At 59.2% G+C, this 45,236-nt stretch carries 38 protein-coding genes and 3 pseudogenes; 11 read left to right on the top strand and 30 right to left on the bottom strand.

All coding sequences use genetic code 11. The features are described from left to right. The 5 genes from KJQ96_RS33245 to KJQ96_RS33225 form a co-directional block, all read right to left on the bottom strand. Window positions 1-728 (bottom strand): transposase (locus tag KJQ96_RS33245; RefSeq protein ID WP_213290496.1); only part of this gene is annotated, 728 nt, incomplete at its 3' end. A gap of 147 nt (window positions 729-875) precedes the next feature. Next, the gene (locus KJQ96_RS33240; protein ID WP_249726990.1) at window positions 876-2,426 is read right to left on the bottom strand and encodes a PAS domain S-box protein; all 1,551 of its coding nucleotides are present in this window, start codon (window positions 2,424-2,426) and stop codon (window positions 876-878) included. Window positions 2,427-3,003: 577 nt separating this feature from the next. Next, window positions 3,004-4,263: a Glu/Leu/Phe/Val dehydrogenase gene (locus KJQ96_RS33235; protein ID WP_213290495.1), complete on the bottom strand. Its 1,260-nt coding sequence runs from the start codon at window positions 4,261-4,263 to the stop codon at window positions 3,004-3,006. A gap of 806 nt (window positions 4,264-5,069) precedes the next feature. Then, window positions 5,070-5,852, bottom strand: a complete 783-nt coding sequence (locus KJQ96_RS33230) for an SDR family NAD(P)-dependent oxidoreductase (protein ID WP_213290494.1) — start codon at window positions 5,850-5,852, stop codon at window positions 5,070-5,072. 266 nt (window positions 5,853-6,118) lie between these two features. Continuing rightward, window positions 6,119-7,156: an LLM class flavin-dependent oxidoreductase gene (locus tag KJQ96_RS33225; RefSeq protein WP_249734814.1), complete on the bottom strand. Its 1,038-nt coding sequence runs from the start codon at window positions 7,154-7,156 to the stop codon at window positions 6,119-6,121. A gap of 181 nt (window positions 7,157-7,337) precedes the next feature. Here KJQ96_RS33225 and KJQ96_RS33220 point away from each other — a divergent pair. Next, window positions 7,338-7,451, top strand: a pseudogene (locus KJQ96_RS33220) (peptide ABC transporter ATP-binding protein); the annotation flags it as partial. A 179-nt stretch (window positions 7,452-7,630) separates the two neighbouring features. On the opposite strand, the gene KJQ96_RS33215 reads toward KJQ96_RS33220, so the two are convergent. From KJQ96_RS33215 to KJQ96_RS41840, 24 genes are all read right to left on the bottom strand, one after another. After that, a complete protein-coding gene (locus tag KJQ96_RS33215) occupies window positions 7,631-9,199 on the bottom strand; it encodes an ABC transporter substrate-binding protein (RefSeq protein ID WP_213290492.1) in 1,569 nt (522 codons plus the stop codon). Between the two features lie 258 nt (window positions 9,200-9,457). Then, window positions 9,458-10,141, bottom strand: coding sequence for a GntR family transcriptional regulator (locus tag KJQ96_RS33210; protein WP_256441704.1), 684 nt, complete (start codon window positions 10,139-10,141; stop codon window positions 9,458-9,460). An 812-nt stretch (window positions 10,142-10,953) separates the two neighbouring features. After that, complete coding sequence (locus tag KJQ96_RS33205; protein ID WP_213254596.1) at window positions 10,954-11,886, bottom strand: 3-keto-5-aminohexanoate cleavage protein; 933 nt, start codon at window positions 11,884-11,886, stop codon at window positions 10,954-10,956. A gap of 173 nt (window positions 11,887-12,059) precedes the next feature. Then, the gene (locus tag KJQ96_RS33200) at window positions 12,060-12,938 is read right to left on the bottom strand and encodes an SMP-30/gluconolactonase/LRE family protein (protein WP_213254597.1); all 879 of its coding nucleotides are present in this window, start codon (window positions 12,936-12,938) and stop codon (window positions 12,060-12,062) included. A 22-nt stretch (window positions 12,939-12,960) separates the two neighbouring features. Further along, the gene (locus KJQ96_RS33195; RefSeq protein WP_057846021.1) at window positions 12,961-13,749 is read right to left on the bottom strand and encodes an SDR family oxidoreductase; all 789 of its coding nucleotides are present in this window, start codon (window positions 13,747-13,749) and stop codon (window positions 12,961-12,963) included. Then, window positions 13,746-14,486, bottom strand: a complete 741-nt coding sequence (locus KJQ96_RS33190) for a GntR family transcriptional regulator (RefSeq protein WP_213290491.1) — start codon at window positions 14,484-14,486, stop codon at window positions 13,746-13,748. Before KJQ96_RS33190 ends, KJQ96_RS33195 begins: the two co-directional genes overlap by 4 nt. Window positions 14,487-14,688: 202 nt before the next feature. Next, a complete protein-coding gene (locus KJQ96_RS33185) occupies window positions 14,689-15,603 on the bottom strand; it encodes a DUF1028 domain-containing protein (protein WP_213254598.1) in 915 nt (304 codons plus the stop codon). Window positions 15,604-15,605: 2 nt separating this feature from the next. Next, a complete protein-coding gene (locus KJQ96_RS33180) occupies window positions 15,606-16,301 on the bottom strand; it encodes an alpha/beta fold hydrolase (protein WP_245310903.1) in 696 nt (231 codons plus the stop codon). Window positions 16,302-16,622: 321 nt separating this feature from the next. Beyond that, window positions 16,623-17,132: a nuclear transport factor 2 family protein gene (locus KJQ96_RS33175; RefSeq protein ID WP_065730066.1), complete on the bottom strand. Its 510-nt coding sequence runs from the start codon at window positions 17,130-17,132 to the stop codon at window positions 16,623-16,625. A gap of 583 nt (window positions 17,133-17,715) precedes the next feature. Further along, window positions 17,716-20,178 carry a 5-amino-6-(D-ribitylamino)uracil--L-tyrosine 4-hydroxyphenyl transferase CofH gene (cofH, locus tag KJQ96_RS33170; protein WP_213290490.1) on the bottom strand — a complete coding sequence of 821 codons (2,463 nt, stop codon included), beginning with the start codon at window positions 20,176-20,178 and terminating at the stop codon, window positions 17,716-17,718. A 12-nt stretch (window positions 20,179-20,190) separates the two neighbouring features. After that, the gene (gene cofC, locus KJQ96_RS33165; RefSeq protein ID WP_213290489.1) at window positions 20,191-20,955 is read right to left on the bottom strand and encodes a 2-phospho-L-lactate guanylyltransferase; all 765 of its coding nucleotides are present in this window, start codon (window positions 20,953-20,955) and stop codon (window positions 20,191-20,193) included. After that, window positions 20,952-21,959 carry a 2-phospho-L-lactate transferase gene (gene cofD, locus KJQ96_RS33160; protein ID WP_213254601.1) on the bottom strand — a complete coding sequence of 336 codons (1,008 nt, stop codon included), beginning with the start codon at window positions 21,957-21,959 and terminating at the stop codon, window positions 20,952-20,954. The genes cofC and cofD overlap by 4 nt, the downstream gene beginning before the upstream one ends. Continuing rightward, window positions 21,956-22,720, bottom strand: a complete 765-nt coding sequence (gene cofE, locus KJQ96_RS33155) for a coenzyme F420-0:L-glutamate ligase (protein ID WP_213254602.1) — start codon at window positions 22,718-22,720, stop codon at window positions 21,956-21,958. The genes cofD and cofE overlap by 4 nt, the downstream gene beginning before the upstream one ends. A 251-nt stretch (window positions 22,721-22,971) precedes the next feature. After that, on the bottom strand, window positions 22,972-23,481 hold the full coding sequence (locus KJQ96_RS33150; protein ID WP_213254603.1) for an Lrp/AsnC family transcriptional regulator: 510 nt from the start codon (window positions 23,479-23,481) through the stop codon (window positions 22,972-22,974). Between the two features lie 24 nt (window positions 23,482-23,505). Further along, window positions 23,506-24,168, bottom strand: a complete 663-nt coding sequence (gene npdG, locus KJQ96_RS33145; RefSeq protein ID WP_057846014.1) for an NADPH-dependent F420 reductase — start codon at window positions 24,166-24,168, stop codon at window positions 23,506-23,508. Between the two features lie 198 nt (window positions 24,169-24,366). After that, on the bottom strand, window positions 24,367-24,600 hold the full coding sequence (locus KJQ96_RS33140; protein WP_213290488.1) for a MoaD/ThiS family protein: 234 nt from the start codon (window positions 24,598-24,600) through the stop codon (window positions 24,367-24,369). Continuing rightward, on the bottom strand, window positions 24,597-26,870 hold the full coding sequence (locus KJQ96_RS33135) for a xanthine dehydrogenase family protein molybdopterin-binding subunit (RefSeq protein WP_213254604.1): 2,274 nt from the start codon (window positions 26,868-26,870) through the stop codon (window positions 24,597-24,599). Before KJQ96_RS33135 ends, KJQ96_RS33140 begins: the two co-directional genes overlap by 4 nt. Then, complete coding sequence (locus KJQ96_RS33130; RefSeq protein ID WP_057846011.1) at window positions 26,867-27,361, bottom strand: (2Fe-2S)-binding protein; 495 nt, start codon at window positions 27,359-27,361, stop codon at window positions 26,867-26,869. Before KJQ96_RS33130 ends, KJQ96_RS33135 begins: the two co-directional genes overlap by 4 nt. Beyond that, the gene (locus KJQ96_RS33125; protein WP_213290487.1) at window positions 27,358-28,233 is read right to left on the bottom strand and encodes a xanthine dehydrogenase family protein subunit M; all 876 of its coding nucleotides are present in this window, start codon (window positions 28,231-28,233) and stop codon (window positions 27,358-27,360) included. The genes KJQ96_RS33130 and KJQ96_RS33125 overlap by 4 nt, the downstream gene beginning before the upstream one ends. Further along, window positions 28,230-29,270, bottom strand: a complete 1,041-nt coding sequence (locus tag KJQ96_RS33120; RefSeq protein ID WP_213290486.1) for an LLM class flavin-dependent oxidoreductase — start codon at window positions 29,268-29,270, stop codon at window positions 28,230-28,232. Before KJQ96_RS33120 ends, KJQ96_RS33125 begins: the two co-directional genes overlap by 4 nt. A 55-nt stretch (window positions 29,271-29,325) precedes the next feature. Next, the gene (locus tag KJQ96_RS33115; protein ID WP_057853293.1) at window positions 29,326-29,646 is read right to left on the bottom strand and encodes a hypothetical protein; all 321 of its coding nucleotides are present in this window, start codon (window positions 29,644-29,646) and stop codon (window positions 29,326-29,328) included. Continuing rightward, complete coding sequence (locus KJQ96_RS33110) at window positions 29,628-31,211, bottom strand: hydantoinase/oxoprolinase N-terminal domain-containing protein (protein ID WP_213290485.1); 1,584 nt, start codon at window positions 31,209-31,211, stop codon at window positions 29,628-29,630. Before KJQ96_RS33110 ends, KJQ96_RS33115 begins: the two co-directional genes overlap by 19 nt. Continuing rightward, window positions 31,208-32,284, bottom strand: a complete 1,077-nt coding sequence (locus KJQ96_RS33105; protein WP_213254614.1) for a DUF917 domain-containing protein — start codon at window positions 32,282-32,284, stop codon at window positions 31,208-31,210. Before KJQ96_RS33105 ends, KJQ96_RS33110 begins: the two co-directional genes overlap by 4 nt. A gap of 43 nt (window positions 32,285-32,327) precedes the next feature. Beyond that, window positions 32,328-33,122, bottom strand: a complete 795-nt coding sequence (locus KJQ96_RS41840; RefSeq protein WP_213254616.1) for an IclR family transcriptional regulator — start codon at window positions 33,120-33,122, stop codon at window positions 32,328-32,330. A 135-nt stretch (window positions 33,123-33,257) separates the two neighbouring features. On the opposite strand from KJQ96_RS41840, the gene KJQ96_RS33095 reads away from it, so the two are divergent. The 6 genes from KJQ96_RS33095 to KJQ96_RS33070 all read left to right on the top strand — a co-directional run bounded on the left by KJQ96_RS33095 (window position 33,258) and on the right by KJQ96_RS33070 (window position 39,198). Then, on the top strand, window positions 33,258-34,883 hold the full coding sequence (locus KJQ96_RS33095; RefSeq protein ID WP_213290484.1) for an ABC transporter substrate-binding protein: 1,626 nt from the start codon (window positions 33,258-33,260) through the stop codon (window positions 34,881-34,883). Window positions 34,884-34,920: 37 nt separating this feature from the next. Continuing rightward, on the top strand, window positions 34,921-35,937 hold the full coding sequence (locus KJQ96_RS33090) for an ABC transporter permease (protein ID WP_213254626.1): 1,017 nt from the start codon (window positions 34,921-34,923) through the stop codon (window positions 35,935-35,937). Beyond that, on the top strand, window positions 35,937-36,824 hold the full coding sequence (locus KJQ96_RS33085; protein ID WP_213254628.1) for an ABC transporter permease: 888 nt from the start codon (window positions 35,937-35,939) through the stop codon (window positions 36,822-36,824). The genes KJQ96_RS33090 and KJQ96_RS33085 overlap by 1 nt, the downstream gene beginning before the upstream one ends. Beyond that, entirely contained in the window at window positions 36,821-37,798 is a 978-nt protein-coding gene (locus KJQ96_RS33080) for an ABC transporter ATP-binding protein (RefSeq protein WP_213290483.1), read from the top strand. The genes KJQ96_RS33085 and KJQ96_RS33080 overlap by 4 nt, the downstream gene beginning before the upstream one ends. Further along, entirely contained in the window at window positions 37,785-38,774 is a 990-nt protein-coding gene (locus tag KJQ96_RS33075; protein WP_309142503.1) for an ABC transporter ATP-binding protein, read from the top strand. The genes KJQ96_RS33080 and KJQ96_RS33075 overlap by 14 nt, the downstream gene beginning before the upstream one ends. 121 nt (window positions 38,775-38,895) lie before the next feature. Next, window positions 38,896-39,198 (top strand): hypothetical protein, encoded by a 303-nt coding sequence (locus tag KJQ96_RS33070; protein ID WP_213254634.1) that lies wholly within the window; start codon window positions 38,896-38,898, stop codon window positions 39,196-39,198. Between the two features lie 32 nt (window positions 39,199-39,230). Here the strand turns inward: KJQ96_RS33070 and glmS are convergent. After that, a pseudogene (gene glmS / locus KJQ96_RS33065) lies at window positions 39,231-40,496 on the bottom strand (glutamine--fructose-6-phosphate transaminase (isomerizing)); the annotation flags it as partial. 598 nt (window positions 40,497-41,094) lie between these two features. On the opposite strand from glmS, the gene KJQ96_RS33060 reads away from it, so the two are divergent. From KJQ96_RS33060 to KJQ96_RS40650, 4 genes and pseudogenes are all read left to right on the top strand, one after another. Further along, window positions 41,095-41,277 carry a hypothetical protein gene (locus tag KJQ96_RS33060; protein WP_213290482.1) on the top strand — a complete coding sequence of 61 codons (183 nt, stop codon included), beginning with the start codon at window positions 41,095-41,097 and terminating at the stop codon, window positions 41,275-41,277. 410 nt (window positions 41,278-41,687) lie between these two features. Further along, window positions 41,688-42,116 carry a hypothetical protein gene (locus KJQ96_RS42255; RefSeq protein ID WP_375293228.1) on the top strand — a complete coding sequence of 143 codons (429 nt, stop codon included), beginning with the start codon at window positions 41,688-41,690 and terminating at the stop codon, window positions 42,114-42,116. Window positions 42,117-42,119: 3 nt separating this feature from the next. Further along, window positions 42,120-42,443 carry a hypothetical protein gene (locus KJQ96_RS33055; protein ID WP_213254636.1) on the top strand — a complete coding sequence of 108 codons (324 nt, stop codon included), beginning with the start codon at window positions 42,120-42,122 and terminating at the stop codon, window positions 42,441-42,443. A 561-nt stretch (window positions 42,444-43,004) separates the two neighbouring features. Continuing rightward, a pseudogene (locus KJQ96_RS40650) lies at window positions 43,005-43,358 on the top strand (MFS transporter); the annotation flags it as partial. Window positions 43,359-45,236 lie beyond the last annotated feature (1,878 nt).

The following is a 45,236-nucleotide window of genomic DNA, read 5'->3' as shown; positions in this document are numbered from 1 at the left end:
CCGCCGTCGCCGGAGCGGTCGTCGCCCGGCTTCGAGGCCGCTTTGGCTTTGGCTTTGGCTTCAGCTTCCAGCGCAGCCTTGGCGGTCCGGATCTTCTCCAGCCGCTTCTCTTTGTTGGCCATCCACTCGGGCATTTCGTCGCCACGCTTCGAGGCTCCGAGCTGACGATCCTCAGCCTTGTCGGCTTGGGCGGCCTGGGCCAGCCAGCCCTCGATCTCCGCCGCAAGCCTCGGCTCGGCCTCTTTCATCCGGCCATAGCTCATCGCCTTGTTGATCCCGGCATTGGCCTTGATCTTGGTGCCGTCGAGCGCCACGTGGCCAAGCTTCACGAGCCCCGCCGCGCGACACAGCGCAAGAACCTGCCGGAACAATCCGGAGAGCGCAGCCAAATGCCGCTTGCGGAACTCGCTGATCGTGCGGAAGTCCGGACGCTGCATCCCCGTTACAGCCGCAAAATCCAGCCGCTCCTCGCAGCCCCGTGCGATCTTGCGCGACGAGTAGATCCCCTGGCTGTACGCATAAAGCAGCAGCGCTACCATCATGCCAGGATGATAGGGCGGAAAGCCGCGCTCCTCGTCGTAGACATCCATGATCCGCGACAGGTCCAAGCCGGTGCGAACCGTGTCGCGCACAAAGTGGGCCGTGTGCCCGGAAGGCACCAAATCCTGGATCGATGGCGGCAGCAGCCAAACCTGATCAACGTCCCAAGGACGAAATGTCTTGCTCATCCACCGTTTGAATCACGACGCTTGTTCTTCGTCGAGAAAAATCCGATTACTCGGACAGGCTCCTAGTATTTTCGGTGCCTGAGAAGGGGTTGGCAATGCGCCTGTGATACCCTTCCGCCAGATCCAGCAGACTACTTGCATCGAGACTCATGCTGCCAAGACTTGGCGCGGTCTATCACCAGAAACGCCGTTTTGTTTTGCAGGCAGGCTAAACTGGAACACAGCCCCCCGAGGTTCATTCGCGGTGACCCATAACCGTCCCCCATGCGCCTCGATGATCGAACTAGAGATGACCAAGCCCATTCCCATCCCCTCAGGCTTGGTGGTGTAAAAGGCCTCGAAGAGGCGGTCCACGATATTCGGATCCACGCCCGGTCCGGTATCCCGCACAGACACGAGTACGCGGTCAGAGGCATCGCTCGAAGTGCTAATCCTGAGCTCCTCCGCGTCCGCGATACAAATCATCGCGTCCACGGCGTTCATGACAAGATTAAGAATCACCTGTTGCAGCTGGACGCGATCGCCTTGCACGAGCGGTAAACCGGTCGCGAGGTCTGTCTGCAGCGAAAGGCCGTGCTTTAGCACTTCGCTTCGGGTCAGAGCGACGACATCAAGGACAGCGTTGTTGATGTCGATGCCATCCTTCCGAGGCGGTGCCTTCTTCAGAAGTCCGCGAATCCCGCTCACGACTTCCCCGGCCCGTACCCCATCTTTAACGATCAGGTCTAGAGACTGACGGACCTGCTCAAGATTGGGCGGATCAACGCTGAGCCAGCGCAAAGCTGCCTGTGCGTTCATTACCACCGCACTAATTGGCTGGTTTACCTCGTGAGCAATTGAGGCCGTGAGTTGCCCCATGGTTGCGACGCGATTGGCGTGCGCGAGCTCAGCCTGCGCCGATCGCAAGGCGTCGGACGCCAATGAATAGTCTGTGAGGTCGTGAAAGATCGAAAGGATGGCTTCAACCCGCTCCGACTTGGAGTGCAAGGGCGAATGGCTTATCGAGATATAGCGTCGAGTGTCAGGGTAAGTAAACCAGTCCGCATATCTGACTTCTTCTCCCTCGAAACATCGGTCGTGCTTGGGTTTGACCGTCTGCTCAAAAACTGTAGTCCCTAAGACATCGGCCACGTGCATCCCGACGAGATCCTTCGCTGATCTTCCCGAAATGAGTTCGAAGACCGGATTAACACGTTGGTACCGATAGTCCCGCCCAATGATGCAGATTGCATCCGGTGAACGCTCAAAAACCAGCTGCGTCAGATGCTCCGCCCGTTTGAGATCGGTGACATCTTGGACCGCTCCGAACAGGCTGAGAGGTCGGCCAGACGCGTCCCTCGTCAGATCACCCTGACTGTGGACAAACCGCACCTCGCCGTCCGGCCTCACTATCCGATAATTAAAGTCGCAGCGAGAGCCGCCGCGTAGCGTGTGCGCTAGTGCTGAGCTCCAGATTGCACGATCCTCCGGATGTAACCGCTCGGTCACTTCCTCAGTCGTAATGGTGCCCTCACGCGGCGCGAGCCCGAAGATGCGACATGCTTCGTCCGAAAAGGTGATCCGTTCTGTTCTGAGATCGCGTTCCCAGTAGCCGACGTGGGCGATGCGTTGCGCTTGTTCGAGCAGCTCCTCTCTCCGGCGCACTTCGTACGGCACCTCGCGCGGAGCAGCGGGACGGATTAATCGTTGCCACAACATGATTGTCCCCTCCATACCATGCCGATTAAGAAGAGGATTTCTTATGGGTAGCCGATCATACGGCTCATCCCGTTACAGGATTTGTGATGCCCGGCTCAATCGCAGTCGAGTCGATCGCCAACCCTCAGGTACAATCACGCCTTCGAAGGTCGGCTAAATGCCGTCAACCTTGCACGTACTCCTGAACAGAACAGGGCCACAACATAGCTCACTAATTCAATAGGATCAACCGCGCGCCCATACCCGATGGACACGCTAGGATCTCGATGGAAGCGGTCGCTACGAGGCAGTTCTTCCTGAATCGGATCACAGGATCTTCGCAAATTTTAGTCTACGCCCAACGCCCTGCTTTCGATGGCCTGCCCAAAATTTATCTTTGCCGTCGGCTGCCAAGGCGAGAGAGAATTAGGAGGCAGTCCGATTTACCAGCGGATCCTAAGTAGCTTCGAGCACACCAGGAAGACCTTCAAGGCGATCCGAACACAGAGTTGCTCAGACTTCGCAATTCAGAGTGGGCCGGCTCGTCCTAGCTGCGACACAGGGCGTCGAACCAGACGCAAATATGGAAACGAACATGCTATGGGAACAGCCCACGTGTTTCCTTTGCACTTCGAACGCGATCCACACCTATGGCCATTGCCGCGGTGCGATTGAATATGTTCTCCCGCCTACTTCGTGCCAGTACGCGATCGAAGGCACGATCCAGAAGTTGATACTCCTGACGCATTACCTCCTCCTCCTCCCAGAATAACCGCTGCAGATCCTGCACCCATTCGAAGTAGCTGACCACCACACCTCCCGAATTGCACAGAATGTCGGGGATGAGGAAGATTTCCTCCTGACGGCCTTCCAAGATCCGATCGGCTTCCGGTGTTGTCGGGCCGTTGGCGCCCTCAGCAAGAATACGGCAGCGCAGCTTACCCGCTATTTCGGCGTCGATGACCCGTTCCACTGCGGCCGGAACAAGCACGTCACAGGGCATCGTCAGCATCTCTGCTGGGTCTAGAGCGAGCTCGTTGGAGTAGCCATCCAGGTTACCTTGCAAGGCCGCATGTCTGACCAGCTGTGGTATGTCGAGCCCCTGAGGCCGATAGAGCGCGCCCGTGTGATCGCTGACCGCGATCACCTTCACCCCCATATTATGCAGCTCGAGCGCGGCGACCGAACCGACATTTCCAAAGCCCTGAACGACGGCTGTTGCGCCATCGAGTCGGATCTTGAGCTCGTCCGCGGAGCGGCGAACCAAATGAGCCACACCCCGGCCTGTCGCTTCACGGCGACCGAGCGTTCCGCCGGCGCTGACAGGTTTGCCTGTCACGATCTCGGTGACGGTTTGGCCCTGATACATCGAGTATGTATCCATGAACCACGCCATGATCTGCTCGTTTGTCCCAAGGTCGGGAGCCATGACATCTGTGTGCGGCCCAACAAAGGGGATCATTTCCTGCATATACCGGCGCGACAGGGCTTCAAGCTCACGCTTTGACAAGCTGGAAGGGTCGACGTTAATTCCGCCCTTGGCGCCACCATATGGCAATCCGACCAGCGCACACTTCCAGCTCATCCAGATAGCAAGCGCTGCGACTTCGCCGAGGTCAACTGTTGGCGCGAACCTGGTACCCCCTTTTGTCGGGCCAAGCGTCAGGTGGTGCTGCACCCGGTAGCCCTCGAACACCGCCGTTGTGCCGTCATCACGATGAATTGGACACGACACCGTGACAGATCGCTTCGGCAGCAATAGGCGGGGTCTTGCGTCATCCGGTATGCCCAGATAATTCGCGATCACCTCGAATTGCTTTACGGCCATCTCAAACACTGGCCCACGGTATGCAGTCACGCTAGCTCCTGAGGCTGACTTTGAAACATCGGATGCTCATGCTGCAGCGCACTAAGCTCCCTAGTTGCGGGTTGCGCGTTTCCGATGTTGATGAGACAATTTATTCAATCAGCAAGATCGCGCCTCGCGGTCACGCCAACAATACAACCAATGCGACGAAAGCGAGATTGACCAAGGCCGCCACGAATGCCCAACAGCGAATCGCCGCGGGCGAAAATTCAAGACTGTCCTGCGAAGTGTCGACCCAAAGTGGCGGCATCAAGTTAGCTCCAAGGAGCGGGTTAAGAGACAAACCTGCATAAGAGCAGAACCGCCCACGCCGCCAAAAACCGACCGCTTCGAGCGCGCTTAGAGCTCTTGCCGTTACGCCGACCGAACTTGCAAATGAGGAGCCCTCCTCCCGGCTCCGTCGCAGCTGACAACAGGTGCGTAGGCCGCATCAACATCACTTCTCGATCCGGCAAGTGGATCCGGCGGGTCGGCCGCTGTTGTACCCCTCACCTTCGATCTCCCATCCAGTGATGACAGAATAACATTCCTAACGCACGATACTCGGCGTTACGCGCGCCATTCCTCCACTATTTCGGTGAAATTCATCGCAGAAGCGGCGGCTTACGAGGCTTTTCTCTAGGTCCGCCGAAAGGCCGATCGAATCGATTATGGCCGACAAGTCTAGCAACTTTGGTTAAACGGCCGAGGGATCGTCCTCGCGCCGGCAAGAGGTAACGTCCCTTTTGACGTATGCTGCAGCTGGTAGAGGCGAGGCCTTTTGCAAGGGAAAGCATCGGTCTTTCTCCTGCGTACAATTAGCCGATCGTTGTGAGATTGAGTTTCAGCGTGCGCGGCAGCGATCGGCCACCGTCCATGATGATTGATTGTCCCGTCACCGCAGAAAACTCTGGAGTACAGAGAAGGACTGACATTCGGGCAACCTCCTGTTCCGTCACGAGCCTTGCCAAGGGCGTTTCCGCGATCACGGAGCTCTTGTAGTCGACCATCGTGTCGGTGCGTTCGCTGGCGATCTGGCCGGGCACAATTGCATTTACGGTGACGAGTGGCGCAAATTCGAGCGCGAGGCATTCCGTCAAATGGATGAGAGCCTGTTTGGCAAGGCCATATACCGAATGCGACCGCGCGTAAGCCGAGGTTGCGCTCACATTGATGATCCGTCCCCAACCGGTTCGCTCCATGCCTGCGATCGCGCTTTGAGCGAGCTGGTACGGCGCCCTTACGTTGATCGCCATCACCGTCTCCCACTGCGAGATGGACAACGACCGAAACGGCGCATCCGCATAGGGACCTGCATTGTTGACTAGGATGTTGACGTCTCCGAGACGCTCCGCGATGCGCGAAACGAGTGCATACGGCGCCTCGGGATCGCTGAGGTGACCCAGAAAGACCGCTGCCTTTCCACCGATTGCAGCGATGCGAGCGCAAACGCTTTCGCCGTCACTTAATGCACGCCGGCAGTGCACTGCGACACGCGCCCCTCGCCTAGCGAGTTCGATGGCGATTGCAGCGCCCGCGCCGGACGAAGAACCTGTGACAAGGGCGACCTTGCCCTCAAGATATTTTTCGCCCGCACTCATGGATCGATCCTCGTAGACCAGATGAACTTCAGCTTCGACTCGTCCAGATATTTATTGTGTATTAGTTCGATCAGATCCTTGGCGGATGTGGCCAGCTCCGCCTCCTAGGCGGCGCGATCGGCTACTTCGATCCGTTCTACTGTCGCGCTTGCCTTTTTTATTGAACAAGCTCATCATCTTGGATCTCCCGCCCGTGGCTGCACTACACTCTCAATGAAATACGCGTGCCCCGTCGAGCGGATTCCAACAAAACGAGTCCGTGAGACCTAAGCCGTCCCATTGTCGGACTCTTTCGCAAAAGCCGTCTCGACAGCGGGCCAGACTTGCGTTCCGAAGCGCATAATAACGTCCTCATAGGTGGTGCCAGGAGCCGGAACAGGAAAAATGTTGAAGCCCGTGCTGCCGGCGCGGCGAAGGTCAACCATGTGTTGGGTTATTTCCTGCACAGTCCCGCAGAGAGTGAGAGCGTCGACATGCATGTCGGTGACGAGAGGAAAAAGAGGCGCGAACGGGGCCACCCCGGCAGCATAGGCAACGGGACCAATGGTTTCGACGACATTCTTCGGCAGAGTCAATCCTTGTGCTTCCAGCGTGTAGAACCTCGAATTGGCTTGCGCGATGATCCGTGTCACCGAAGGCCGCAATATATCCCGCGCTTGCTTACCGTCGTTAGTGATACAACAATCGAGTCGCGCGACGAGCTTGACCTCGTTCGGAGAACGGCCGGCCTTCCGCGCACCTTCGGCGACCGTCGATGCGAAGGCCCTTGCTTCCTCGACGGAGCCACAGCCCTCCATCATCACGCCGTCGGCGATTGCACCGCCCATTTTCTGGCCCAGCGGTCCGTTGCTAGCGACACGAACAGGAACACGCGATCGCAGCGGCGCGAAATTCAACCGGCCGCGGTGACACTGAATGATCTCGCCCTGATAGTCGACCTCCTGCCCAGCCATGAGCTGACGGATCAGATCAACGGCTTCGCGAATAGCGAGCGGGGGCTTGCGCGATTGGATCCCGAGCTCCGCAAAGCCGGAGACGCCGGCGCCGATGCCGAGGATGGCGCGCCCTTCCGAAACTTCATCGAGGGTGCCCAAAGCCATGGCGGTTAGAGCTGGATGGCGCGCGAATGGATCGGTGACGCAGGGACCGAGATTGACGCGCGCAGTTTGCCCCGCCAGAAGCGAGAGACACGAGTAGGTTTCCCGGAAAAAGCGCTCATCAGCGAGCCAGACGGTCTCGAATCCGCTCTCTTCGGCAAGCCTGGTGCGAGCCGCAAGGCCAGCCACGGGTTGGTCGCCAAGCATCAACAGTTCTATGGACATCAACTTCTCCGATTATTGTCTTCGGCGGCGCGGGGCAGCTGATCCGGCCGATAGGTGATGGTGGTCTTCAACTTTCGGCAAAGGCATTACGACGTTAGAACATCTCGTCTGAAGGTCACGCCGATTTGAAGAAGACCTTTGAACTTAAGGACCAAGAACGGGGCTGCGCCGCTTGCATGGTGAGCAGGCGGCCGTGCGCGCAGTGGACGGTGGCTCGTTCTCGATCGGCGAGGGTGAGACGCTGGGCCTTGTCGGCGAAACTGGCTGCGGCAACTCCATGCCGCACGATGACTGATACGCGTTGGAGGCCACGGGAGGTTGGGATTGCCGGGCAAGAGCTCGATCAGGGAAAAACAGATCACCCTGACGCCGAACAAGGTCGGCGCCAGCAGAGTTACTCTACGAGGCATGGAAGCTAAGCACGACATGACTTATTCAGCTCATCCGGGCTACGCTTCAAGCCAGCTTCATTTTGTTGAAGCGCTCAAAGGAATCCCAATATTTCGCAACGCCCGCGAGCTCGGAACGCGTCACTCTGGCCCAATTGTCGTACCAAAGCAGACCCCAGGCCGCATCATCCAAAAGGATCTTCTGCGCCTCCTTGACCCCGGCCATACGCTTGCCAGGATCAGCCTCGCGCATATTGTCGTCGATGATCTTATCGAGGACCTGATTGGCGTAGGCTCCCTTGTTGGTCGCCGTCGCCTTACTATGGAAGTTCCAATAGAGGTGATAAACTGGATCGTTGATCCAGGATTGCCAGGATTCAATCGACAGCTCGTGCCCGCCGCTCGATGACAGCTGGCGGAAGGTTGCGTCGGTCTCCTTCTCGATGCTGACTTGAAAGCCGATTTTCTCCAGCTCGCGCTGGATCCAAATCGCTGCCTGCTCGTGGGGCGCATAGCCCACACGAACCGCAAGCTTTACTGGAATTGGTCCTGAGCCGTGCCCGGCTTCGGCCATCAATGACTTGGCCTTGCCGACATCATATTTATACGGCGAGAGTGAACCGTCATAGCCGGGGGTCTGAGCTGCGATCGGGCTTTTCATCTGCTCGCCATAGCCGTAAAGGACATTTGGGATGATCGCGTGGATCGGCATCGCGTAGTTGATCGCTTGACGAACCTTCACGTTGTCGAACGGCTTCTTTTTCAGATTCATGCATAGGAAATTGCAGTTGGTGTCGGGCAGAGACACCACAGTGAGGCCCGGCGCGCCCTCGAGATTCTTGAGATTCTTGGGCGACATCGAGTTAGGCCCGACCACCATATCGATGGCCTTGCGCTTGAGCAGCAGAATCCGGTCTGCCTCATTGGATGCATATTTGATGACGATGCGCCTGAAATACGGTGCCGGTCCCCAATAACCGGGGGTCGCTTCCAGGATCACCTCGACGCCCGGATTGTTGCTCACGGGTTTGTAGGGCCCAAGCCCGGCCGTGTTGCGCTTGAGCCATTGAGCGGCCCAGGGGTCGTCGGCAGTCGCGTGTAGCTTGATCTCGTCGGGATCAAGAAGTGCGTTGTTGGACAGGGCGAGCACATCGAGCAACATAGCGCTTGGTGCCGGCAGGTTGATGGCAAAGGTGCTGTCGTCGCGAACCTCGAACTGATCTGCTTGCGTCACCCCGATCATGGTCGGAAAGATGAGCCGCATATAGCCGGGTGATTGCAGTCCGCGGTCAAAGAGATATTTCACCGCCTGGGCATTGACCGGCCGGCCGCTCGGAAACTTCAGGCCTTGTCGGATCTTTACGACAAGGGTCTTGTCGCCATTCTCAAATTTCCAGCTTTCGCCGATGCCACCGATGAAAACACCGGGTTTGGAAATCGACAGGTTAGGCGATCCGGTGACTGGCTCCGCCCCCCAACCCAGCACCGTGTCGTAGATGTTTGCCTGAACGATGTAGGCGCCATCGGACTTGAACTGCGATGGATCAAAGGAATCGATATCCGCGCCCCAGGCGACGGTGAGGGTCGGAACATCCTGCGCATGTGCAGGTCCGGTAAAAAGGTCCGGCGTGAACATCGCACTTCCGCTCGCCGCCAGCTTGAGGAAGTTGCGGCGCGACTGATTTCCAAACATTCAAGTCCCCTGCCTAGATTGTCGATTTGAGTGAACAAGCTCGAAGTAGATGGTTTGGCTGGATAAGCCTCAGGCAGCCTCTTGCAAAGGAGCAGCTACGAAGTTCGCCTGCCTCGGTACAGACCTACCGAAGGTGACGCCGACAACACCCAGCGATCAGGTCGCGCAGCTCGGGATAAAGTACCAGACGCTGCACGACACTCATGCCGACACATCTCGGCGCCTGCGCTTTGGAGCAGCGACCGATCGCGCCTTTTCCGGTTTGTCGATAACGCGCGACAGGCAGTTGGCCGCCTGCATGATGTCATCGGTCACAGCCGCGCGGGCGGCGGGACCGTCTCGATGCATCAGCGCATCGAGGATGCGGCGGTGCGCGTCCATGGAGCGTCGCAGGTGCGTGGCGTCGGGTGCAACGAGCACGAAGCAAGGACCGATCAGGACCCAGAAATTCTCGACCGCACCAAGGATGATGGGCGCTCGAGCGATCTCATAAATCCGCCGGTGAAAGGCGAAATTCGCCGGTAGATAACCGGGCACATCGAGCGCGTCGGCGGCTGCCTGGAGGCGATCATAGAGCTGCGTGATTTCGGCATCATCAACGCCCGTCATGCGGGAGGCTGCGCGCTCGGCCAGGAGACCCTCAAGCGCCACCCGTGCATCGCGCACATCGCGCAGTTGCGCCCCCGACAGCTGAACCACGCTCAGCCGCGCCGTGTCGCTGAACTTGAATGCGCCTTCAGCCTGTAGGCGGCGCAACGCCTCGCGCACCGGCATCGGGCTCGAGCCCAGCGCCTCAGCAAGACCACGAATTGTCAGCCGCTGGCCCGGCGCGAAGCGGCCGGCCATCACGCCGTCACGCAAATGGCGATAAACCTGATCTGCCATCGAATCCCGGGCAACCGACGGCAGTGGCGGCAGCGGTTTAGTATCCTTCACCTTCGCATTTCCCCCATCTTGATTCTAGATATGTGATCACAAATTGGTGCCACGGTCAAGCTATCCCCCTACCCGCTCCTTTGGAAGGACGGCGCTTGCGACAAGCCTGACGTGTGAGTAACTGAGTTGCTGGAGCACGAATTCGACTCCGAACGGCCGCAGTAGCGAAGGTATGTAGCGGTAAGGCTAAATCGAGATAGCGATTGTCGCGCTTTGAGGGGAGGACCTCGATTCGTTGCTATTGTCCTTGCCTGCTATTTGCGGCGAGCTCTTCGCGTAGCTCTTTCGCCGTGGAATGATATGCGCCTGGACTTTTCAATCCAGGCGCAGCTTGTCTTTCAGCCAATCGAAAATAAATTGCCGCCCAATGCTCGGATTGTCGAGCTGCCGGTGTGATGAACTTATCTCCTCGCCCTTGATAATCCTCAGCTCCATCGGCACGCCGGCTGCGCGGCAGTTCTCATGTAAGGCATGACCTCCTCCAGCCCAACATAATCGTGTTCTCCCACTACGACCAAAGCACGGACACTTGATTTGGCGCGCAAGCTTATAGGACGAGGATAATCTTATATCTGAACCGAAGAAGCTGGCGGTGACAACCTCTGTTCGAGATCATCCCAAAATCCACCGTCGCAAAATGGCCGTCGCCAATCTCGTTTCCGTTGCTGCCACGCGCGTGGCAAGGGCGCCTCCAAGACCGTCGCCTAACTCGATTGATCGCCGGCCTCATTCGTCTGCGGACCGCGGAGCAGGCCGCACGATCAGAAGCCGACATCACCGGTCCCTTTCAGCTTCAGCATGACGCGCGCCTCGTCCGGCGTTGCCAGCTCCAATCCGAGTCCTGCGAGGATCGAGCGGGCTAGTCTCACCTGCTCCGCGCTGGAGCTGGCGAGCTTCCCGGGGCCTGCCCAAAGGCTGTCCTCGAGGCCCACACGGATATTGCCGCCCATCGCAGCCGCCATGGCGCCTACGCGCATCTGCGCGGCGCCAGCGCCGAGCACCGACCAGACATAGTCGTTACCGAACAGCCGCTCGGCAGTGCGGCGCATCGTGGCGACGTCCTCGTAATGCGCGCCGATCCCGCCGAGCAGGCCGAAGACGGATTGGATGAAGAATGGCGGCCGGACCAGACCGCGGTCAACAAAGTGCTTGAGGTTGTAGAGATGGCCAACATCGTAGCACTCGAATTCAAATCGCGTGTCGCCGGGCGCACATAGTGAGAGGACCTCCTCGATCTCGGCGAAGGTGTTGCGGAAAACGAGGTTGCGCGAAGACTCCAGGTGCTGGCGCTCCCATTGATGGGTGAAATCGCAATAGCGCTCGAGCATCGGAAACAGGCCGAAGTTGAAGGAGCCCATGTTGAGCGAGGCGAGTTCGGGCCGAAAATGACGGGCAGGCTCCACGCGTTCGGCAACCGTCATGAACGGGCTGCCGCCGGTGGTGATGTTGATCACGGCTCGGGAACGGCGGCTCAGCTCCGGCAAAATCCTCTGAAATCCTTCGACCGATTGGTCCGGCTGACCCGTCTTAGGGTTACGCGCGTGCACATGCAGGATCGCAGCACCAGCTTCCGCGGCACGTACCCCCTCTTCAATAATCTGGTCCGGCGTCACGGGAAGATGCGCTGACATTGAGGGCGTGTGGATCGCGCCAGTCAGCGCGCAAGTGAGGAGGACCTTGCCGGTCTTGGCCATCGAAAATCTCCAGAGTGAATCGGTGATAGTAAGGGGCGGGCTAGGTGTTCCGGCTTTGCAAGTCTCTCGCCCGGAACTGGCAGGAAGCCGCCGGGATTAGGAGTGCCACCCGCGGTGGCGGGGACAGCATGGAGCGCCCTTGCCTGCCGCTTGATGAAGCTGTCTTGGCCGGCTCAGCTCCCGAAGCGCGGCTCCGGGATGCCCTTGATGCCGAGCCCCGTGATTGCAAATAGCGCGCCGCGCTGCTGTCCGTCGTCGGGAAAGCGCGGCAAGGGCGGCTTCGCCATGGACGTCACGTACAGAATGTCCAGATTGGGACCACCGAACATCACGCTCGTGACCTTGCGCACCGGCATCTCGATAATGCGGTCAAGGCTGCCGTCCGGCGCGTAGCGCACGAGCTTTCCATCGTAGACCAGCGCCTGCCATAGGAAGCCTTCTCCATCGACGGTGGCGCCGTCCGCGGCACCGCCATTCGAACGATCCACTGGCGCGAAACGACGCCGCTTCGTCGCAGCACCGGTCTCGATGTCATAGTCGTAGGCCCAGATCTCTCCCGTCCAGGTGTCGGCGAAATAGAAGGTCCGGTCGTCCGGGCTCCAGCACGGGCCATTGGAGACGATGATCTTCTCATCCAAGACGTGCAGCGAAAGATCGGGATCGAGCCGATAGAGACGGCCGGAGGCCTCGGCCTCCAGCGTATCCATGGAGCCAAACAGGAAACGTCCTCGGCGATCGACTTTACCGTCATTCAGCCGATTGCGCGGCAAATGTGTCTCGGGTGTTGCGATCAGCGTCAGCGCGCCGCTCTCCAGATCGAGATCATGCACTCCCGATTGGAGCGCAACGAGCGCATGCGTACCGTCGCGCCGCAGCGCCATCGAGCCGATCTTCGCCCCGACGTCCCAGGCGCGAAGCTCGCGTCCATCTGCGGTCGTGCGAAAAACGCGACCATCAATGCTGTCTATCCAGTACAGACGCTGCTGCTCGACGTCCCAAAGCGGGCCTTCGCCAAGCGTCGTCTTCAGATCCGCCACGATCTCGATCTGCAAATTCGTCCCCCGTTCTTACGGTTCATAGATATTCCACGTTCCCGTCGATGCTGATCGCCTGGCCGGTCACATTGCGTCCACCTGGCGAGCAGAGGAATAGGGCCATGGCGGCAACGTCCTCGGCCGTCACCATGCGACGCAATGAGATCTTCTTGAGGTATTCCTGGCGCATCGTATCGTAGCTGGTATGGAGCTGCTCGGCGCGCGCGCGGATCACGCCTTCCATTCGCGGGCCCTCGACGATGCCGGGCAAGAGCGCGTTGACGCGGATGTCCTCGGGACCGAGTTCAGCGGCAAGCGATTTGACGAGCCCGACAATGGCCCATTTCGTTGCGGCGTACGGGGTACGCCATGCATAGCCGAGCCGGCCGGCAACGGAGGCCATGCAGATGATCTGCCCATAGCGCGATTGGCGAAGCATCGGCACCGCGGGACAGGCGAAGCGGTACTGCGCGTTGAGGTTGATGTCGATTGTTTGCTGCCAGTCGAACTCTGCAATAGCGTCGATTCCGCCGGTCGGTCCGGCAATGCCCGCATTGTTGATGAGTACGTCGAGACCGCTCCAACGCGCAGCTTGCGCGCGAAAGACGGTGGCGACCGCCTCGCGATCCGACACGTCGGCCTTTGTGGCAAGCACCTTTGGATGCCGTTCGCGGAAGGCTGCAAGCGCATCCTTGTTGACGTCGCAGATATGCACATGCGCACCTGCCTCAACGAAGGCTCCGGCAAGTGCGGCGCCAATACCGGATGCGCCTGCCGAGATCAGGACACGCAGCTCCGGGTAAGGCACAAGACGCTGCAACACACTCATTCCGGTATATCTCCCCGCCTGCGTCTTGGAGCAGCAACGGAGCGCTCCTTAGCCGCTTTGTCGAGAACGCGAGACAGGCAATTGGCCGCCTGCATGATGTCGTCGGTCACGGCCGCGCGGGCGGCGGGGGCGTCGCGATCCAGCAGCGCATCGAGGATCTGGCGGTGCGCCTCCATGGAGCGCTGCAGGTGGGCAGCGTCGGGCGCAACGAGCACAAAACAGGGACCAATGAGCAGCCAGAAATTCTCGACGGCGCCGAGAATCATCGGGGCCTGCGCGATCTGATAGATCCGCCGGTGAAAGGCAAAATTCGTCCAGAGATAAGCGGTCACATCGACTGCGTCAGCGGCTGCCTGAAGCCGACCGTAGAGCTGCCTGACCTCGTCATCATCGACCCACGTCATGCGCGCGGCTGCGTGCTCCGCCAGCAACCCCTCGAGCGCCGCGCGCGCATCGCGCACATCCCGCAGCTGCGCCTCGGACAGCTGACCAACGCTCAGCCGCGCCGTACCGCTGAATTCGAAGGCACCTTCGGCTTGCAGGCGGCGGAGCGCCTCGCGCACCGGCATTGGGCTCGAGCCCAGCGCCTCGGCAAGATCGCGGATTGTCAGCCTCTGGCCCGGCGCAAAGCGGCCCGCCATCAGGCCATCTCTCAGATGTCGGTAAACCTGATCCGTCATCGAGCCTCGGGCAACGGATGGCGATGGCGGCAAGGCAATGATGTTGCTCTTTTCCAAAGTCCCCCCTTATATGAGATATCTGATCACATTACGAAAATTCCGTCAACAGTGGCTCGATGGGCGAATCGATATTCCGAACTGCGCGTTGTGGCAGCGGGCGAAGCGTTGTCGATCGTCTCGGCTTGAGTGCGGCCCATCCAGACCGACGAGGGCCTGCAGCAGCAAACAGCCGCGGACCGAGGCAAGGAGGTTGGACTTTTCACGCACCGAGCAGTTCGTTCGATGACAGCTGAAGGATTCCGACCGCGTGCAGGCCCTCCACGAAGGCCCGGTACTGCGGTCGCGCCGCGACCGTGGCGGCAACGAGTTTCTTTCCCGAGCAAATCTCGCCGGCGCGGATCAGCAGCACACCCTTCCAGAAGGTTGGCTCGAGGTCAGCGCCGATCAGTGCCTGAGCGTCCGTGAGCGTACGCAGTGCTTCCGCAAGCTGCGGACCTGTCGCTGCCGCTTCGCGCGAGAGCAGCCCAGGTGTGAAGACAGAGGCGCCGAAGATCGCGTGTGCTTGACACAGCTTGGCGAGCCTGCGCAATTCGACGAGCGGGGCCGGATGCTCGTCAACTCGTACATCGATGACCCGGTTGCTCCAAGGCGCTGGACCGGTATCGGCAGAAACCACAAGGAGCGCGGCCGACATTCGGCCACGGGCGTCACCTCCGGCGGCCTCACCTGCATCCATGGCCGCGAGCATACGCTCGACGAGTGAGCCGGCAGTGTTCTCATATGCTGCCAGCATGGCAGGAACGACGTCGTCGCTGGCGAGCATGTTGCCCAGCACCACAACGTTATTGGTCTCTAGCTGAGCCCGGTACGGAACGCAGCGATCGCCAGTGAACATGGCTGTCCCGCCGGCGGCATCGAGGAACGCGAACTGGCGAAGTTCTCGCTCGGCGTCCTTTGCGAGCAGACTCGTTAGCGCCGACTCCGCCGACGCGCCTGAGGCCATAAGATCTAGCCCATTCGGCCCGTAAGCCGGATCGACGAAAGACTGGGTCGCAACTGCACCAACGCCGGCTCGCGCAAACGTCACAACGCGCCCAAGAGCAAAATAATGCGACTGGCTGGCCACACCCAGCTCGCCGGTGATTGCGTCTCTGGCGACAATCGAATACGTCATCTTCAGGACTCCACACGTTTGAGATGCGCCTTGATCGCGGCGATCAAAGCCGGCGGATCTTCCAGCATCGGCAAATGACCGATGCCGGGCAGGAGAACGTGTGGGGCATGCAGCATGGCTGCCATTTCCGCGCCGGCCGCGGGAGGGCAGGTAAGGTCGAACTCGCCGGTCACAATCGTCACAGGACAGCTGACACTAGCCACCAGGGCCCGAATATCGGCCGCGCAGGCGGCACGCCACACGCGACGGATGTCATCCTTGCTGTTGGGATTGCGCAATGCCATGGCCTTGGCCACCACCTCGGCGGATGCGTTTGGAGCGAGGGCGTATTTCGGCAGGACTAACTCAAACATCTCGGTGACGGTGTGATGCTCGAGGGTGGATAGCACCGCCGCATTGTCGGGATCTCGCGAGTAGAGCTGGCTTCCCACCGCAACAACCGAGATTACCCGTTTGGGCTCGGCGGCTGCGAGATAGACTGAGATTGCTCCACCAAGCGAGCCGCCGATGGCGTGGAAGCGATCGACGCCCGCCCGGTCGACCGCGTCGATGCAGTCTTTCGCCCACCTCGCAATGTCGTATTGCTCGGCCGGCGGCGAGTCACCGAATCCACGCATGTCAGGGACGATCGCGAACCGGTCGGCGAACGCCGGTACGATCTCCGCCCACGCCGAGCCCCTCAGATTGATCGGATGCACGAACAAGATTGGCAGCCTACTCGTATCCATCCCGTCATAGTAAGAGACGGCAATCGTACCGACTGGTCGCTTGATAGTGAGCCGTCTCATGAATGCTCCACGGGCACGACGTCCTGAAAGGCGGAAAGGACACTCAAGTGCGGGGCGCTCTTTGATTCCAACGAATGCTCGGCCATCGCAGTCCATCCGCTTTTCTGGGGTAGATGGGACAGGAACTTCCGCTGCAAAATCTGTTCTGAATTTCCTTGCAGCACCGGCGGGACCAACCCGTCCCGCCGGAGTGTGATGTCCTGCCGGCCCCCGACAGGCTGGTCGCTTGGGTTATGGCTTTTGGTCGTCCGTGACCGAGAAGCTCTTGCCAAAACTGGGCGGTAGATAGCCCACACCGCGGGTGGCATAGCTATCGCCGAACGGCTGCCGGATCTTATCTTTTGGCGCCATCTCCGAGCAGTGAAAGTGCCAGATCTTCCACTCCGGCTTTCCCTCTCCGTCGTTGCGCACGTAGATCTCGGTGCTGCGCAGGTACTGTTCCGGCTTCTCGAGGGTCTCGAAGTTGCCTTCGCAAAGCAGGTAAGCCATGTCGCCGCGGACATCCAGACGCCAGATGTGCATGACCGCAGGCTTCGAGCGCGGCGTGTCCTTGAACCACTCCCAGAAGGCGGTAAGTTCTTCGCGACCGAAGTACGGATCGCCGCTCAGGTTGAAATTCAAGAATGCGGCGCCACTCGGGAAGCAGGTTCGCATCAAGGGGATGTCCCACTTGTAATTGGCGGCCCACCAGTCGCGGTGTACTTTCAAAATGGCTGCTCGGTCCTCATCTACAGTCGGCATGGATGCTCCTGGGTGGTGTGATCGTGAAATAGGCCGCCGAGGATCCCCCTCAGATTGGCGACCTCATCGGCCTCTGGTCCAAGGACCAGGGCAGATTCTCGTACTTGCTTGGATGATTCCGAAGCCTTGGCCGTCTTCAGACTTTCTGGACAGCAGTTCTGAGCGGACTAGCTGAGCGCGCGCGGCGCGAAACGCGAAATGGCGAGACCTTAAGCGAGACGATGATGCTGTTTTTTGTGATCGCAGGATGTCGATCAGGCCAACGATGCACCGGGACACCTCGCGAGGCACCGCCACCAACTCAACGACGATGGATGCATTGATCCTATGGCCATTGCGACACAGCGCATCGAGCGCCCGCACCAAACTTGAACTGCGTGCTACTGCGAGCATCTGCGCACAGGGGTGGCCGATCGAAACGTGGGCGACCAATAGCCAGCCGAAAGCGTGCGCTGGCGCGATAATTCGGCTCACTCCCGGCTCCTCCAAATCTTAGATATGTGATCACAAATCAAAATAGGCGTCAAGCGCTGGGAGAGGCATTCCGGCGTTGCCCAAGGGGTGCGCGAACGCCCCCGCTCCGCTAGGTCATGTCAAAAGCGGTGGCACGGGGCTCTGGCACGTCTGCCCTATCGCGGCGGTCGTCTAGTCCAGTAACAATCGGCTTTAGCGCTGGCGGGTTCTGCGACGCTAGATAGCGATCATGCGTAACATCGCCATAGACCGTCGTACGTTGGCACGGCAGGCGTGCCATTTCGCGTATAAGATCTTCCATTTGCTTCGGAGCCATCTCGTGGCCGTGCTGGGCACCGGCTGAGCGCGAGATCGTTTCATCCATCAGCGTGCCGCCGAGATCGTTCACGCCAGCTTCAAGGCAGGCACGAATGCCTTTTTGCCCGAGCTTCACCCACGACGTCTGAATGTTGGAGATCCTCGAGTGGAATACGAGCCGTCCGATCGCGTGCATGAGAACGACTTCGCGAAACGTCGGCCCTTTACGCGAGCGCCCCTTCAAATAGATCGGGGCTTCCATATGGACGAACGGCAGTGGGACGAATTCGGTGAAGCCGCCGGTCTCGGCCTGAAGATCCCGGATGCGCAAGAGATGCTTTGCCCAATGCTCGTAACGATCAACATGGCCGAACATGATGGTTGCGGTGCTGCGCAATCCCGCTCTATGGGCCGCTCCCATGATCTGCAGCCACTGCGCCGTGTTGATCTTGTCGGGACACAGAATGGCGCGGACTTCGTCGTCGAGGATTTCCGCGGCCGTCCCGGGCAATGTGCCAAGCCCGGCTTTCTTCAACTCCCGCAGAAACTCATCGACCGAAATTCCGAGCGTCCTGGCGCCTTGGAACACCTCGAGCGGGGAGAAAGCATGTATATGCATCTCAGGCGTGAACTGCTTTACGGTCCGGCAGATCTCAAGATACTTCGCGCCGGTGTAGGAGGGATGAATGCCGCCCTGCATGCAAACCTCGGTCGCGCCGCGCTCCCAGGCTTCGCGGGCGCGCCGCCCGATCTCATCCATCGCGATATCGTAAGGCCGCCCGCGCAAATTCTCGGCGAGCTTTCCTTTCGAGAACGCGCAGAACTGGCACCTGAAGTAACAGATGTTGGTGTAGTTGATGTTCCGGTTGATGACATAGCTGACGGTGTCGCCATTGACGGAGCGGCGCAGCTCATCTGCGGCGCGGCATACGGCTATGAAATCGCGCTCCTCGGCCTCGAACAGCGACACGATCTCTGCTTCTTCGAGCCGTATCCCAGATTGAGCCTTTGCGACAATTCTACCTACGCTGCCGCTCAAGAGCGCGGGCAAGTTGGCCTCTTCACGCAGCATCACAAGGTCATCGGCAGGCGGATCGCCCCTCGTTCCAGGGCACCATTCGTCCGAACGCGGCCACCCTCTTCCGTCGATAAGACCTAGCAGGCTTTTCTGCAGCGATGTGTCGGTCCAGCGTGCATACTGACGCGCATAGGCTGGATAAACCGCGAGACGTTCGACGAGCTTCTTGCCGCATTCGGCGGTGGCCTCGGCAAGTCGCGCGAGATGCGGCCAAGGCGCCTCGGGATTGACATGGTCCGGCGTGACCGGGGACACGCCGCCCCAGTCATTGATGCCAGCGGCCAAGATCATGTCCAGTACGCCAGGGCTGAGATTGGGCGGCGCCTGGATGTTCATATCGGGCCGGAACAGCAAGCGCGCCAATGCAAGGGTCCACAGATGCTCTTCCAGTGTCGGCGCCGGCGCATGTCTCATCCGCGTATTCGGCTTCGGCTTGAAGTTCTGGATAATGATTTCCTGAATGTGTCCGTGGCGTTCGTCCAGATTGCGCAATGCTAGCAGCGACGAGATGCGCTCAAGCGGCGTCTCGCCGATACCGACCAGCAGTCCGGTCGTGAAGGGGACAGAGAGCTGGCCAGCGAGGTCAATCGTCTGCAGCCGCCTTGCTGGATCCTTGTCAGGTGAACCGAAATGCGATCCCCCGGGCTCGCACAGCCGTGCGGAGGCGCTCTCGAGCATAATCCCTTGCGAGATGGAGACCTTGCGCAAGTTTGCGATATCATCGGCCTCCATCAAGCCTGGATTGAGATGCGGCAATAGGCCTGTCTCGCAGAAAACCGCGCGCGCGGCTTCTTGGAGGTAAGCGAGGGTCGATGCAAAGCCCATTTCGTGCAGCTCACGCTGGGCTTGGCCGTAGCGCAGCTCAGGCTTATCACCCAGCGTAAATAGCGCCTCTTTGCATCCGGCCTCACGACCGGCACGCGCGATCGCGAGCACCTCACCGATAGTGAGGTAGGCGCGCTGCCCTCTTTGGGGGGCATGGGCAAATGTGCAGTAGTGGCAGACATCCCGGCATAGCTGCGTAAGCGGAATGAAGACCTTTCGCGAGTAGGAGATCTTTCTGCCGTGGGCCTCATCCCGCCTCGATGCCGCCATCGCCATGAGATCGGAAAGAGATACGTCGCTGACCAGAGATAGGACCTCGGAAGCGGAAATTTCGCTTCGCCTTAGCGTGTCCAGAAGCATCCGATCCACCATTTTCAGAACTCCTCACGCTCCGCGAATTACAACGGAGCTTCCCTCATTTGCGCAACCAACGTCGAACTCATTTCCGGCGCCCGCATCAACGATCGGGCGGCTGTGTCCAACACCTCCGCCACGTCGCCGTTCCCTCAGATTGATGGAACGTAAATAGCGGTCCGTCGCGGTCAACGTGCTCAGGTCAAGAAAATCAAAGAGATCGGCGGGACTGTCGAGATCAAGCCCAATTCTTGCATTGCGGCACACGATGGGGTCGATGCCGAGGCGATCGGCTGCGGCGATGTGGCGGGCAAAGCTGTCGGGGCCGAAACACGGCTGCAATGGCCGCGCCAAGGTGAACGCAACGGCGTTCGTGCCGCCATCGCGTGGCGCCGGCACGATCACTACACGGTTGCGCTCCGCGGCCTGAAGCAGCGTTGAAATATCTTGGCTCATGATCGCGGGCACATCGCTCGGCAGAGCGACGACAAGCCGGCCTCCCCTCTTTTCGACCCCTGCGAGACCTGCCGCGATTGCCTCGTTCGTTCCGTTCGCGCCGCCGTCATCAATGACAACAGCACCTAAGCGAGCTGCTTCTCGCGCGACATCGTCTGCACTGGTGACAACAGCGACTTTCTTCGACGTCGGCGCGCTGCATGCTGCCTCAAGAACATCGGTCAGCATGGTACGCGCCAATGTGGCGCGCTCGGATGCGGTCAAAAATGATGAGAGCCGCTGCTTTGCGCGCAAGAACATCTTAGCCGGGACAATTACCCATGCATCAGGGCTGGTCACGATACACCTCCGCTCAAGGGTCCTTTTTCCTGTCCCTTGCGCTTTGTTCGAAGGCTATTGCCGAACATAAGCGCGTGCTCCGCGAGGGCGATTTTTGATTGCAATTCAGTCATCAATGTTGGTGCCAGATGCACGTCGATGCCCAGGTCGGCAGCCCCTTCGGCATCCGTCGTGTCTATGATCAAGCCATCGATCAGCCCGGCGTAATGTCTTGCAATCTCTCGGTTTGTGGCCTCAAGGCCGAGCTCGTCTATGATCTTTCGTGTCGGCCCTTTGATGGCTTGGCCCCCTATGATCGGGGAAATGGCGATGACAGGAACACGGGCCGCTCGCAATTTTTCCGTCGTTCCTGGAACAGCCAGCATCGGATCGATGCTCAGATAGGGGTTGGACGGACATAGGACGATGAGGCGGAGATCATCAGCGTCAAGAGCCTGAAGCACCTCTTGTGTGAGGCAGGCACTTTCCGCCCCACTGAATCGGATCTGCTTGACCGCCGGCTCGCAGCGCCGCCCAACAAAATAGCGTTGGAATTCGAGTTCACCTTCCGTACTTACAACGATGGTGGAAAGCTTGTCGTTGGTAATGGGCAGCACGTTTGAACGAATGCCGAAGCGGCGTGCAATATCGATCGCAATGGCTGTGAGAGTTTCACCGCTTAGCCGCCGGCGGGTTCGCTCCACATGCATGGCCATGTCGCGATCGCCAAGGGAGAACCAGGTCTGCCCGCCGATTTCCTTCAAAGCCTCCATGAAGTTCCAGGTCTCATCGGATCGACCCCAACCACGTTGCTGGTCGCTCAAACCACCGAGCGTATAAAGCACTGTATCCAGATCCGGGGAGATATGTAGCCCGAGATGCTCGAAATCGTCCGCGACATTTACGACAACGGTCAGACGTTCTCCGAGGAGGTGCTGCAAGCCGAGAGCAAGTTTTGCTCCTCCGACTCCCCCGCAGAGGGCCACCACACGGCCCTCATCAGACAGATGAGAAGGTCCCTTCATCTGAAAAGATCCTGCTCCTTCGGACGGACAAGAATCGAGGCAGGCTTTGCCGGCGCCTGACATGACAGTCCGCGGACGTGGACGATCGGTTGTCCCTCGGCTGCCTGTCCCATCACCAACGACGCGGCCGCTGCCAGTTCATCAGCCACGGCGATCTCCGTCACCTGCATGGGCCGTCCGAACAAATCGGGCTCCCCAATCATATTCTGAAGCGCAGGCAGCCCTGCACATCCGATTGCCACCCCAACAACACCGTTGCGCCAAGGGCGACCGAAGCTGTCGTTCATGACCACTGCGACATTAACGCCGAAACGTTGATCGAGCCCGGACTTCAAGCGCTCGCAACTGTCATCCGGATCTTTTGGCAGCAGCAGCACGCGATGACTGTGACCTTGATCGATATTGGATTGATCGATCCCGGCATTCGCCATCACGAACCCAAGGCGGTGAGCAACGATGATCACGTTCTGCCTGGAGCGGATGACCTCGCTTGACTCCGAGAGCACCACCTCGATGTGCCGCGGGTCCTTTCCAACCGTTTTTGCGAGTTCCAATGCCCGTGCGGAAGGGCTCACGTCATCGAGATCAACGTACCTATTTTCCGCCTTCGAGACGATTTTTTGTGCAACCACGAAAATGTCACCCGAGGCGACCTCGATGCCAGCGCTAGTAACGCCATCCGCAATGATAGACACCAGATCGTCGTCCGGCCTCACCATAGGGATCCCACGAAGGGCGGTATAAGTGATGCTCCTAGTCATCGTGAGGCCTTTCTCCCTTCGCGGCTGCCCACTTCCCGATTATTAATTCTCGCACATGTGCATCTCGCCTTTAAAATGGTGTCCGCCGACGTGCCCCCAGTCACTGCGAATCCGCTATATTCCATCTTCTTCTCCGTGGGCAGCTTGTAAGTGCTCAACTGCCAGATACGCTCTCTCGATGCGATCGTCCTGAAGGAGTGCCGATGAACCTCTTCGCGCTTGCCTCATACACAGCCGCTAACCCAAGTTGGTCACTTGCCTCTACGCTGCGTCCCAGTCGGTCTAATCATTATGAGCGCAGCAGGAGAGATGGATCGCTTCACTATGGTGCGCATTGCAAAGCTGGATTGCAGTCTCGCGACGCCTGGCAACCGCGATAGGTGCTGCTTATGGATACGTTCGTAGTCCTCCATGCCACATGCCAGCACTTGAACCTGATAGTCGTCCGCACCGGACATAAGGTGGCACGAGATTACGTCGGGGCACTTGTGGATTTCAGTCTCAAAGCGTGCGAGTGCATCCTCGTTTTGGCGATCAAGTGTGATGTGAACGATCACTGTCAGTGGGAAGCCAAGCGCATTGACATCGATGTTTGCCGCGTAACCCTTGATGATGCCGGCTTTCTCCATTTGCAGTACGCGCCTCGCACAGGCGGTCGCTGACAGTCCGACCCGTTCGGAGAGAGCCAAGTGGCTTATTCGGGCATCTTGAATGAGTTCGCGCAGAATTTTACGGTCGAGAGAATCGAGGGCTGAGAGCATCGAGAGCCCCTATCGTTGTTCCATTCACGTCAAGCCGGAGATCGAGATGCCGGCGCCTTTCACTTTGTATTTGCGGTTGATCGCGATCAGGACGGAGGTTAGAGCCTCGGCCGCGGTCGAATTCGCGAGGACACCGCCATCGACGCCACGATTGCTCACAGCGTCCGCGAGCGTGATCACTTGGTTGCGGGCATCGGCGTCATCGCTGAACACCAGGACATCGCAGTCTGCCTTGCCGCCAGCATGAAGCTTCTGCGAGCCGACATTGTGGAAGGCGCCGACCACGCGCGAGCTTGGATCAAGCAGCGACTGCGCTATCAGGGCTGCTGAACCAGCACTCGGGAGATGAACGACGGATACCTTTGGCGGCACGAGGGGCACTACCGCGGTGACGACAATCTTGCTCTTGGCAGGATCTTTGATCTCGCCCAGGCTTGCCTCATAGTTGGAGAAAGGAACCGCAACGACGACGATGTCGCTCTTCGCAGCTGCGGCAGCGTTGGTGTCGCCGCTGACATTGGCGAACCCTTCCGACTTCAGGAGCGAGACTGCCTCCTGAGCGCGCTCAATTGAGCGGGATCCGAGAATGACGGAGTATCCGGCGCGACTCCAGCTGCGGGCAAGGCCAGACCCGAGATCGCCGGTGCCGCCGACGATTGACAAAATAGGAAGGTTAGCGTTCGACATGTGGATTGCACCTTCTTTGCTTGCGGCATGACTCTTCCGCGAAACTTTGCTTTGCTTGAGTGTGCCGGACGGTATTCACACCAGACCGAACACTCAACAGGTGAGTGGCTGCCGCATCATCACGTGCACAGGCTCTTCAAATCCAGCGCGCCGGCAGGTCAACAGTTTTGAGCCCCTCCCGGACGAAAGGATTTCATGCTAGCCACCCTCAAGATAGGGAAAGAAATTGAGTTCGGCACCGTCTTCGACTTCGGCGGACAACGGCACCACCACGTCACCAATCGACGCCAGCCAGACCTCATGCTCGGCGCTCAAGGAGTCGATCACGTTGAGAACCGTCGTTCCGTCGGGCAGGTCAAGCTGAATGGATCCAATTCCGTCGGGCAAGAACCGACGGAGGTTTCCATGCATATTGATCTCGACGCGGATCATGAGTGTTGCACCTGCATTGCGGCGGCAATCTTTTCCGCTGTCATAGGCAGCGAATTCGGCCAACAGCCGGTCGCCGCTGCGATCGCATTTCCGATGGCAGCCGGTGGCTCGATACAGGGTGGCTCGCCGACGCCCTTGGCCCCGTAAGGACCGGCAGCGGAGCGGCATTCCACGATGATGCTCTCGATCTCCGGGACATCCATCGCTGTCGGCATCTTGTAATCGGTCAGGTTCGCATTCATGACGCGACCGTCCTGATAAACGATCTCTTCCGACAGCGCCTGGCCGATACCTTGCGCCACTCCGCCCTCGATCTGGCCCTCGATATAGGTCGGATTGATCGCATATCCGACGTCCTGGGCCACGACATAGCGATTGATGGTCACTTTGCCGGTTGCTTGATCGACCGACAGGTCGACGGCATGGGCATGGTAACTCGGTGTATTCCATACGGGTAGCGGATGGTTCTGAACACGCGTTGGATCATAAGCGGGCGCGGGCGAAATGGCCGTGCCATGCGCGATGAGCCCGCCGCCGGCAAGACGCGAGATGCGCGCCAATTCCGCAATCGAAATCGACTTGTTGCCGGCCACCACATGCTTGTCTTGCAGTTTCATATCCTCGATCGGGGCTTCGAGCTGCTCGGCTGCGAGTTCGAACATCTGGCGCCGCAGCTCGGCGGCAGCAGCAAGACAAGCGTTGCCGACCGAGAAAGTGGTGCGGCTCCCTTGAGCGCCGTAGTCAAACGGGGCGGCCTGGGTGTCGACTCCCGTCACGTTGACGTCGGTTAGATCGAGGGACAACTCCTCGGCCAGGATTTGAGCAGCTCCCGTGATGGCGCCGGTGCCAATTTCGACGGCGCCGCTCACAAGCGTCGCACTTCCATCAGGGTTAATCTTGACATAGACGCCGGACGAGCCACCGGTTGTCATCCACCAGCTGCAGGCAATCCCCTTGCCGCGTCCTGGCTCCGGATTGCGATCGTGCCAGCCGATCGCATCGGCTGCCTTGCGCAGGCATTCCTCGATGCTCACAGACCTATGAATCTCGCCGGAAGGACCTGGGTCTCCCTCCTTGACGACGTTCCGCAGGCGCATTTCGAGAGGATCCAATCCGAGATCCTTCGCGATCATGTCGATCTGGCATTCCATCGCGAAATTTGCCATCGGCCCCGCAGGAGCGCGGAACGAGCCCGAATGGACCTTGTTGGTGTAGACAGCGACGCTTTCGAACGCGAGTGCTCCGGTCTTGTAAGGGCCTGCCATGACCTGCAGCGCGATTGCAGCCGTTCCCGGACCTGAGCCTGCATAAGCGCCACAATCCACGATGATCCTGCCGCTTCGAGCGAGAAGATGTCCTTCTTTGTCGACAGCGGTCTTGAGCAGAACGATGGAGGCCTGACGGGGAAGCGCGGCTGTGAGCTCTTCTTCGCTCGTCGACATCACCTTGACCGGGCGCGCGGTCTTGCGCGCCAGGAGAGCTGCGAAGTGCTCAACGCCGATCCTTAGCTTCCCGCCGAAGCCGCCACCAATGCCTGGCACAGTCACCCGCACACGCGCGGCCGGCAGATCAAGGATCTCGGCCAAAGTGGTTTGCGTATCGAAAGGCAATTGCGTGTTACACCAGACGGTCACGATTCCATTCGCATCCCAGTCGGCGGTCGCAACCCGTGGCTCTGTATATCCGGGATGCTGCAACGCGGTTGAGAAACGATGCTCGTAGACCTTATGGGCTTTTGCGAATGCCGCTTCGGCGTCGCCGACGCGAATGCGCGCTTGACCTGCGATATTGCGGTTTCTCGAAATGATCGGGAGCGCCTTGTAAGTTTCCCAATCCGGATGGATCCGGATATCGCTCTTGAGCGCCTCCTCCGGATCAAACAGCGGTGGCAAATCCTCGTATTCGACCTCAATGGCTGCAAGCGCGCGCTCGGCGATCTCGAGAGAGGTGGCAGCAACGGCGGCTATTGCATGTCCAATGAACAGCGCGCGATCAGTTGCGAACACAGTTGTATCGCGCACTGCCGTTCCGTAACGGATCTGTGGAATGTCAGCCGAGGTGATGATTCCCCGTACGCCCGCAATTGCAGCCGCTCGCGACGTATCGATCTTTTTGATCAGCGCGTGCGCTCGCGTACTGCGCAGAACCCTGCCGTAGAGCATGCCGGAGAGCTTGAAATCTGCGGCATAGACGTGCTTTCCGGTAACCTTGCCGACGCCATCCCGTCGGGGTAAGCGGTGACCGGCAACGCGATGGGTATGTGCGCTCATTGCTTGGCTCCCGAGAGTGCGATGCGGTCTGCCGCGGTTGCCACGGCATCAATGATCTTGCGATAGCCGGTACAGCGGCACAGGGTCCCTGCGATCGCTTCCCTGATTTCGTCGCGCGAGGGCCGGCAGCCCGGATTTTCATCAAGGAATGACTTTGCCGTCAGGATCATTCCCGGGATGCAGTAGCCGCACTGAACAGCACCGCATTCGATGAATGCTTCCTGGAGGGGATGCAGATGCTCGGGATCGCCAATCCCCTCGATCGTTGTGATAGAGCATCCCTCGACCTGGCCTGCGAGCAGGATGCATGAATTGATGGCCTTTCCATCGAGCAGCACCGTACAGACGCCGCACTCTGCTTCCAGGCAGTTCTCTTTCGTTCCCATCATGCCGATCTCGTTGCGCAGGACCTGCAGCAGCGTCCAATGGGGCTCAATGAGCACTTGATGGCTCTCGCCATTGACAACGATATTGAGAATTTTCCGGTTCATTGATTTTGTTCCCGAATTCGTTGCAAACACGTCGTCAGCGCGCGCTCGACCATCACGGCGACAAGACCGCGGCGATAACCGGCCGACGCGCGGACATCAGAGATCGGACTGGAAGCCTCTGCCGCGAGCCTGCCCGCCTCCGCAAAGCTTTCGTTCCCGGCAGGTTTGCCGATGAGGTAGCCTTCCGCCTGTTCGGGCCGGAACGCCTTGGGGCTTGCGGCGCCGATGGCCAGGCGCACGCAAGCGCAACGCGAGGTCGAAGCCTCTAGCGTCAAGCAAGCAGCAACACAAACGACCGAAATCTCCATCGCACGCCGACGCCCTTCCTTCAGGAAGGCGGTTGCTGATCTGGCTGGAAGCTTGGTAAATCGGATGCTGGTCACGATCTCTACCGGTGAGAGATTGGTTCGTCCCGGGCCAACGATGAAGTCGCGCAAGGCGACAGAGCGCCGTCCCTTCGGGCCGGTAATGTCGAGACTCGCATCGAGCGCGAGCAGCGGCGGCACAAAATCGGCGGCTGGCGAAGCATTGACGATATTGCCGCCGATCGTGGCGATGTTTCGGACCTGATGCCCACCGACCACACTGGCAGCTTCCAGCAGCACCCGCAAATTACCCCGAAACGCAGGATGGGTTTCGATGCTGCGATACTTGGTCAGCGCGCCAAGGGCGAATGCGTCAGCGGTCTCAGTGATCTCGCTCATGCCGGGCAGGCAGGCGACATCGATCAGATGCGCAGGATCAATCTTCTTCCGATTGATCTGGATGACCGTATCGGTCCCGCCGGCGACATAGCGCGCGGTCGGCGCAAAACGTTGAGCGAGGTCAACGGCCTCGGTGACTGTCGCCGGCCGATGAAGATCAAAGCTCATGGCTTCATCCCTTCGTTAGCCTGTACAGCAGGCCAGACCTCGGAGCCCATCTTGGCGATCGTGTCCTCGATTGTACCTCCTTCGGCGGCGAAGGGCATGGAGATGATGCCATCGACCCCGGCATGGCGCAGTTCGATCACACGCGCGGTCACTTCCTCGACATTGCCTGCCAGAGTGAAGGCGTTGATGTGGCGGTCGGTCACGTATGGCAGCAGAGGAAGATAGGGCGTCACGCCGGCGGCGTAGTGGGCACCCTGAACGGTGGCGAGTATATCCTCCGGCAATGTGAGCCCCTGCTCTTCAGCTGTTTCAAACTTAAGACGTCCTGCACCGAGCAAGCGTGCAACCGTCGGCCGCAGAGCGTCACGGGCGGCCTGACCATCTGACGCAATACAGGCATTGAGCCGAACGATCAGTTTGACGGATTTGGGATCGCGGCCGGCCTTCCTGGCCCCCTCATCCAGTCTCGCGCGGAACGCCTTGACTTCCGCGGCGTTGCCGCCTGCCTCCATGAACGCGGCATCGGCGCAAGCGCCCGCGGTCCGCTGCCCGAGCGGTCCGTTACTAGCCACATAGATTGGGATATCGGCCCGTATCGGGGTGAAGTTCAGCTTGCCCTCCCTGAACTGAATGACCTCACCCTCATAGGCGACAGTCTCGCCTCGCAGAAGCATGCGAATGATCTCGATCGCTTCGCTTATGGCGCGCGCGGGCTTCTTCCGATCGATGCCAAGCTCAGCAAAGCCCGAAATCCCGGCCCCGATACCCAGAATTGCGCGCTTGTTGGAAATCTCGTCAAGCGTCGCAATCGCCATAGCCGTCAACGCGGGGTGCCTTGCATAAGGGTCCGTTACACAAGGTCCGAGCCTGACCCGCGACGTGTTTTGAGCAAAATAGCTCAGGCAGGAATAGACCTCCCGATAAAATCGTTCATCGGCAAGCCAGACCGTATCGTAGCCGCTCGCTTCGGCGAGCTTGACGCGATCAAGCATCTTGGTCATGGGCGCGTTGCCGAGAATTAGCAGATCGAGGGTCATCTTGTTGTCCTGTTTTGCTGCTTACGTCTTGGGTCAGGCAGAGCTCAATGCGAGGTCATTCTATCTCATCGCTGACGAAATAGATGTTCTTCGAGCGATCGAGAAACTTGCCATAAAGCTCCTCTCGCAGAGCAACGCCGGCCGGCGATGCCAGATCCTTGTCATGTTGCTCGAGGCTCTTGACTTCGATCCGCTCGATGTACTGCCACGTTGAATTTTCGGCACCCTGGATGGGGCGGCGAATGCGGTGCACCTTGTAGCTCATATAATTGTCGAGGCTGCGCACAAGAGCGTAGTCGCGCTCGCGCACCCATGCCTCGTATTCGGCTGGATCGACCCCAGGCTTTAGCGTGCTGATCAGGAAACGGACTGGCATGCGACTTTCTCCTTGGCTGTTTTCTCAATACGGGTTGACCAAATATCTCCGACGACTTTGACGCGGACGCGCATCGCATTTCCTGGCAGATAGGCGATCGGGGTGTCCTCTGCCTCGACCAAAGCGAGCGAGGCCGGCTCCGCACCGGCCTCCACCGCCCGGGTATCGGCAAGCTTGCGCGCTGAAGCGACGGCCTCATCTCGCGTCAGACCCTGGAAGACCTGGTCGACTTCACCACTGACCTGGGCGATGGCCGCGCCAACTGCATTTGCGCAACCTCCGTGCTGAACGCGGACAACACGCCCGACGCCCTGCAATTCTTCGGGAACAAGAAACGCGCCGCCACCGACCGCGATGAGGGTGACGTCTTCGGCGCCTGTCTTCACCCGATCAACGTTCTCTTCCAGCATCTCCTTGCAGCGGCGCAGAATGCCGTTCACCTCATCGGCAGTTATGTGCGCCACACGCTTACGATCGCCGAGGTCGATCAATCCGGCGGCGACGCCAATGTCAGTTGCCGTCACGCCGTTCCCTCCAAAGACAAGCGCCTCCTTGGACAGGCGATACCCAACACTAAGTGGTCCGATCGTGCCCGCATCAAGATCGACATGGCTGCCGCCCCCAAGTCCGATGGACACGAGGTCCGGCATACGAAACAGCGTCCTGACACCCCCAATATGCACGACCGCGTTGGCCTCACGCGGAAAACCGTTCCGCAGATGGCCAAAATCAGCCGTCGTGCCGCCGACGTCGACCACCACCGCTTCTTTAAGGCCAGAGAGATAGGCCGCCCCGCGCATGGAGTTGGTCGCGCCGGAAGCGAAGCTGAACACCGGGTATGCGGCGGCACGCGAGGCTTCTGCGACGGTGCCATCGTTCTGCGTGACAAAAAGGGGAGCGTTAAGTCCGACCTTTGACTTGGCGTGCTCGAAGGCCGTGATGGTCTCCTCGGCAAGCGCAATGAGAGAGGCGTTAAGAATTGCCGCATTCTCGCGTTCGAGCAAGCCGATCCCGCCGAGCAGATGTGCGCAGGTCACCGACACATCCGGGATTTCCTCGCGCAGGATCGCGGCAACCACTTTTTCGTCAGAAGGGTCGAGTGGAGAGAATAGTGCGTTGACGACGACGTATTTTTGAGCGCGATTGCGGATCTCGCGCGCAATTTGTCTGGCTGCAGCGATATCGAGAGTAGCGAACCTGCGCCCATCGTAATCGTGACCACCTTCGATTTGCCAGACGCCGCCATTGGCGAGCTCAGCAAGGCCAGCCGGCCAATCTGTGAAGGGCGGCAAGGAGCTGGTGGCGGGGAGTGCGATGCGGATCACCGCAACTTTCGTGAGATGGCGACGCTGAACGACCGCATTGATGAAGTGGGTCGTACCGATCATCAGAGCGTCAATGCCGGCCGCAAGGTTGGCACTCAGATGGAGCGCCTCGATGGCCGTAGCCACGCCGCTGGTGACGTCGGCCGTGGTGGCGACCTTCACGCCTTGGACGACCTTTGCGTCGTCGATCAGCACGGCATCCGTGTTGGTGCCACCTACGTCAATACCGATGCGTCTCATGAGCAAAATACCGACTTGAAATCGATGTCATAGCCGAAGGCACGGGGGCCGACATGGTCAAGCCCGCGCGGCGAAAGGAAAACCGGAGCAGCCGGAAGTGCGATCACCGTCGTCCGCTGCCCGTAGCGAATGGTTTCTGTTCCGATTGCTTCGCCAGATTCGCTGTCGAGAACGCAAATGAGGTCGGGCGTCGACACGACCGCCTGCCCATCACGCCACACGACGATCCACTCGTTCTGGAAATCGACCCGAATCTGACTGCCGTGATTCTCGCCAAGCCCCTCGATGACGGTGCGGCCGCGCAGGAAGCCCTCTGTTGTCCGCCGCTCCACCTCAACGACTTTGCCGGAGAACAGGAGCTTGCCCGATTCCGCTTTCAGAATGGCCGCAATCGGATCGGCATGCTGGCGGTTGGCTTCGACGACAGCCCTTCCGAGATTGATGGCCTTGGATGTGGTGCGCGGGATCGCCCATTTCTTCACTTCCGCACCAGTGCGCGGCGCCTTGCAAGTCGCGACAATGGATCCGAATTCTGTGCAAAGCTTGCGGCTCACACGCTCCATCCATTTCCAAGAAGAGGTCTTGCCGACGATCGCCTCATTGCCGCGCGGGTCGATCGATGTCAGCGGATAAGGCGCGAGATTGCCAACCGCAAAGCTCGTCATCTGCGCTTCAGGGTAAGCTCGGCCCATCGCATCGGCATCGACAACCGGAATCTTGAGATGGACAGCAGCAAGCAAAGACTGCATGCCATTGCCCCCACCGATCTCGACCGGCATCACCGCCCTGAACTTGCGGCCAAGATGCTCTTCCATGGCCGAGACGGCGCGAGCGATCAGCCGGCTGTCGACCAGCCGCTCCTGGAAAACGAGCGGAGCGCCCATAATCGAGACGACCGCAACCGCATCGTCATCGTCCAACTCGTCGGGGTCAATGAGATTGATGCGAACGCCGTCATTGTAGAAGCGCCGCAAGTTCAGCAGCGCGTGATACGGACTTCCGCCACCACCCGTTCCGAGAATCCAGGCGCCGACCGAGAGCGCCTCGATATCCTCTGGACTCAATTGCCTCATCTATTGCCTCCAAGCCGCAACCAGTTGCGGCGATAGAAAAAAATCAAGCAGCAGTCGAGCCGCCGCCCAGCACACGGTGCGCACGCTGCGAAAGGAACGGATCCCCGAAGCGACTCGCGATCCGCTGGGCCGCGGTGGTAAGCAGCGTGATCATGCGACTCCTCTCTTCATCGCTCAAATGCGAGGCGGGATAAGAGATACAGAAACCCACCGTTTCGCCGATCTCCGGATCGGCTACGCTTACCGAGATCGAGCCGACGCCAGGGATAGCCTCGTCGGCGGCCTCGGCCCAACCGAACCGACGTGGCTGGTCGAGTGCAGTCAGCAACTGATCGACGCTTTGCGGCGCGCGCGGAGAAGGCGGAATGACACCTTCAGCGTGAAGTGAGCGCACAACATCGTCCGAAAGCCGCGCCAACAGACTGCGACCGAGTGCAGTCGCAAACGCCGGCGCACGCTGGCCAAGCGGAGTAAACACCCGCAAGGCGTGAGAGCCTTGATGCATCCGGATGACCAAAACGTCAGCACCATCAAGGATCGAGACGTAACCCGTGTGTCCCGTCTCTCGACTGATTTCCCTCACAGCCTCATCGACCGCGTCAATCAACGATGAGCTCAGCTTGTAGAGGCGCGAAATCTCAAAAAGCAGATTTCCGACCTTGTATCGCGGCGGATTCTCCGAACGCGACAACAACCCTTCCTGCAGCATCGTTTTCAGCAGTCGAGATGCTGAACTTTTAGGCATCTTCAGCAGCTGCGAGACATCCGTCACCGACACTTCGAGCCTGCCAGGCCCAAAAAGTCTAAGTATTTCCGCAGAATTTTCGATTGCGCCCACTTTTTAATCACCATGTTTCGTATATTGAAACTGAGTTGACAATAGCAGGACGATGACAATAATGCAAGTTATCAATGCAAGCCGTGGCGCACCGGATGACCCGCAAGCTGCGCGCAACGTCGGGAGAGGAATGAGATGAGAAGCGACACGCGCCGTCGGGATTTCTTGAAGTTTGCCGCAACCAGCATCGCGGCCCTCACATTCGCCGGCAAAGCTCGTTTGGCTGCCGCGCAGGAAAAGCGAACGCTGACGGTCGCCTGGGATGCCGACATCGACACGCTTGATCCGGCCTCGTTCAAGACGTCGGCAGGCTACACTGTGCAAGCCAATGTTTACGACAGTCCGCTGATGTGGAAGGTGCAGCCGGTCGCGGGAAAGCCGGGAGTGTCGCAAGCAAAGCCGGGCGAGATCGAGGGCGGCATCGCCCAGTCCTGGTCTTTCGAAAATGGCGGCGCCACGCTAGTGCTGAACATCCGCAAAGGCGTGAAATTACCGAGCGGTCGCGATGTCAACGCAACGACTGTGAAGTATCTCCTCGACCGCGGGCTGCAGTCGCCGGGCTATATGCGCATCCTGTTTCCGCGGCTTCTGGGCGTAACGAACCCTGAGCACTTCAAGGTGCGTGACGAGTTTACGATCGAGATCAACATGCCCTCGCCAAGTCCGATGGCGCTGGACACGATGGCGCTCATGAACAACGCGCTGCTTGATCCGGATGAGGTCAAGACGAATGGGACCGCGGAAGATCCCTGGGCTGCCAATTGGTTGAAGCGAAACACCGCCGGGCTCGGACCCTATCAGCTGGTGAAGAACCAGCCAGGGGTCGAGGTCGTCCTAGAAGCGCAGGCCGATCACTGGCGTGGTCGGCCCTATTTCGATCGGGTGGTCTTCAAATATGTGCCGAACGAAGCCGATCGCGTGCTGCTGCTCAAACGCAAGGCCATCGACATGGTGGTCGGCAGATCAACCCTGTCTCCGCGCAATGTGAAGAGTCTCGCAGCCGAGCCAGGTTTGAAGACCGTCTCCGTGCCGGACACCCTGTGTCACTGGCTTTGCATGAACACGCAGAAGGCGCCGCTTAACAACGTCAAAGTGCGTCAGGCCATCAATTACGCGATCCCGGTCCAGGCCATCATCCCGAGCGTGCTGTATGGTTATGGCACCGAGATGAAGAGCCCTGTGCCGAGTTTGACGCCCGGTTACGATAGCACGATTAGCCACTACAAGTACGACATCACAAAGGCCAAGGAGTTGATGCGCGAGGCGGGCTTTGGCAAGGAGCCGGTTGCGATTGACCTTGCGGTACGCGCTGGGTGGCAGCCGCACGAGCAGGCTTCGATCTGGCTCCAGACCGAGCTGGAGAAGATCGGCTTCAAAGTGAGCATCGTCAAGGAAACCGAGGCCACCTTCCGCCAGATCGCGACCAAAGGCGATCACCAGCTTTCGATCGAGTCGTGGCAGTCTTGGATCAACGATCCCTTCTATCACCTGTTCTTCAACTTCCACAGCACAGCAAAAGGCACCAACACCTCTTTCTATTCCAATCCGGAAGTCGACAAGCTGATCGATGAGAACATGCACGAAACCGACATTGACAAGCGTCTGGCAGCAGCAAAACGCCTGCAGGAGATTATCATCGGCGACGCCGTCTGGGGGCACCTCTGGTACGAGAACTGGACCCGCGTCATGCGATCCGACCTTGTTGGCATTGAGAAGCGCTGGGATAGTTATGAGCGCTTTTTCAGCATGAAGCTCGCCTGAGCACCTCAATTTTCGTCTCAATCGGGAGAGCGCTCCAATGTTTTTTTTCAACTATGTGACGCGGCGGTTTGCGCTGGCTCTGCCGACATTGTTCGGCGTCAGCGTGATCTGCTTCACGCTCACGTACTTGCTTCCTGGCAATCCAGCCATGGTGAAGGCGGGCCCCTTTGCCACGCCAGAACATCTCGCCGAGATGGAACACCAAATGGGATTGGATCGTCCGTTTCCCGAGCAGTACTACCGGTACGTCTCCGGCATCTTCAAAGGCGATCTTGGCGAGAGCGCATCGACGGGACGGCCGGTCTCGCAGGACTTTCTGCAGCGCCTGCCCGCCACTCTCGAGCTCAACCTGGCGAGCCTTCTCATCGCGATCGTGATCGGATTGCCTCTCGGCGTCTTATCTGCGGTGCATCGCGACACGTTGGTAGACCATATCGGACGAGTCGTCGGCATCATGGGGGTCGCGATGCCGAGCTTCTTGACCGGGCTGTTGTTCGTTTACCTCTTCTTTTACGTCCTCGATTTGGCCCCCTCACCTCTTGGACGGCTGGGATCCGGCATAGAACCTCCCGCACACCTCACAGGGCTCTATGTGATCGACTCCCTGATGACCGGAAACTGGACCACCCTGCGATCAAGCCTGCATCAGCTCATGCTCCCTGCAGCGACCCTCGGGCTCAGCGCGATCGCGCCAGTCGCTCGCATGGTGCGCTCCACCATGCTTGAGATTCTCGAGTCCGATTACATCAAGGCGGCGTGGGCGGCCGGATTGCCGCGGCGCACGGTCATCTACAGGGATGCCCTGCGAAATGCGCTGATACCGGTCATCACGATTTCCGGAATCGTTTTTGGATTTCTGATGGCCGGAAATGCGGTGGTGGAGAGCGTGTTCTCATGGCCGGGTATCGGCAACTACGCAGTGACCGCACTGCTCACCAAGGATTCGGCTCCGATCCAGTCATTCATCCTCTTTGTCGCCGTAACGTGTGTCATGGTCAATCTGGCGGTTGATATTGCGTACGGCCTCATCGATCCCCGGATAAGGTTCAGCTGATGTCTTCATCATTGTCTGTGTCCTCCTCAATTTCCAAACCAGTGGCTTCGTCTTTGGTGTGGCAGCGGCTTCAGCGAAATCCAGTTTCGTTTGCGGCACTCTGCGTGATCGTTCTGATCGCAGCGGCTGCGATACTCGCGCCAATCGTGGCGCCCTACGCGCCCGATGCCACCGATCCCGCAGCCTCCCTGCAGCCGCCCTCCTGGCAGCATCCGCTTGGCACTGACGAGTTCGGCCGGGATCAACTCTCGCGGATCATTTTTGCCGCACGCGTCGACCTGCTGGTGGCCTTTGCGGCAACATTGATTGCTGTCACAATCGGAGGCTTGCTTGGAGCGGTCGTAGGATACAGCCGAGGTTGGGCTGATACTCTCGCGATGCGCGTAGTCGACGCTCTCATGGCCTTTCCGGCGTTCGTATTGGCCATGGGCATCACAGCTGGCCTTGGCAATTCCATCACCAATGTCGCAATTGCCATCTCGATCACCCAAATCCCGGCATACTTGCGGCTCACGCGTGGAGAGATGCTTCGGCTTCGCGAAATGGAGTATGCCGATGCAGCACGCACTCTCGGTAATCCAACCTGGAGGATTGTGTTGATTCACTTGCTGCCCAACTGCCTTCCGCCGCTGATCGTACAGGCCACCCTCTCGACGGGTTTCGCGCTTCTGACAATGGCGTCGCTATCGTTTATCGGGCTCGGAATTCAGCCTCCGCAAAGCGAATGGGGCGTTATGACAGCTGAAGGCGCCTCACAGATCGTCACAGGAGAATGGTGGCTCTTCCTGTTTCCTGGTCTGGCGATCATGGTTTCCGTTCTCGCATTCAACCTTATCGGTGATGGACTGCGTGATTTGCTGGACCCGCGCATGAGGGGGCTGAGATGACCGAAATGCTTGAGATCTCGGATCTGACTGTTCATTTTCAGATCAATCAAGGCGCGATTGAAGCCGTCGATCACATTAACCTGACGATTCGCCGAGGCGAGATTCTTGGACTAGTCGGTGAGTCCGGGTCGGGGAAGTCGGTGACGTCTTTCGCCGTCCTGCGCCTGATCCGCCCGCCAGGGCGTGTGGTGTCAGGAAGCGTCCACTTCGACGGCATTGATCTTGGCTCGCTTCCTGCGGAGCAGATGCGCCGAATGCGCGGCGCGAAGATCGCGATGGTCTCGCAAACGCCGCGAACCGCGCTTAACCCGCTCCTGACCGTTGGAAGGCAGATTTCGCGCTTGCTGATGGTGCACGCAGGTTTGTCGACGCGAGAGGCCGAGAAGAGGATGCTGGAGATGCTGCGCCTTGTTCGCATTCCAGCACCAGAGAAGCGGGCCAACCAATACCCGCATCAGCTCTCGGGGGGAATGTGTCAACGCGTCATGATCGCGATGGCGCTTGCAACCTCACCTCAGCTCCTGCTTGCGGACGAGCCCACCACCGGGCTTGACGTGTCGATCGCAGCCAAGATTCTCGATCTTTTACGCGAATTGAGCACCAAGACGGGAGCCGCGATCATGCTCGTTACGCACGATCTGGGCGTCGTTGCCGAAATCTGCGACCGCGTTGCCGTTATGCATGCGGGCCAGCTGGTTGAATGCGCGCCCGTGCGGGACCTGTTCCATAATCCCGCTCATCCATATACGAAGGCGCTCGTCCGATCGATCCCGAGAGTAGATCGGGATGTCGTGCTTGAGCCGATATCGGGCTCGGTTCCTTCATTGATCAACCCGCCCAGCGGCTGCCGTTACGCAGGACGTTGTGAGTGGACGATGGATCGCTGTCGCGTTTCGCGGCCCCCGATGGTCGAGGCCGCTCCCGGCCATGTTGTAGCATGTTATGGATTTGAGGAACGTCGTGGCACTTGTTGAGATTCGTGATCTGCAAATGCACTTTCCGCTGGGCGGGATTGGCGGCACACTCGCGCGCCTACGTGGTCAAGCCGAGCCTGTCTTGCGAGCGGTCGATTCCGTCTCCTTCGACGTAGAGGCCGGCGAAACCCTCGGACTGGTTGGTGAGTCAGGCTGTGGCAAATCGACCGTCGCGCGTTGCCTGGTTCGGTTACTGAAACCGACGGCGGGGTCTGTCCGCTATGCCGGCAAGGAGATCGCGACGCTTGACGCGCAAGCAATGAGGCCATTCCGCCGGGACATCCAAATGGTGTTCCAGGATCCCACCGCGTCCCTCAATCCCAGGCTTTCGGTGAGAAGCATGGTCGAGGAGGCGCTCACGCTTCATACCAAATTTGATGCAAAGGAACGCCGCGCACGGGTCGAAGAGCTCATGCACGAGGTGGGTCTTGGCCGCGATCTTTTGGACAGCTATCCCCACGAGCTTTCGGGTGGCCAACGCCAGCGCGTGAATATTGCCCGGGCGATCGCGACAAATCCTCGCTTTGTTGTTCTCGACGAACCGACGTCCGCACTCGACGTCTCGTTGCGGTCGCGAGCGATTCTCCTGCTGGAGAAGCTGCGCGAACATCTCGGGCTATCCTACCTCTTCATTTCGCACGATCTGGCCACGGTGAAGTACCTCGCGAGCCGCGTTGCAGTGATGTATCTCGGCAGCATCGTGGAATTATCGGACACACGCGATCTGTTCGCGAAGCCCTTGCACCCCTACACGCGAGCGTTATTGGCGGCCGTTCCGGTGCCCGATCCCGACGCAAGGCGGGACGACTTCACATTGGCAGGCGAAATTCCAAGCCCCATTGATGTCGAGACCGGATGCAGGCTGCGCGGGCGTTGTCCATTGGCCAAACCTATCTGCGCAGAAAAACCGCCGTTGAAGGAGATCGCGCCGGGCCGATTCGTCGCCTGTCATCTCGTCTCAGAGCTGTGCCCTTGATTTCAGGTCCGCCATAACAAAGGATGACGATCCATCATGAGGATTGTCCGACTTGTGTTTGCCGCATTGAAGCCGGGTGTCAGTGCGGCAGACTATGAACGCTTCGAGCACGAGCTGGACTATGTCCCATCGCCTCCAATCAAAGACTATCGTGAGCTATCGAACGCACCGCATCACCGAAACCGGTGCTAGCCTATCGGGCGGACCGCGGCACTACGTCGAGCGCATTGAGGTGACCGACCGTGCAGCCTATGAAGCTGAACTTGCCGTTGCCGGCACGGAACTGATCGACGAACTTTACGAGAAATATCTCGATAAATCCAAGACAGTATCGGTCTGGTCAGAGCGCATCGAAGGCGGATCAGGTCCGCATGCGGTCATTTGCGGCGCTGAAACACCATCCCCACTGTACCAAACAAAATAAAACCTGTTCCAGTGACATCTATCTAAGCCCGCCTATTCTACGGTCACCGCTTTAGCAAGATTGCGCGGCTGATCCACGTTGGTGCCCATCACCACCGCGGTATGATAGGCTAAAAGCTGCATCGGAATGTCATAGACCATCGGCGTAAAGGTTGCCGGCATGTCTGGCAGCACGATGGTCACGAGCGGGTCTACGATCGCCTCCCTCGCGCCTTTTGCATCGGTCATCAGGATAATATTGCCGCCTCTTGCTGCAACTTCCTGCATGTTTGAGACGGTCTTTTCGAACACCCCGTCATAGGGCGCGATGACGACCACAGGCATGGTCTCGTCGATCAACGCAATCGGGCCGTGCTTGAGCTCGCCGGCGGCATAGCCTTCGGCGTGGACACAAGAGATTTCCTTCAGCTTCAGCGCGCCTTCCAGCGCCAGCGGGAACGAGGTGCCGCGGCCGAGATAGACGACGTTGCGACATTTCGCCATGTCGCGCGCGAGCTTTTCGATTTGGGGCTCGGTGGCGAGCGCGGTTGCCATCAGCCTCGGAATCTCGATCAACCTCTGCACGAGCCTGGTCTCCTCGGCGTCGGACAATTCACCGCGCGACTTGCCGGCGGCGACCGCGAGCGCGGCGAGCACCATCAGCTGGCAGGTGAACGCTTTGGTCGAGGCGACGCCGATTTGGGGCCCGGCCAGCGTCTGCAGCATGGTCTCGCTCTCACGCGCAATGGCCGAGGTAGGCACGTTGACGACTGAGAGCGTATGGAGCCCTTGCGCCTTGACGTAGCGGAGCGCGGCCAGCGTGTCGGCCGTCTCGCCCGATTGCGAGATGAAGATGGCAAGATCGCCTTTGCGCAGCGGCGCCTCGCGGTAGCGGAATTCGGAGGCAACATCGAGCTCGACTGGGACGCGGGCCAGACGCTCGAACCAATATTTGGCGACATAGCCGGCATAGCTCGAGCTGCCGCAACCCGTGATCGATATGCGGCCAATGTCGTTGAAGTCGAATGGCAGTCTCTGCGGCAACGCGATGCGCTCGGCGGCCACGTCGACATAGCGCCGGAGTGTATGGCCCACCACTTCCGGCTGCGCGTGAATTTCCTTGGCCATGAAGTGACGATAATTCGCCGTTTTGACCAGGAACGACGAGCCCCCTGATTTCACCACCTCGCGATGGGCAACGGCGCCTTGCGCGTTAAAGATCACGCTGGTCTTGCGGGTGAGCACGGCCCAATCGTCGTCCTCGAGATAGGTGATGGTGTCGGGGAACGGCGCAAGCGCAATCGCATCCGAGTCCAGATACGTCGCAACACCCGCAGACTCAGAGCCGCGATAATCCGCCGCTTCAGCGAAGCGACGAGTTGGTCCGCGACCGCAGCGCGTCCCAAAATGCCGACAATCCCGCACACGTAGATCAATCTCCCCCATTAGCTGCACTTGAACGATATCGTCGTCCCGCTTGAAAATGTGGGCGGCAAGCTAACGTCGCGCTGTCCGTCAGATTGATCATGCCTTACCATTTATGTGTTGAGCCACAGGCAGGCAATTAGCATGCCAGCACGCAGTGAATGATGATGTTCTGCTTTTCGAGACGCGGCCGTTGACCTTACAACGCGTATCGGGTCCGCGATACGCCGTTGGAAGGATCGCGGCGATTGATCGGCTGCCTGGTTCGGATCGCGCTAAGCGTGACGCCCGCAGCAATTGCATCGCGCTTCGCGCCGGCCGATACGCCCGGAACTTGGCTTAGATCGAGCGCAATTTTAAAGACTGCAATCGAGAACACTGTGCTCTGGCCGGCTGGACAAGGATGAACGCCTGTCACCGTAATAAAGGGCGGAACGAGGGAGGCCGGCCGGTTCAGGCTTCGCGAGGTCATCGCGCTAAAGTTCAAACGCAGATGGCGGAAGAAAAGCGCGCAGCACTATTCGTCCAGTACGTGTTGATCATTGCCCGGAAGGCGAAGCCGCGATTGAGCCTCTCGCCGGACATCTCCATCTTTCGCCTATCTCGCCGCCCCGTTAAGCTCAATTACCTGCTCGACGCTAGCAAGATGTCGGCTCTGTATGACGAGATCTCGTAGAGGGACTCTAGGCCGATGGAGCTGGTCAGGAACAGCTGCCAGAAGTGGCCGGTGAGCTGAGGGACCGCTCTACCCGACGCGGCGCCTCGGGGTTCTCCGATAAGTCCCTGCTTGTACTGCATCAACTCGCCCCCATCCTGCCTGCGTGTTGTCGTGTTCAGCCGTGTCCGGCTGAAGACGGCTATGTGCGGAACCCGACAGGAAGGCGCAAGTAGTTCCACCGGCGCGTCGCCAAGAACATGGTTTTTCCCCTCTGCAACCAAGCTCGCACAACCTCTTTTGTGGCACGCCGATTGCTGGGACACGGTGGGATACACTACGACCACGGCCGTCTCGCAGAGGCGGCCTCGGAGTTCAGATGAAACTCGCTCGATCGATCCAAATCAATGCCATAGACGCTGCACTGTTGAATGCGGTCCCGCCGATTGAAGCTTGGCAGCATGCTTCGCGGGTGCCGCTGTCGTTCGTCCAGCACGGGCTTTGGCACGAGTCGCGCGGTGAAGTACCTCGCGAGCGGCGTTGCAGTGATGTATCTCTGCAGCGTCGTGGAGATGTCTGACACACGCGATTTGTTCGCGACGCGCTTGCACCCTTACGCGAGCCTGACCGGTCGCCGTTCCGTGCCCGATGCCGACGCAAAGCGAGACGACTTCACGTTAGCCGGCGAAATCCCAAGCTCTGTCGATTTCGCGCCCGGATGCAGGCTGCGCGGGCGTTCTCCCCATCTGAGCAGAAAGACCGCCCTTGAAGGAGCTCGCGCCCGGCCGATTTGTCACCTGTCATCTTGGCTCAGAGCTGGTCGCTTGATTTCTGGTCCGTCACAACAAGGAGAAGGATGAATTATGGCTGTTGTCCGATTTGTATTTGCCGCATTAAAGGCGGGTGTCAGCGCGGCAGACTATGAACGCTTCGAACGCGAGGTGGACTATGTCACCGCCGCCAAAATGAAAACTATCGTCAACTATTGTACGCACCGCATCACCGAAACCGGAGCTGGCTTATCGGGCGGCCCGTGGGATTATGTCGAGCGCATTGAGGTGACGGATCGCGCGGCCTATCAAGCTGAATTGGCTGTGGTCGGCAAGGAAATGCTCAACGAACTCTACGAGAAGTATCTCGACAGATCCAAGACAGTGTCGGTCTGGACGGAACGCATCAAACCATGAGTTTGGCCGGCGCGGGCTTCATCGGAAAGCTCGCCCTCGTCATCGGTTCGTCCTCGGACGCCCGGCTCGCGCGTGAATTCGCGCGGCTCGGAGCGCATGTGGCCGTCGACTGTCGGTCCAATTTCGAAGCTGCGCAGTAAGTCGTCAGGGGCCAGTCGGCGGAAGGGACATGCGGCGAGCGCCTTTTGCTGCCGCTGCAGTCCACAGGTTGCCACCGATGCGGCCGAGCAGCTCAGGATGGTTGCGATCCTCGTCAACAATGCGCGATCATTTACCGACACTTCATTCCTTGAATGGAGGAGCGCAGTGGGATGCGGTATTGGCTATAACCTCAAGGCACGATCCTGCTCGTGTAGCGCTTTCGCCGGCAATGATACCGCAAGGCTTGGGCGGGGTGCTCGATATCGGCGCCAGGGATCGGTCCGATCGCATTCGAATCTACGATCCAGCACCATATCGTTTCTGGTCCGAACCTAATGAACCATGAATTTCGCCCGCCTGAACGGCGCGTCAGTGTCGTCAGCAGGTCGTCGGAGGCGAGCGCGGAGATCGCGGTATGCGAGCACTCCAGGCCGCCGGTCGGGATCACTAGCTTGTCTTTGGCCTTACTTGTTCCAGTCCTCCAGCCAGCCGGTCGCGTCTTTGTCGCGGCGCTCGTGGGCTACGTGCTGAACGAATCGATGCCGGACGAGTAGTAGCCGCCTGGGCTGGCGCATCCCGTTCTTTCTCGGTTGCCTAATCATTCCGCTTATCTTCTGCCTGGGCCGCACGCCGGAGGAAACGCCGGAATTTCTGGCGATGAAGAAGCATCCCACGGCCCGCGAGTCTTTGCCCTAGGCACTCGCCAACTGGCGGATCGTCATCCTCGGCATGATGATCGCGATCCTGACCACAACGACCTTCTATTTCGTCAGTAAGCACCCGCGTCTCCAAACACGATCTCGCAGTCGTGCAGCTCTCAACGGAGAAGCGACCATGGAAAGCTCCAGCCCATCGTTGAATGATTCGAGCTATCGAACTTGCCGAAGTGCGTTCAAGAGATGGGAGCAATCGTGCCAAGAATTGATCCAAGCCTTTCCGAAGAATACGGTTGAGTGGAGTTGGCGGCTTGATGCTTACTGTCCGACTTGAGACAACAAGCGTCTTTAAGCCGACAGGTCCTGCTGCAAGTATTGGGAAGCAAATTTGGGATACCTTGCTGACGGCCCGTCGCACGCGAACTGACGGCTGTCGTGGAACCACACTGTGAGCCAGGAATCATCGCGCTCGGCGCCGGCTCATCCGGCGCAACCTTCGATAGGAGCTTGCCGCGGGGCGGGCCGCCCGTCACCTCCGGGCGCGAACATAGGGTCTAGTGGGCGTTTCTCAGCCTGGCACGCCCCTTTCTCTTTCAACACAGCATCAACACGACGCTCCCTGATTTAGGTTCGGACCCCGCGTCGCTTGGACCGGCATCGCGTGCGTGGGATCTGGGACAATACACGCGCGAAACGAAATCGAACGGTTGGGCGGCCTCGATCGACTGCCTGACCCACCAATGGGCGAAGTGCGCGAGCTGAAATCCAGCGTTGCGATCATAGGGAGAAGAGTTGGGATGCATCTTGTGCTTGTTATCAATGGCGGGCGCCGATCCACCTCTTCAACGCCTTCGGGCCTTCCAAGGCAATTGCTGCATTTGCGTGGCTGTTGGTGCAGGTGATGGTGATACCGAGCGCCCCTGGACCTGCACAAGCTAGCATTCCGCCTAACGGAGGTGCCGTTAATCCCGCCGATTCTGAGGACCTCGATGCGGATTACAGGTCCGCGAACGCTCGCTCATTGCCAGCCGGGCATTGTCGCGTCACGCACTCGGGCCTCAGCAGTGTTGGGATTGGCTCAGAATACGCCGAGGTTGTTAACGAATTCGGCTGCGCAGGCGCCCTCAGCTCGAGAGAGATCCTCGGAGGCATCACGTTTCACGTCTTTGCTTGGAACGCGGGGCAGGTTCTGGCACTGTTCGCTAACCGGAGGCTTTTGGTTGCGTCGCGGTCCGACAAATGATTCAGTATGGGGCCCGACTGAAGCGCCGGGCTGCTTGTGAACTCGCGCTCACAGTTAAGCAATGAAGCGGACCGATTTTATCCGTCATCCATGCCGCGATAGCAAGGGCTGTTGCGTTGTTGGAGGGCGAACCCGCGCCATTCGTCACGGGCTCAGGCTCGCCAGACCAGTCGAGTTACGATCAGCTCCGTCGCCGAATCTATCTTTTTACCCGCCCAAGGCTGATAGCATGGTGACCAATGGGCGGATGAAGACTTCAAGTTCATAATGCGCTTGCACAACGTGCTGCCAAGCATCTCTCAGACGAAGACAAATCTCACCCTACACGGCGTGAACTACACGGCCACTATTGGGCCGCCCGGCTTAGAGCACGAGATTTTTCTCCGAAGAAACTGACAAGCCCACCCACCAATCCAGGTAGGTGCCTCTAAGACTTTTCGCCGATACGACTTGGCGGCAAGGGAAGCGAGGTGGCCAGCTTTGCTGAGGGGTGAGCCGGCCACCGAAGTTAGCGGCGCGTGGTAGGGACAGCGCTTCCTCGGTCCACCACGGAGCGCCGAGGCACGTCGCCGCCAACTTCAATGGCCAGCGCGGGCGCGGTAGGGACAGCGTCGGCCTCTCTCAAGTCAAGGCGCCGAGTCCCGATCGCGCTGCCCCAGACGCAAGGTGGATCGGCCCGATAGCTAGATTAGCGTTTGCTTGGTTCGAATCATATCAGGCGGCGTCGGCGAGTTTGTAGGACCACGTGTGGAT

The sequence above is a fragment of the Bradyrhizobium sp. sGM-13 genome, assembly GCF_018398875.1.
In the GTDB taxonomy this organism is placed as follows: domain Bacteria; phylum Pseudomonadota; class Alphaproteobacteria; order Rhizobiales; family Xanthobacteraceae; genus Bradyrhizobium.
Note: the sequence above shows the minus strand (reverse complement) of the source record. Positions and strands in the feature narration are given on the sequence as shown.

What these genes read in the sequence shown, in the direction of transcription:
- KJQ96_RS33090 (WP_213254626.1), top strand. Translation starts at nt 34,921, where the DNA reads ATGTTTTTTTTCAACTATGTGACGCGGCGGTTTGCGCTGGCTCTGCCG.
- KJQ96_RS33210 (WP_256441704.1), bottom strand. Translation starts at nt 10,141, where the DNA reads ATGGCAGATCAGGTTTATCGCCATTTGCGTGACGGCGTGATGGCCGGC.
- KJQ96_RS33080 (WP_213290483.1), top strand. Translation starts at nt 36,821, where the DNA reads ATGACCGAAATGCTTGAGATCTCGGATCTGACTGTTCATTTTCAGATC.
- KJQ96_RS33140 (WP_213290488.1), bottom strand. Translation starts at nt 24,600, where the DNA reads ATGATCCGCGTCGAGATCAATATGCATGGAAACCTCCGTCGGTTCTTG.
- KJQ96_RS33115 (WP_057853293.1), bottom strand. Translation starts at nt 29,646, where the DNA reads ATGCCAGTCCGTTTCCTGATCAGCACGCTAAAGCCTGGGGTCGATCCA.
- KJQ96_RS33205 (WP_213254596.1), bottom strand. Translation starts at nt 11,886, where the DNA reads ATGGCCAAGACCGGCAAGGTCCTCCTCACTTGCGCGCTGACTGGCGCG.
- cofD (WP_213254601.1), bottom strand. Translation starts at nt 21,959, where the DNA reads ATGAAGGGACCTTCTCATCTGTCTGATGAGGGCCGTGTGGTGGCCCTC.
- KJQ96_RS33110 (WP_213290485.1), bottom strand. Translation starts at nt 31,211, where the DNA reads ATGAGACGCATCGGTATTGACGTAGGTGGCACCAACACGGATGCCGTG.
- KJQ96_RS33130 (WP_057846011.1), bottom strand. Translation starts at nt 27,361, where the DNA reads ATGAACCGGAAAATTCTCAATATCGTTGTCAATGGCGAGAGCCATCAA.
- KJQ96_RS33215 (WP_213290492.1), bottom strand. Translation starts at nt 9,199, where the DNA reads ATGTTCACGCCGGACCTTTTTACCGGACCTGCACATGCGCAGGATGTT.
- KJQ96_RS33095 (WP_213290484.1), top strand. Translation starts at nt 33,258, where the DNA reads ATGAGAAGCGACACGCGCCGTCGGGATTTCTTGAAGTTTGCCGCAACC.
- KJQ96_RS33055 (WP_213254636.1), top strand. Translation starts at nt 42,120, where the DNA reads ATGGCTGTTGTCCGATTTGTATTTGCCGCATTAAAGGCGGGTGTCAGC.
- KJQ96_RS33225 (WP_249734814.1), bottom strand. Translation starts at nt 7,156, where the DNA reads ATGCTTGGCGACCAACCCGTGGCTGGCCTTGCGGCTCGCACCAGGCTT.
- KJQ96_RS33195 (WP_057846021.1), bottom strand. Translation starts at nt 13,749, where the DNA reads ATGAGTGTGTTGCAGCGTCTTGTGCCTTACCCGGAGCTGCGTGTCCTG.
- KJQ96_RS33125 (WP_213290487.1), bottom strand. Translation starts at nt 28,233, where the DNA reads ATGAGCTTTGATCTTCATCGGCCGGCGACAGTCACCGAGGCCGTTGAC.
- KJQ96_RS33135 (WP_213254604.1), bottom strand. Translation starts at nt 26,870, where the DNA reads ATGAGCGCACATACCCATCGCGTTGCCGGTCACCGCTTACCCCGACGG.
- KJQ96_RS33150 (WP_213254603.1), bottom strand. Translation starts at nt 23,481, where the DNA reads ATGCTCTCAGCCCTCGATTCTCTCGACCGTAAAATTCTGCGCGAACTC.
- KJQ96_RS42255 (WP_375293228.1), top strand. Translation starts at nt 41,688, where the DNA reads ATGCGGTCCCGCCGATTGAAGCTTGGCAGCATGCTTCGCGGGTGCCGC.
- KJQ96_RS33085 (WP_213254628.1), top strand. Translation starts at nt 35,937, where the DNA reads ATGTCTTCATCATTGTCTGTGTCCTCCTCAATTTCCAAACCAGTGGCT.
- KJQ96_RS33240 (WP_249726990.1), bottom strand. Translation starts at nt 2,426, where the DNA reads ATGTTGTGGCAACGATTAATCCGTCCCGCTGCTCCGCGCGAGGTGCCG.
- KJQ96_RS33060 (WP_213290482.1), top strand. Translation starts at nt 41,095, where the DNA reads ATGGCGGAAGAAAAGCGCGCAGCACTATTCGTCCAGTACGTGTTGATC.
- KJQ96_RS33175 (WP_065730066.1), bottom strand. Translation starts at nt 17,132, where the DNA reads ATGCCGACTGTAGATGAGGACCGAGCAGCCATTTTGAAAGTACACCGC.
- KJQ96_RS33070 (WP_213254634.1), top strand. Translation starts at nt 38,896, where the DNA reads ATGTCCCATCGCCTCCAATCAAAGACTATCGTGAGCTATCGAACGCAC.
- KJQ96_RS33185 (WP_213254598.1), bottom strand. Translation starts at nt 15,603, where the DNA reads ATGACGTATTCGATTGTCGCCAGAGACGCAATCACCGGCGAGCTGGGT.
- npdG (WP_057846014.1), bottom strand. Translation starts at nt 24,168, where the DNA reads ATGTCGAACGCTAACCTTCCTATTTTGTCAATCGTCGGCGGCACCGGC.
- KJQ96_RS33230 (WP_213290494.1), bottom strand. Translation starts at nt 5,852, where the DNA reads ATGAGTGCGGGCGAAAAATATCTTGAGGGCAAGGTCGCCCTTGTCACA.
- cofE (WP_213254602.1), bottom strand. Translation starts at nt 22,720, where the DNA reads ATGACTAGGAGCATCACTTATACCGCCCTTCGTGGGATCCCTATGGTG.
- KJQ96_RS33105 (WP_213254614.1), bottom strand. Translation starts at nt 32,284, where the DNA reads ATGAGGCAATTGAGTCCAGAGGATATCGAGGCGCTCTCGGTCGGCGCC.
- cofH (WP_213290490.1), bottom strand. Translation starts at nt 20,178, where the DNA reads ATGGTGGATCGGATGCTTCTGGACACGCTAAGGCGAAGCGAAATTTCC.
- KJQ96_RS33120 (WP_213290486.1), bottom strand. Translation starts at nt 29,270, where the DNA reads ATGACCCTCGATCTGCTAATTCTCGGCAACGCGCCCATGACCAAGATG.